39 protein-coding genes (1 of these 39 cut by a window edge) are annotated in these 42,342 nt (G+C 40.2%); 35 read left to right on the top strand and 4 right to left on the bottom strand.

Going from position 1 to position 42,342, the window contains the following annotated elements; genetic code table 11:
• On the bottom strand, window positions 1–619 hold a 619-nt coding region (locus tag E5329_RS32070; RefSeq protein WP_135988169.1), incomplete at its 3' end, for an IS91 family transposase.
• A 119-nt stretch (window positions 620–738) separates the two neighbouring features.
• Between E5329_RS32070 and E5329_RS03270 the strand changes: the two genes are divergently transcribed.
• The 15 genes from E5329_RS03270 (at window position 739) to E5329_RS30380 (ending at window position 17,177) form a co-directional block, all read left to right on the top strand.
• A complete protein-coding gene (locus E5329_RS03270) occupies window positions 739–2,814 on the top strand; it encodes a hypothetical protein (protein WP_135988168.1) in 2,076 nt (691 codons plus the stop codon).
• Between the two features lie 704 nt (window positions 2,815–3,518).
• Window positions 3,519–3,764, top strand: a complete 246-nt coding sequence (locus tag E5329_RS03260) for a helix-turn-helix domain-containing protein (RefSeq protein WP_275442961.1) — start codon at window positions 3,519–3,521, stop codon at window positions 3,762–3,764.
• A 318-nt stretch (window positions 3,765–4,082) separates the two neighbouring features.
• The gene (locus E5329_RS03255; RefSeq protein WP_135988167.1) at window positions 4,083–4,283 is read left to right on the top strand and encodes a hypothetical protein; all 201 of its coding nucleotides are present in this window, start codon (window positions 4,083–4,085) and stop codon (window positions 4,281–4,283) included.
• A gap of 153 nt (window positions 4,284–4,436) precedes the next feature.
• Window positions 4,437–4,868 (top strand): hypothetical protein, encoded by a 432-nt coding sequence (locus E5329_RS03250; protein WP_135988166.1) that lies wholly within the window; start codon window positions 4,437–4,439, stop codon window positions 4,866–4,868.
• A 1-nt stretch (window position 4,869) separates the two neighbouring features.
• Window positions 4,870–5,235: a type II toxin-antitoxin system PemK/MazF family toxin gene (locus E5329_RS03245; RefSeq protein ID WP_118083920.1), complete on the top strand. Its 366-nt coding sequence runs from the start codon at window positions 4,870–4,872 to the stop codon at window positions 5,233–5,235.
• A gap of 113 nt (window positions 5,236–5,348) precedes the next feature.
• Entirely contained in the window at window positions 5,349–5,714 is a 366-nt protein-coding gene (locus E5329_RS03240) for a recombinase family protein (RefSeq protein ID WP_135988165.1), read from the top strand.
• A 53-nt stretch (window positions 5,715–5,767) separates the two neighbouring features.
• Window positions 5,768–6,040 carry a DUF6870 family protein gene (locus E5329_RS03235; protein WP_135988164.1) on the top strand — a complete coding sequence of 91 codons (273 nt, stop codon included), beginning with the start codon at window positions 5,768–5,770 and terminating at the stop codon, window positions 6,038–6,040.
• 125 nt (window positions 6,041–6,165) lie between these two features.
• Window positions 6,166–7,848: a recombinase family protein gene (locus tag E5329_RS03230; protein WP_135988163.1), complete on the top strand. Its 1,683-nt coding sequence runs from the start codon at window positions 6,166–6,168 to the stop codon at window positions 7,846–7,848.
• 2 nt (window positions 7,849–7,850) lie between these two features.
• On the top strand, window positions 7,851–9,551 hold the full coding sequence (locus E5329_RS03225) for a recombinase family protein (protein WP_135988162.1): 1,701 nt from the start codon (window positions 7,851–7,853) through the stop codon (window positions 9,549–9,551).
• Window positions 9,551–11,122: a recombinase family protein gene (locus E5329_RS03220; RefSeq protein WP_275442963.1), complete on the top strand. Its 1,572-nt coding sequence runs from the start codon at window positions 9,551–9,553 to the stop codon at window positions 11,120–11,122. Before E5329_RS03225 ends, E5329_RS03220 begins: the two co-directional genes overlap by 1 nt.
• Before the next feature lie 328 nt (window positions 11,123–11,450).
• Entirely contained in the window at window positions 11,451–13,208 is a 1,758-nt protein-coding gene (locus E5329_RS03215; protein ID WP_135988160.1) for an HD domain-containing protein, read from the top strand.
• Window positions 13,209–13,483: 275 nt separating this feature from the next.
• Complete coding sequence (locus E5329_RS03210; RefSeq protein WP_135988158.1) at window positions 13,484–14,497, top strand: virulence RhuM family protein; 1,014 nt, start codon at window positions 13,484–13,486, stop codon at window positions 14,495–14,497.
• Window positions 14,498–15,079: 582 nt separating this feature from the next.
• Window positions 15,080–15,490 carry a hypothetical protein gene (locus E5329_RS03205; protein WP_135988156.1) on the top strand — a complete coding sequence of 137 codons (411 nt, stop codon included), beginning with the start codon at window positions 15,080–15,082 and terminating at the stop codon, window positions 15,488–15,490.
• A gap of 18 nt (window positions 15,491–15,508) precedes the next feature.
• Window positions 15,509–16,228, top strand: a complete 720-nt coding sequence (locus E5329_RS03200; protein ID WP_275442962.1) for a nucleotidyl transferase AbiEii/AbiGii toxin family protein — start codon at window positions 15,509–15,511, stop codon at window positions 16,226–16,228.
• Between the two features lie 637 nt (window positions 16,229–16,865).
• Window positions 16,866–17,177: a hypothetical protein gene (locus tag E5329_RS30380; protein ID WP_275442956.1), complete on the top strand. Its 312-nt coding sequence runs from the start codon at window positions 16,866–16,868 to the stop codon at window positions 17,175–17,177.
• A gap of 5 nt (window positions 17,178–17,182) precedes the next feature.
• Here E5329_RS30380 and E5329_RS03190 read toward each other — a convergent pair whose 3' ends face one another.
• Complete coding sequence (locus E5329_RS03190; RefSeq protein ID WP_330571920.1) at window positions 17,183–17,500, bottom strand: hypothetical protein; 318 nt, start codon at window positions 17,498–17,500, stop codon at window positions 17,183–17,185.
• A gap of 706 nt (window positions 17,501–18,206) precedes the next feature.
• Between E5329_RS03190 and E5329_RS03185 the strand changes: the two genes are divergently transcribed.
• Window positions 18,207–19,148 carry a LysR family transcriptional regulator gene (locus E5329_RS03185; protein WP_135988150.1) on the top strand — a complete coding sequence of 314 codons (942 nt, stop codon included), beginning with the start codon at window positions 18,207–18,209 and terminating at the stop codon, window positions 19,146–19,148.
• Between the two features lie 172 nt (window positions 19,149–19,320).
• Here the strand turns inward: E5329_RS03185 and E5329_RS03180 are convergent, their stop codons facing one another.
• Complete coding sequence (locus tag E5329_RS03180) at window positions 19,321–20,229, bottom strand: hypothetical protein (protein ID WP_275442955.1); 909 nt, start codon at window positions 20,227–20,229, stop codon at window positions 19,321–19,323.
• Window positions 20,230–20,983: 754 nt separating this feature from the next.
• On the opposite strand from E5329_RS03180, the gene E5329_RS03175 reads away from it, so the two are divergent.
• Window positions 20,984–21,187 (top strand): hypothetical protein, encoded by a 204-nt coding sequence (locus E5329_RS03175; protein WP_135988148.1) that lies wholly within the window; start codon window positions 20,984–20,986, stop codon window positions 21,185–21,187.
• A 578-nt stretch (window positions 21,188–21,765) separates the two neighbouring features.
• Here E5329_RS03175 and E5329_RS03160 read toward each other — a convergent pair.
• Window positions 21,766–22,494: a DNA alkylation repair protein gene (locus tag E5329_RS03160; protein WP_135988146.1), complete on the bottom strand. Its 729-nt coding sequence runs from the start codon at window positions 22,492–22,494 to the stop codon at window positions 21,766–21,768.
• 352 nt (window positions 22,495–22,846) lie between these two features.
• Between E5329_RS03160 and E5329_RS29605 the strand changes: the two genes are divergently transcribed.
• The 18 genes from E5329_RS29605 to E5329_RS03070 form a co-directional block, all read left to right on the top strand.
• A complete protein-coding gene (locus E5329_RS29605; RefSeq protein ID WP_168356497.1) occupies window positions 22,847–23,005 on the top strand; it encodes a hypothetical protein in 159 nt (52 codons plus the stop codon).
• Window positions 22,978–23,250: a hypothetical protein gene (locus tag E5329_RS03155; protein WP_135988144.1), complete on the top strand. Its 273-nt coding sequence runs from the start codon at window positions 22,978–22,980 to the stop codon at window positions 23,248–23,250. Before E5329_RS29605 ends, E5329_RS03155 begins: the two co-directional genes overlap by 28 nt.
• A 331-nt stretch (window positions 23,251–23,581) precedes the next feature.
• Window positions 23,582–23,815 (top strand): hypothetical protein, encoded by a 234-nt coding sequence (locus E5329_RS03150; RefSeq protein WP_135988142.1) that lies wholly within the window; start codon window positions 23,582–23,584, stop codon window positions 23,813–23,815.
• A gap of 88 nt (window positions 23,816–23,903) precedes the next feature.
• On the top strand, window positions 23,904–24,632 hold the full coding sequence (locus E5329_RS03145; protein WP_135988140.1) for a LytR/AlgR family response regulator transcription factor: 729 nt from the start codon (window positions 23,904–23,906) through the stop codon (window positions 24,630–24,632).
• Window positions 24,622–25,890 (top strand): sensor histidine kinase, encoded by a 1,269-nt coding sequence (locus tag E5329_RS03140; RefSeq protein WP_135988138.1) that lies wholly within the window; start codon window positions 24,622–24,624, stop codon window positions 25,888–25,890. Before E5329_RS03145 ends, E5329_RS03140 begins: the two co-directional genes overlap by 11 nt.
• Before the next feature lie 270 nt (window positions 25,891–26,160).
• Window positions 26,161–26,748 (top strand): accessory gene regulator ArgB-like protein, encoded by a 588-nt coding sequence (locus tag E5329_RS03135; protein WP_135988136.1) that lies wholly within the window; start codon window positions 26,161–26,163, stop codon window positions 26,746–26,748.
• A gap of 85 nt (window positions 26,749–26,833) precedes the next feature.
• A complete protein-coding gene (locus E5329_RS03130; RefSeq protein ID WP_135988135.1) occupies window positions 26,834–28,045 on the top strand; it encodes an ABC transporter permease family protein in 1,212 nt (403 codons plus the stop codon).
• A gap of 13 nt (window positions 28,046–28,058) precedes the next feature.
• Window positions 28,059–28,769: an ABC transporter ATP-binding protein gene (locus tag E5329_RS03125; RefSeq protein ID WP_135988133.1), complete on the top strand. Its 711-nt coding sequence runs from the start codon at window positions 28,059–28,061 to the stop codon at window positions 28,767–28,769.
• Window positions 28,770–28,817: 48 nt separating this feature from the next.
• On the top strand, window positions 28,818–30,245 hold the full coding sequence (locus E5329_RS03120) for a radical SAM protein (RefSeq protein ID WP_135988131.1): 1,428 nt from the start codon (window positions 28,818–28,820) through the stop codon (window positions 30,243–30,245).
• Window positions 30,242–31,342: a hypothetical protein gene (locus E5329_RS03115; protein WP_135988130.1), complete on the top strand. Its 1,101-nt coding sequence runs from the start codon at window positions 30,242–30,244 to the stop codon at window positions 31,340–31,342. The genes E5329_RS03120 and E5329_RS03115 overlap by 4 nt, the downstream gene beginning before the upstream one ends.
• Window positions 31,343–31,344: 2 nt before the next feature.
• The gene (locus tag E5329_RS03110) at window positions 31,345–31,611 is read left to right on the top strand and encodes an acyl carrier protein (protein WP_135988128.1); all 267 of its coding nucleotides are present in this window, start codon (window positions 31,345–31,347) and stop codon (window positions 31,609–31,611) included.
• Between the two features lie 45 nt (window positions 31,612–31,656).
• On the top strand, window positions 31,657–31,851 hold the full coding sequence (locus E5329_RS03105; RefSeq protein ID WP_135988127.1) for a hypothetical protein: 195 nt from the start codon (window positions 31,657–31,659) through the stop codon (window positions 31,849–31,851).
• 1,161 nt (window positions 31,852–33,012) lie between these two features.
• Window positions 33,013–34,689, top strand: coding sequence for an FtsX-like permease family protein (locus E5329_RS03095; protein WP_135988125.1), 1,677 nt, complete (start codon window positions 33,013–33,015; stop codon window positions 34,687–34,689).
• A 147-nt stretch (window positions 34,690–34,836) separates the two neighbouring features.
• Window positions 34,837–36,672 (top strand): ABC transporter permease family protein, encoded by a 1,836-nt coding sequence (locus E5329_RS03090; protein ID WP_135988123.1) that lies wholly within the window; start codon window positions 34,837–34,839, stop codon window positions 36,670–36,672.
• A 25-nt stretch (window positions 36,673–36,697) separates the two neighbouring features.
• The gene (locus E5329_RS03085) at window positions 36,698–38,557 is read left to right on the top strand and encodes an FtsX-like permease family protein (protein ID WP_135988121.1); all 1,860 of its coding nucleotides are present in this window, start codon (window positions 36,698–36,700) and stop codon (window positions 38,555–38,557) included.
• A gap of 63 nt (window positions 38,558–38,620) precedes the next feature.
• Entirely contained in the window at window positions 38,621–39,775 is a 1,155-nt protein-coding gene (locus tag E5329_RS03080) for a S8 family serine peptidase (RefSeq protein ID WP_135988119.1), read from the top strand.
• Window positions 39,776–39,791: 16 nt separating this feature from the next.
• Window positions 39,792–41,201: an ABC transporter ATP-binding protein gene (locus tag E5329_RS03075; protein ID WP_135988118.1), complete on the top strand. Its 1,410-nt coding sequence runs from the start codon at window positions 39,792–39,794 to the stop codon at window positions 41,199–41,201.
• A gap of 346 nt (window positions 41,202–41,547) precedes the next feature.
• Window positions 41,548–42,342: the start of a hypothetical protein gene (locus tag E5329_RS03070; protein WP_135988117.1), read on the top strand. 2,223 nt of this gene lie beyond the right edge of the window; the window shows 795 of its 3,018 coding nt (coding positions 1–795); the start codon lies at window positions 41,548–41,550; the stop codon falls past the right edge of the window.

The following is a 42,342-nucleotide window of genomic DNA, read 5'->3' as shown; positions in this document are numbered from 1 at the left end:
ACTTGGTCTTTTTGAAAGAAGAGCCGATTTTGGATTCCATTTCATTGAGCAGGGCAGTGCGGAAAGCATTGCGAAGGTAGGTATAGTTGAAGTAATTGGTATTGCGCCAGAAACCATTATCGCTGTAACCACCCTCGGAAATAAGGCAGTGTATGTGAGGGTTCCATTTCAAATCCCGGCCAAAGGTGTGGAGAACCATGATAAAACCGGGAGTAAAGTTCATGGACTTATTCTGCTTAAAAAACATGCGGGAAACAACACTGTTTACGGCATGAAAGAGGCAGTCAAGGAGAGAACGGTCATCCAGAAAAAACTCCCGGAGATGCTCATCAATGGTAAAAACACAGTGGCGGTGGGGGACATTGACGAGTTTAAAGGACATAGAGGTGGTGCGTTGCATGGCGTAGAGATTTCCGCAGGTAGGGCAAAAACGGCTGTGGCAGCGGAAGGGAACGAATTTTAACTTTCCGCAATGGGGACAGCCATACAATGCCCCGCCAAAGGCAGGATCGCCACAGTTAATCATTTTATCCACGTTTTCGATGACAGAGTCACGGGGATGTAGAATATAAATTATTTCTTCATAATGGTCTCTAAAAATATCTTGAAGTATGCTCATGAGACTATTATGCAGGAAAACGCCACAAAAAGAAACCCCTAATTCCCCCATGAATGGGGGCTAGGGGGCTGAAGTGTCGAAGACACTTTTTTATTGTGAAAAATACGGAGGTGAAGTTTATGAGCATATATAAGAATTTGCAGCCACATGTACATGTATTAAAATTGACTGGTGGTACGGGAGATGGTAAGACAGAGATTGCAACGGTGTTTGCATCCAAAGAAGCCAGAACAGTATTATTACGAGGTGTAGGACGGACAAATTCAACTTTAAAGGAACGGTTGTTAGTGTATTCCGAGGAGTATACAGATAAGCTATTAGTCGCAGTAAAGTTAAATATGGAACCATATGATAAGTTGAGTTTGAGTGATTTATTTGTTTCGTCTGTGGCAAAAGTAGTTAGAAGTCAGGGGAAAGTAGTGGCTTCCATAGTTGGAAGAGACGAAGAAGAGCTGGAGAAATATTTAGTTCAAGAAATGCAAGCAAAGAATAATGCAAAAGCAGTACTATCTTTTTTATCAGAAGAACAAAAAACGAAAATTGTGAGTGATTTGGTAGACATATACCATAACTATCATGTGTCAGAGTATAATTATGAAATATATAATAGTGTTAGAAATAATCTGCCGGAAGGTGAAGCAAAAGATAATTCTACGAAATTTCTATCTGCTCTAAAAAATGAAGTGGAACGAATAATTGATATGCAGGGAGAAAAATTGCGTGAAAGCTTGTGGGATGTTCTTGCAGAAATAAATCAATGGCTCCATGAAGTGTTTTTTGAATATTTTAGTAAAAGAGATATTTCTGAAGATGGCTATTATTATAAGGAAATTTATTTAGCTAACCCGGATGAGACGTTTATAGATGCCATGTTTACAGCCAACGATATTCAAAATGGTCAGAGACTTTCTTTGGAAGTGTTTTGTAATGATATAGTAATTTACATTCCGGTAAGTCAGGTGATAACTAAAATAATCAGGTCAAATGGGAAAACAAATGCTGTTTTTAAAGATAATAGGGATAAAGTTGCATTTGGTATTTTTGATACGAGGGGACTTTTCCATGCAGAAAATACAGAAGACGATAATGCTGACTATCTGAGTGATTTGTTATATCAGGGTGATGCGGATGCATTATTGATGGTAGTTCCTCTATTTGGAGATTCTAATGAGAAAAAAATACAGGAATTGTATAAAACTGCTTTTGCTACTTACAGTAAACAGATACCTGCTTTTATGATACATAATAAAGTGGATTTGTTTGTAGACTCTATTCGAAAAGATAACTACATGGACGATCCACTTTCAATGGATATGGAGCTGGGACAGGAATTGTCATGTAAGGAAATCATACGTGCCATATCGGCAAGAGAGCAGGAACTTCGAGAAGAAATACAAAATGCTCAGACAAAGTCCAGACAAAATTTGAAGATTAAGTCATTATCCTGTTATTTAAAAAGAGACGGCTCTATGCAGGAAGAGATTGTCAAAAGATATAACATTTCAAATGTAATTATGACCATATTTGCAGATACAGCCGACTATCTTGAAAAATCAGCAGTTAAAATTCCGGTAAAAACAGACAGACCAGAAAGCGAAGTGGGTGTAAGGATTGATAAAGAAAGATTAGCAGAAATTGTTCATGAGTATCTGTTGAAGGATGTTACAAATAAGAAAGTGTTTGCACCGGGAATTTCCGATTTGGCATTGAGTATTGGGAAAACACCGCATGGCAACTCCTATAATGCATTGCGTAGGAGATTGAAATATGGGGATGGTTATAGCTGTAATATTGACGAGTCGTATTATTATAATTGCAAGTCTTTTTCCATAAATTTTACAGCGAACTTACGAAACTTTGTTTCCGCAGATATGGTTAAAAAGATTGTAAAGGAAACCATGAAATTATCCGGAGGATATTTCACAAAGGATAAGGATGAAAAAGAATTCTATTATATTGTAGAAGGCAGAATATTCCCAAAGATGTTTGTGGGACAGATGTTATATCATAATGCAATGCTAAGTGCAGAGCAGGAAGCAGTAGGATTTATGGCGCGATTCCAAAAGTTTCTGAAGAATAGTCAGCGATTTTTTGATAGTGGAAATCTGGACGAACAAGCATATGTAGATGCTATGTATCACGTAGTCTATGAGGCTGCTCAAAGATCATTAAATATGAATGTAACTTTGAAGTAGCTTTATATAGAGCCTAATCTTTGTCACGAGTACGAAACTACCCGTTTCGGAAAGAAGGGGAAGAAAACAAATTAGGATTGACAAGAACGGATGTTCGATATATTATATGGATATGACGTAGTATATACCGTCAATTTTATGATCAGCACTGTCAGGGCATCTTTGGATGTGTCGGAACTCCTGACAGAATAGCTTGCGAAGGTTTATTCCCTTTCCTTTGACAAGTACAAAGATGTGAAAAATTTTTGTATCAAAAGGAGAGATAATATGTCAGATTATCAAGAGATGGTAGAATTTAGGTGTAGGAGGCATAATTGTAACAAGTTATTATTGAATTATTACATAACAGGTATTGGCAGTAACCTTCATTTGGAAGGTATAGAGTTAAAATGTGACAAATGCAAACGTGTAATTCGTTTAAAGAAATATACCGAGCAGATGTTAATTGAACAATCGGACAACGGAGTGTTCAAAGTATAAAAAATTAAATTAGGGTGCCACCTGACAAGGGCGGCACTGTATGTCAGTGTGACAGCACCAGAGACGCAGGGGAAAGATAACCGATTAGTGTCGGCTTTCCTTTGCGTCTCTTTTTGTGCAGGTGATAAAGTCCTTTCTTTCGGTTATCAGCCGGAAAGAGAGGAAAAATGTACAACATTAATGAAAGTGGAGAAAGAATCAGGGAGTTACGTTAGAAAAAAGGTGTGACACAGGAACAAATGGCAAATGATTTGGGAGTAACCGTGGAAACCGTAAGCAGAATTGAGAGAGGAGTTAGAGGTGCATCTATTGATTTGATGTCTATATTGTCAAAGTATTTTGATACCACTATTGATTTCTTGGTAAATGGAAAAGAAATCAAAGAATGTAATGATTTATTTCAAGGATTGGATGAAATCAAGAAAGCAAAAGTAATCGCCATAATGAAGTGCGTGATAGAAAATATTTAGCAAATCAACCTACAAGGACTAGTTACCCGACCTACATGGTCCTAAAAAAAACAAGATTGGTTTTGTAGAATGTATACATAGTCAACAACGGAAGAAGAGCACTTAGACATGACTAATAAGATTACTGGACAAGTGATTTAAAGAGAGTGTTGGCTTGAACATTGATAAATTGAATAGGACACGCATACATCTGATTTTATTTTCGCCTTTATTAGTAATGTGTTTGCATACGTATAGGGGTGGCAGAAACCCATTTCGTGCGACGAAGCTCCTCGATGCAGATTGCATTGTGCCTGTGAAGGTTCTAAGCAGAGGTTTGTGCCTACCGGATTGGCAGCCGGAGATAATGAGATAAAACAGCACCGGAATTTTAGCGAAACGCATTTTCCGGGAGTGGCTCCCTGTAGATTCCGTCTGGATGGGCATGACGGAAATGCAGTGTGGGATGAAGCCGTCCCAATGTATGTTACCCGGCTGGGGGATCTGATTGAGAAATCAGCTCAAAGAAATCTTTTTTGATTTTTATGGATAATGTGGCATTCGTGCCATGTTGTCCTTTGAGATAAGGAAGCTGACACATACATTGTTATATGAAGGGCAGCTTTCTTATTTCAGAGGATAACTGCCGGCGTAATCTCTGTAAAAATCTATGAAAGAACAGGTACAAGAAATATGTGCAATATAGGAATTGTAACAGGAGATGCCGGGGTTCAGATGCCTACGGCTAGTTTATTTATGAACTCCAACAAGTCGGAGCGTAATATCCGTAAGAAGGTTGCTAAGACCAGAGAAAAATGTATGTCGCAAGGAATTGTCTTGGGACATGATGTTGTAATCAACAAAGGTCCTGACAGAGATATTGACCGTGATGCAGTCAATATGCTTATCACATTTCTTCTTGACGGAGAATATCAGATGATTGTGGTGGACAAGCTCACAGACCTTACCTCTGATTTGTCCGACTTGGAGGAGTTTTTGAATGATGCGGCTGCGATTGGTGTGAGTGTATTTGAGCTTTCCACCATGCAGATAAGACATCATGTGTATATGGAAGGCTGCCCGGATTATTCCACTATTGGTAGAATCATAAATCTGAGGTCTTGATATGAAGATCAGACGAGGAGACATATTATATGTTGATTTAGGTGTGCAGTATCAGGGAAGCATTCAGGGTAGTATGCGTCCTGTGGTGGTAGTAAGTAATAATATGGCGAACAAGCACAGTACCGTGATAACGGTTGTTCCCTTATCCACCAAAATCAACAAAAAGAGAAATCTTCCCACTCATGTATTTGTGTCAGCGTATAAGAGCGAGGGGCTGGAACAGCACAGTATCGCACTTTGCGAACAGGTGACAGCCCTTGATTATGGCAGAATCATTGAGAACATGGGTAAGGTTGATAAAGATACCCTTGCAAGAATCACCGAAGCTGTGCAGGTGCAGGTCGGGGTATTTGATAAGTATAACTGATTATAAGGTAGATTTAGCAGAGCCGGGCGGGAGCGTCCGGCTTTTACATATTTGTCCGTGATAGGACAAAGTATGCCATTCATATAATGAAATGTGGATTGGAGGTCAGATGAATGAATGTTGCAATTTATATAAGAGTTGGAAACAAAGAACAGCTTGAAGCAGATAAAGAAATTGAAATACAGAGAAATGAATTGAGAGATTTTTGTGAAAAGAAAAAATACCAGATAGTTTCCGAATATGTGGAGCGACGAAGTGGATTAGCAGAATCTCAGATAATAGAAGAATTAAAACGGTGTATTAAAGAAAAAGAAATACAGGGTGTGGTAATAACTGATTATTCCAAAATCAGTCGCAATATAAATGATCTTATGAACTTTTTCAACTTTATGAAAGAGAATGGCGGGACTCTGGTAAATATAAATCATACCGAAAAGCAGGAAAAAGAAATAGATTTTGTCAGTCTCAGAAAGGCATAGGACAAAGCAATTAAATAATAGAATAGGAATTAACAGAAAGAAAGAGGTAGTGTATGTTTTGTTTGACTGATGAAGAACTTGATGCAATGGCATCCGTTGATGTCCGTACAGTTGATATAAATACATTAACGGATTTAAGAGATATTGTAATAGATACAAAACTTCCGGTTGCAAAGAAACTGGAGCTGTTTGCTCGACAGACAAAAAATGTTTATGTTCATCGGATAGAGGATTATGTTGTAAAGGTCAGGTTTCAGGAGGAGGGACCGAGTATAGATGACAAAATGGAGGAATATTTAAGACATTTAGCAGAAATTCACATCTAAGAAAAATGAAAAATACCTTGAAAGAAGTGAAAAGTTATGTTAACCTAAAAGCAGGACAAATCAGGAAAATCCTCTTGGTCTTTTAGGTAATGACTAACTACAACCTAAAAGTCAGGAGTGATTATATGAAGAATAAACATTTTCTAGCAGCCATGTACCTCCGTCTTTCAAGGGACGATAGTGATGTCGGTGATGTGACAGACGGAAAGGGCAATGTGAAATCCGAGAGTAACAGTATCGGAAATCAGAGAGAGCTGATCAGAGCCTATATCCATGAACAGCAGGATATTGAATTATATGATATTTATGTTGATGATGGATTTTCGGGCAGTAATTTCGACAGACCAGAATTTAAAAGAATGATGAACGATGTTGAAGCAGGCAGGGTAAATTGCGTGATTGTAAAAGACCTGTCCCGTTTTGGTCGTGATTATATTGAATCCGGGAGGTACATTCAAAAAGTATTCCCGGCTCTTGGTGTGCGTTTTATTGCACTTACAGACCATTATGACAGTTTTCATGCAGATGTGGGAGAAAGCGGAATCGTACTGCCTGTAAAAAATTTCATCAATGATTCTTATTGTAGGGATATATCCACCAAGGTAAAAAGTCAGTTAGAGGTAAAACGAAAAAATGGTGAATGTATTGCTCCGTTTGCCCTTTATGGGTATAGAAAGGCAGAGAACAATAAGAATCAGCTTGTTATTGATGAATATGCAGCAGATATTGTAAGGAAAATATTTGAGTGGAAAATGGATGGTATGGCTGTTTCTGCCATTGCAGAAAAGTTGAATGGATTAGGTGTTTTATCTCCTAAAGAATATAAAAAGTCTATAGGATGTAATTATAAAGGTGGTTTTTCCGGTGCTGTTAAGTCCATGTGGAGCAGTTCCACCATTAAGAGAATATTGACCAATGAAGCCTATTTAGGACATCTGATACAAGGGAAAACCGAAAAAATAAATTATAGGCTGAAAAAAAGCGTGGAGAAGCCCAAAGAGGATTGGATAAAGGTAGAGAATACCCATGAGGCAATTATTTCAGAAGATAATTTTCTGATTGTACAGAATCTGTTGAAGGCAGACAGCAGGGTTAGTCCTGTTTCAGAAAAGAGCAGTCTGTTTGCAGGTATTCTTTTCTGTGGAGATTGTGGAGAGCAGATGATTCGGAGGGTAAACCGTTATAAGGAGACACAGAGGGTATATTACATCTGTTCTACAAAAAACAGAGGGGAAGGCTGCACCAGACATAGTATAGAGGAAGAAAAATTAAAAAGAATTATACTTGAATCTATCCGAAGATATGCGAATTATTTTTTGGAAGAAAAGAGAGTGTTTGAGAAGTCGTTGGAGTTTGAGACTAACTTTGAGGCTATTGTTCGTTATGATACGGAAATAGCAAGATTGAAGCAGGAACAGGATAAGTATTATTCTCTTTGTTCAGGACTGTATGAGGATTTAAAGAGTGGGATTATATCCAAAGAAGAGTTTGAGCGACTACATGGTGAGTTTAAGCGAAAGGCTACAGAATTTGAAGATGCACAGAAAAAGCAGGAAGCTATGATTAAGGAGCTTTTCAAAAATGGTGTAATCTCAGCAGGGCGGTTAAAGACAATGCAGGATTGTGCGGAGCTTAAAGAAATAGACCGTCATACATTATGCAGTATGGTAAAGGAAATCCTTGTATATGAAGAACAGAGAATAGAAATTGTATTTTATTACACAGATCAATACCGCATAATGAGTGAAGTGAATAAGAGGATACAGAGCAGAGAAAAAATCAAGTGTTTGTCAGAAAGGAGTGCATAAATATGGGTAGAGTATCAAAACGAAAAGCAGTTGAAAAGCAGCCTGTTGTCAGCAGTAATGTGAAAAGGTATAAGGCTGGTATTTATGCCAGACTTTCTTCAGACCAGGATATAAAGAAAAACGAGTCCGTGGAAGTGCAGATAGAAATTGCCAGGAAGTTTGTGGAGGAATTTAATCAGAAGAATACTGAGGAGGTAATTGATATAGTCGAGTGTTATACTGATTTGGGAAAAACCGGAAGTAACTTTGAAAGAGAAGACTTTCAGCGTTTATTACAGGAGATAAGACTTGGCGAGATTAATTGTGTTATTGTAAAGGATTTGTCCAGATTTGGGAGAAACTATTTGGAAGCAGGTAATTATATAGAAAAAATATTTCCGTTTTTAGGTGTTAGATTTATAGCGGTTGCAGATGGATTTGATACCGGAAAAGAGGGAAACGAAAATAAGCAGATGGCTTCCGAAATCAAAAATCTTGTGAATGACATGTATGCAAAGGATTTTTCTAAAAAAGCTAAGATACATCTGAAACAACGGCGTGAGGAAGGATCCTATGTAGGTGGACCACCGCCTTACGGATATGTGGCTGATTGGAATGGTAAAAGGCGAGTGCTGATACCGGATGAAAATACAGCAGTCATTGTGCAATTTATTTATGAGAGATTTGTGGAAACGGAAAGCTATGCAGTGGTTGCTGATTTGTTGAATCGAAGGAAAATCAATCCACCTGCCATATATAAGAAAAAAAAGGAAGTATATCATTCTTCTGACGACAAGGAGTATAAGGGTTGGGATAAGAGTGCAGTTGAAGGAATTTTGAAAAGTGATACTTATTCAGGTACTTTAGTGCAGGGCAAAACCAGTATTACTGCAAAGAATGAGAGAAATCGTATTCACAAATCGGAGGAGGAATGGGTGGTTACGAAAGATGCACATGAACCTTTGATAGATATGAAGCTTTATCAAAAAGCATCAGATATACAGGCGAAGATAAAACGAAGGACAGCTTCTCATAATCATCCTACAAAGGGATATCCGATAGAGGAAAATATCTTTGATAGCGTATTATATTGTGGAGTATGTGGAAGAAAAATGACTCGAAGCAGTTATGTGAAAAGATATGCCGATGGAGATAAGGCTCGTTTGGATGGCTATTTCTGTTTAAATGGTGGACAAACAAAGGTTACAGTATGTCCGGACTCAAACCGTATATCCAAAACAGAAATTGTGGATATATTGTTGCCCCTTATTCGTAAGGAGTTTGCAGTATTTCTTGAAAAACCTAAAAAGTATGTGGAATTTGGAAAAGAACGCATTTCAGAAGCCGTAAAAAAGGCAGAAGCTGATGTAAGGGAGACAGAATGTAAAATTAGACGGCTGCGAGAAGAAGAAGGTAATATGTATATGGAGTATCGTACCGGAAATATTTCCCAAAAAGATTATGTGGCTTATAAAATGAAGCAGGATGATAAGCTGATTGACATGGGGAAGATAGAAGAAACACAGAAAAAAGAAGTGAAGGCTTTGGAGAAATTGTCGGATAGATACCTGTCTGCCATTAGAGCATTGATGAAGCTAAAATCAGGCAAGGAATTAACAAAGGAAATGGTAGAAGCATTTATATCTAAAATCTATGTCTATCCGGGAAAGAGAATAGAAGTTCTGTTTACCTTCACGGCTGATTGTATGGAAGGGGTGAAGTGATGGAATCTTTGGCAATGTATCTTCGCCTATCAATAGAGGACGATGGCGACAAGGATGAGAGTAACAGTATTAGTAATCAGAGAAAACAGATATACAAGTACATACATCATGATTCTAAACTATCCAAATATGAGGTGGTAGAGTTTTGTGATGATGGCTACTCCGGAACCAATATGGAAAGACCGGGGATGCAGAAAATGCTAAAGGAGGTAAAGGCTAATAAAATTCGATGTATTATAGTAAAAGACATGTCCCGTTTTTCGAGAGATTATATTGAAATGGGTACTTATCTAAATCAGATATTTCCGTTTATGGGAATAAGGTTTATTTCGATTAATGACCGCTATGACAGCAGAGAACATCATGGAAATACCATAGAGATTGATACAGCCTTTCAGACACTTCTTTATGATTTATACAGTAAGGACGTATCTGTGAAGGTAAAGGCTTCGTTTGAAAATAAATGTGCAAATGGGGAGTATGTTTTTGGACAGGTTCCATTTGGCTATGAAAAAAGCAAAGAAGTAAAAAATGCTGTTGTGGTAAATGAAAGCGAAGCTGTTATTGTACGATATATCTTTTCTCTTGCCATGCAGGGAAAAAGTAGTACACAGATTGCGAGACAGCTTCATGAGGAAAATGTACCTACGATTATGCAGATGCGTAAGCCGGATAAAGAATATACAGATGGAAAAGTACATTCATGGAGTGAAAATTCTGTTAGAAGAATGTTGAATAACCGATTCTATCTTGGAGAAATGGCATACGGAAAATCTGTAAGAAAGTCAGTTGGCAGTAAAAATGGTGTTTCTGTTCCGATGGAGGATTGGAAAGTAATTAAGGATCATCACGAAGCTCTGATTTCGGAGGAGATATTTATGCAGCTATCTTTATTCAGACCGGATTATTCCACAAAACGGAATCGAGAGAAACATCCGCTTACAGGAAAACTATATTGTGGTGGGTGCGGCTATTCTTTGAATTATAAGCCACTTACAGGAAAGAATCGGTACAGGAGATTTGAGTGCAGAAAACACGCATTATTGCAGATTCCTGAGTGTTGTACTTATATTAGTGCTGATATATTAGAAGAAACGGTTTTGTTTATGTTGAATAAAGAGTTGATGCTTCGTGGCGATGCTGTAAAGCAAAGTCAGAGCCTTACTTCGTTTCAGAAGGCTGGAATAGCATCGTTAAAGAAAAAACTGGAAAAATATCAGTCAGAAATGAAACAGGCAAGAGAAAGGAAAGATAGTCTGTATGAGAGGTACGCTTTAAGTGGTCTTACGAAAGAAGCTTATCAGAATGATTCTAATGAGATTTCAGAGCAAATTGCCTTATTATCTGTAAAGATTGAAGAAATAACTGGGAAGTTGGCAGTAATGGAAGCAGAATATCAAAAGACAGAAGAAGATATGAAGCAGATAATCAGGTATTCGCACATTGACAAATTGACGCAGGATGTGGTTGATACTTTTATTAAAAAGGTATATGCTTATAAGGATAAGCGGGTTGAGATAGAGTGGAACTTCAGTGTGGATCAGGGGATCAGTCAGGCAAAATCAACTTAGCAATTATTTCCCATCAATTTTCGGGTGACTTAGCAACTATTTATCATCAGCCCAACGAAGATATGCGGATTAGCAGACTTTGGACTTGAAAAAAAGAGAAAAAAGTTCGTGACAATAACTTGACATCAACGGGCTGGGGTGTGCTGTGTCTGAGGGATAGTTTGCCGGGGTAATTTATGTTCCAAAGAAAAATGACATATAGGTCCAACAAAGCTTGGGATTTGAGATTTGTTGGATCTATATAGTTATTATAGGGAGTGTTGTATTTCACACATTTTTTCTATGAGATGTACGGATGGGGTAGGCAGGATATATCATTAGACATAGTATGTGTTATACGAAAGAGCAAAGAGAAAAGGAACTAAAAAGCCACTGTTTTAGAGAGAAGATCGAAGGTTGCAAAGACGATTTGCCGTATGATGGATTTTTGGAAACGGATCACGTTTTGTGTGCAATATTGCTTAGGCTGGCAGATGTTCTGGACTTTGATATGAGTAGGGCGCCCCATGTTTTATATGAATTTCAGAAAATAAGTACGACCGGAAATCCATCAGCAGAGACAGAATGGAAAAAGTATCAGGTATCAAATGGATTCAAGTTGATGCAGGAAAACAGAACGCTGGTCTATCGCGCCGTCTGTGAGGATATGCAAGATGAGTATACGATAATGAATTTCTTGGATTATGTAGATGAAGAACTGGAAAACTGTAGTTTAAAATTAAAACAATACGGTCATGCAAAGTGGAAGTCGATAAATATTCCCATGAAAGCTGAAAGATATATAGAAAGGCGGGGATATCAGACCGGAGAATATCGCTTAACACTGGAAGCAGACAATGTCTTAGATTTATTGATGGGAGACGATTTATACAGCGCGGATGTAACCTTTATCAGAGAGTTGCTGCAAAATGCATTAGATGCTGTGAGGGCAAGAAGAGCGGTGGATTACAGATGGAACTGGGAAGAAGAGAACTACATAATAGTAAGCGATTGGAGTGACAAAGAGGAAAATCAATGGTTCAGGATAGATGATTCAGGGATTGGTATGGATGAACAGGCGATTATGAATTATTTCCTCAGGGTTGGGCGTTCTTATTATCAGTCTGATGAGTTTAAGAAATTAAAGTATGATAATAAAAGAAATTATGATTTTATGCCCATAAGCAAGTTTGGAATTGGAATTCTTTCTTGCTTTTTGAAAGGAGGCCGCATGGAGGTGAGTACAAGGCGCTGCCAAAGCGGTGAAGGTATTCGTTTTTCCATGAAAGGAACAAAAGGCTATTATAGCCTTGCAGTGGAAGAAAAATTAATTCCCGACCGAGCGGGAATTAATGGATGCAGGGAGAATGTGCGGTGGTTTCCAATGAAAGCGGCAGGTTACATAGAATTAGTGGGAAGAAAAATTTTTAGCAGCGGATTGGGGTGTCAGTATCCATCTTATTATGGGAATATGGAATACGGCAAATTTACAGACTTGCTCAATGATGCAGAGTTTTGTATACAAGCTGAAGAAATGTTGGAATGTAGATCTGGAGTGAGTATCAAAGATATGAAAGAAAAAATGGCTTTGTCATCTGGAAAAGAAGAAATAGCCGTTACAGGATTCTGGAATATATTTTATGATTATGATGAACCCCGATTATATTTTCTGAAAATTTTTGAGAGGGTATTATTGCAAACAGAGTTTGAAATAAGCTGGGATTTTAACAGGAATGGAGCGATAGAATATTTTATAACAGGAATACGGAAAACCCCTGTCCTGGCGGCAGAAAAAGAGCTTTTGCCGATGACATTTGTCCATTCTTTCAATAACAATACCAAACTATTAACCAATGCGGATAACTTGGACAGATGTGCATTGAACGCAGAACATCCGTTTTTAGTTTGGTTGATGAAGAATGCAGAGTTTTTAGCAATACGATACAAATCACTTTGGAAAAGGATAAGGAAAAATATCTGTCTATTGGATTCAGAGCATATGAAAACAGAAATTGATAATTTCTTGAAAGAAATCCAGAAGAGAGGAGAAATATATATACCAGATAATGTTTGGGTAAAGGATGAAGACTTTTTAGAATTATTTTAGTAAATAGTTTCTGCTATACTAATTCCGATAATGCACGAAGAAAAGATTCTATTACGGTCAAAAAGAGAGGAATTTAAAAGAAAATTATGGTCTATCCGGCAATGTGGGCTGAACCCCTCGAAGAAGGTGTGATACATATTAGCGATTTCTGTATTAAATATGTGCAGCCTTATGCAGTTCAGAAAATTATTGAAAATTTCCGATATAAGTAGTTTATGGATTAGAAAGATTAAGATAGCAGTAATAAAGCTGCCATAATAAGGATAGGTGATTTTATGGACAAAAAAATTCAGATTAGAAACAGTACTGTTGATTTTCTTGTATTTACAAAACACAATGGGGAAGATGGTATAGAGGTCAGGATTCATGATGAAGATGTGTGGCTGACACAAAAGAGTATGGCTCAGCTTTTCGACTGCTCAACAGATAATATTAGCTTACATTTGAAAAATATTTTTGCCAGTGGAGAGCTGAGTCCAGAAGCAGTTACCGAGAAATCCTCGGCAACTGCTTCTGATGGTAAAAAATATAGGATGAAATTTTATAATCTTGATGCGATTATCTCTGTGGGTTATAGAATTAATTCGATTCGTGCAACCCAATTCAGGCAGTGGGCAACGAAAGTGTTGAAAACTTTTACTGTCCAAGGATATGTGCTGGATAAAAAGCGTCTTGAAAATGGTCAGATATTTGATGAGGAATATTTTGAGCATTTACTTGATGAAATCAGGGAGATTCGCGCAAGTGAGCGAAAGTTTTATCAAAAGATAACAGATATCTATGCGACTGCAGTGGACTATTCGCCTATGGCGGCTACTTCAAAAGTTTTTTTTGCTATGGTGCAGAACAAGCTGCATTATGCAGTCCATCAACATACGGCTGCAGAAGTAATTGTAGAGCGTGCAGACCATAGAAAAGAGCATATGGGATTGACCTCCTGGAAAAATGCCCCAACGAGTAAAATAGTGAAAGCAGATGTAAGTATCGCAAAAAATTATTTGACGAGTGAAGAATTGCAGGATTTAAACCAGTTTGTTACTATGTATCTTGATTATGCAGAAAGACAGGCGAGGCGGAAGATTCCCATGACAATGGAAGATTGGGCGAAAAGACTGGATATATTTCTTGAATTCAATGAGGAAGAAATATTGAGAAATAAAGGAAAGGTATCTGCTGAAATTGCCAAAAGTTTTGCAGAAAGTGAATTTGAAAAGTATAGAGTTATTCAGGATGGGTTGTATCAAAGTGATTTTGATAAATTATTGTTGGGAATTGAAAATGGAGGGTAGGAAGATTTTAGTTTTGAAAACAACTTAGCAATAACTTCCCATCAATTTTTACTGTACTTAGCAATAATTTCCCATCATCCTAACGGAGTTATGCGGATTTGCGGACTTTTGGCCGCTAAAAAAGTGAAAAAAGTTCGTGACAATTACTTGACATCAACGGGTTGGGGCATACTCTGTCTGCGGGATAGTCTGTCGAGGTGAGACGCCAGATAAAAGGTTTGAAACTAAGAATGGAAAGGAAGTATCATGTGAGGCGATGATACTTTCTTTTCCTGTTTTTTGGAATGAAATGATATATACCTTATTATTTATTATGTTTTTTGTTTCTTGTGAAAAAATTTTTTTGATGTATATAAAATATGTAGGAATTTTCAGTAATTGAAGGTATAATAGTTATGGTATTAAAATATCTTACATTTATTGAACATTAGTAGTTCAATAAGATATACTTTATGACACGCCGAATGGCATGCGTGCCCTAGAGGGTATTAATTTAGATATTACAATAATATTTTTTAATATTGCCTTTATATGGAAAAGTATTTATAGTATACAATATAATTTAGGAAGGAGGCTGCATAAATGGCAGTTATTACATATAATGACCAATTAAGAAATTTATTAGCAGATGTGGAATGTGTACTTGCTTTTGACACGGCGGCAGATTTTTTGGGTCTGACAAATGGCGGATATAGATCAGCAGCACAGATATTCGTCAATAAAAAGCAAAATATAGATGGGACGGAACAGATTTTAGTGCCATCTCTTGAGACTCTTGTGTGTGAAGAACGAAACGGGCTATTATGTACTACTGTAAATCAGACTATCATTGACCTTTTAGAGCAAAATGGGGATGAGCAGATTATCATGGAGAGTTTGGCAAATTATTATGACGCACACAATGAGAGTTTTGATGGGCTTGAAGTGCCAGAACATTTGCGGTCGAGGTTTGAGAAATATAAGGCATGGGCGGTTGAATATTATGAAGAGTAGGTGATGTGTTTGGATTTAATGGAATTTTTATACAGGGTGATGGAAGAATTGTCAAATGCAGGTGTGCCGATTGTGTTTAAAGGCGCGATGGTTCTTAATCTTGCAATCAGGGACAATAATCCATCAAAAGTTGAAAGAGCAACTAGAGATATAGATGGAGATTGGATTGGTGAATTTCCGACTATGGAGGAAATGGAAATAGCATTAAGAAACGCAGTAAAAGAAGTGGATTCTTCCTTAGATGTCCAAGCCAATAGAACATTCGCTGAAAGAAAGTCTGCAGGTTTTAGAATTATCAATGAATTTGGAGAAAAGATTGCAAGTATTGATTTGAGCGTCAGGCAGAACCGATTTTGCAGGCCTTACATTTCCTATGTGAATGGAATATCTATTACAGGAGCAAGTTTATCCAAAATGCTGTCTGATAAATTATATGCAATTTCAGGAGAAAGCGTATGTAGAAGAATAAAGGATGTATTGGATATTTATGTGATGTCTTATATTACAAAAATTGATATGGATAAATTGCATCAAATATGGACTGAAACAGGTAGGGAATTGGGGGATTTTGAAGCATATAAAACTCAGACCGCCAAGTTGGGTGAAGCTTATAATAAAATGAAGGGTATAAAAAATAAACCCGACTTTCTTGATGTATACAGTCGGGTAAGTGATGTAATATGTAAATTGGAACATCAAAAGAGAATAGAAACTCCGACTAAGGAAAAATCAAGATAAATTTTAGGATATGGGTAGGAAATATAAAGATGCCAGACAGATATAATTCTGGTATCTTTTACATTATAAGATAAATATAAAAACAACTTAGCAATAACTTCCCATCAATTTTGGAGTGACTTAGCAACTATTTATCATCAGCCCAACGGAGTTATGCGGGTTTGCAGGCTTTTGACTTGAAAAAAAGTGAAAAAGTTCGTGACAATTACTTGACATCAACGGGCTGGGGCGTGCTCTGCTTGAGGGATAGTCTGCCGGTTTAAATTTAGAAAAGCAGGAAAATGTTTCGCAATTAGAAATGAGGAAATATTGAGTGTAATAAATAAACATGTTATACTGACATTAGAAGTATTTTGAAATCCAAAAGAGAGGATTCATAGCGTTTAACTGACAAAAAATACGGAGGATTGTATATGGGAAATATATATGATGGAGCATTCCGAACCATCTTAAATGATTGCCGGCAGATGATCATCCCAGTAATCAATGAGATATTTTGGGGAGGGTTATACAGGGAATGAAAAAATAGAGTTTCATTCCAATGAGCATTTTATTGACCAACAGGATGCAGCGGGCCAGGAAAGAATAACAGACACTAATTTCATCATATATGGAAAGAGAAAGAAGAAATACCATCTTGAATGTAAGAGCAGCCTGCCGGATGGGCGGAAATGTAGAGTATGATGTCCCAATTATGAAGGTACAGGAATATTCTTTGGAAGATATTTTTTCAAAAAACTTATTGCTGTTAATTCCGTTTTATATTTTTTCACATGAGAAGGAGTTTAAGGTGTATAATAGTATCGAGCAGAGGCTGGAAGAACTGCAAGCAGAGTATCAGGATATTTTAAAGAGACTTGATAAACAGCAGCAGGAAGGGATGATTGGGGCGTTTGACAAACATACAATTATAGAACTTTCCGGTGATGTGATAAAAGAAATCCCATAGAGATTTCAGAACAGAGGACAAAACGCTCGATTGCTTCCGCGGTCAATAATTTTATTCTTGTTGAGCTTCGGAATTTTTGAATTCCAAAAATGATAGGAGAATCCATGGATTTGTTGTTTCATTTCACGGAACATTCGTTCAATTTTAAAGCGATGCGCATACGTCTCAATGACAAGTGTTGGCGCGAGCTCCAGATCGGCGGTGGACAGGATTGTGGTCACATTGCCATATTTGACAAGAGCAAACTGCAGTTCCCGGCATAATATGACGACCCAGAGCGGATTGAGTGAGAGACATTCCGCTTTCTGTTCTTTGCCGCACATAAATACAGTGGATGCTATGAAGTCATGCCTGCGGGATTCAAAGAGGTCCATTGCCTTGATGGATTTCCCTTTCTTACAGGGACGGCCACGGCGCGGGTCGGGCTTCTTCTCAGGCTTTGCATAGGCGGCGCAATTCGCCTTGGCCCTGGCAATGGCATGGAGGCGGCAAACGGCGGATTCATTAAGTCACTTCAGTTCCATGAGTAGTGGAACGGTTGAGAAAACACCGATCCAATGAAAGCGCCCGAACAAAAGATGTAACGCCTAAAGAGTCATATCGGACTAACAGAGCAGAAACAATAACAAGGAACCATTCGTAGGCTCTGGTTCTTAAAAAGCAAGAACGGAATGCAGGTAGTGGATTTTCAATAAATTTTAACATGATGTGCGCCTCCTTGATTAGGTCAAACGCAAGATAATTCCTAATCATGAACTGCTGGAGAAGTATCAGGATAAGCAATTATTCTGGAATTGAAAATGGGTCGTTCTTGTGAAGAAGCCTTAGCGCAGATAAAGAAGAAAAATTATATGCAGAGGGTGGAAAACGATCGGGGGAGTCCTGCTGATTGGAATTAATTATGACGAAAAGAAACTCCATACATGCAAGATAGAGAAATGGGAAAAAGAACAAAGAGGGCGCTAAGTTTATTATTTTAAATAAGGGGGATTTTGGAAAAATGCAAGCAGGGAACCGGAGGAAAAGAACATGGAATTACGTCAAATTCAATATTTCCTACAGTTGTATTGGGATTGTAACATGACCAAATCCAGCAAGGCCCTATTTATTTCTCAGCAGGGGTTGAGTAAATCCATCAGCAAGTTAGAAGAAGAACTGGGATTTCTTTTGTTCCAGCGTTCTTCTATCGGTGTCGTTCCTACAGAATCTGCGGATAAGCTGTATGATTCTTTTAAGAAAGTTCAGGATTCTTTTCATGAGTTAGAACGGGAGATTGCGCATGTCCGTCAGGAAAGAGTGCTGAAAATTATTGCTCCGACTGGATTTGCCCTGGCAACGGATATTGATGAATTTGCCGAGTATGGAAGGCTTTATCCAGAATTTGAAACAAGGTATACAGAGGAATCCAAAGAAGAGATGATTCAAGACCTGATGAAGGGAAAAGGAGATGTTGCTTTTATGCTGGCTCCCATCCCGAATGAATTTCAGTCTCACCAGATTGTGGGAAGAGAACCGCTATATGTAGTAATGAACAGCAATCATTCACTTGCGGGAAAAGAGCGGATTACCATAAGGGATTTGGAAGGAGAATCCCTGCTGCTCCTGAATATATATGAATCGTACCATACATGGATTTTCAGGCAGGCGGATGCGATGGGGATTTCTTATTCCGTCTATAGTCAGGCAGATATGAATGAATATCTGTCAATTATGAGCGCAGGAAAGGGATTGATTGGATTCAGCAGTAAACGGATTTACCAATATTATAATTTTCCAGAAATTGTGTTTCTGCCTTTTTTCTTAGAGGATGGCTCGCAGATGTATATTGAAACGCATCTTGTTACATTGAGAGGTATTTTTCTGGATCAGGCAACGTTGCATTACATTAATTACGAAAAGGAAAAGCATGGAGCGATTTTTCCAGAGACGGATTCTCGCACGGCAAGTAACTCTTTTGGAGGACTCGTTTGAACGTGTAGATGATTTGCTTGGCGCATCGTTTAGGATTTTTGCCGGAAAAGGCATAGGCCGCCTTTTCCATAGCAGTAGAAAAAGCGGCCTTTTGGAGTAAGGAAAAATATTTCCGTTATACCCCGGGAACATTTGAGTTACCATACATAGAGAGGAATGTGCCATGCATTATTTATACTGGGAAACATGCATTGACAACAAATGTCATAATAAAAATAGCAAATGCTGGCGGGTCGATATGGGAATCTGTTCCGCTGTTGAAGAAATGTCCTTCGAAATCAGCAAGTAATGCTGAAATAACACCGAAGATAACGCTTATCAGCAATGCCAGATAAAGGTTTCCGGTAGTTGCATAGGACTGTACGGCAGCCTCTGCTGCAATGATTACGATATGGTGGCATCCAAAGAATGGCTGTCCCATCTCAGCAAAGAAAAGTCCAACTGCTGCAAGGCCGAAAATCAGGACATGATAGGATCCGCCAAAAGCTTCCACCGGAGCGCCTGCATGGATGGCTCCGGTGTAGACGCCGCCAACCACTAAACTATAGCCGACACCGATAACCAAAGTGGTTGCCAAAGCTTTTCCTTTGCTGAACACTTCGCTTCCGGTTCTCAGCTTTCCGCCAAAAATGAGACGAACCAGGACGGCGGAAAAGAATACAGTGATTCCCGGTGCATCCGTAATCAGACGGTTTGAAATGGTTCCTGCAAAAAGGTTTGCTATTACAAGTTCTTTAAACAGGAAGCCAATCATGCCGAAAATGCCGCCTACCAGAAGAACACTGGGCTCATTGAAGCCGCTTAAAGCTGTGGCAATGTCAGCGCCATTTTCAGTTACGCCTTTTTTCTTTGCAAAAGCAGAAGCGGCAACGCCTGCAGCAAATGAGACGTGCGGTCCAAAGAATGGGCCGAATGCAAGGTAATTTACCAAAATATTGGATGCGTCACCTGCCCCGCACATGCCTGCGACAGCTCCAACCACAGAGAATACGCCAGTCATAATAAATGCTGGCAGTGCCCCAATGGAAGCTGCAAATATATCGCCGCCAAAAGCAGCAATGAGAGATAGAATTTCAATCATAACATTTACACCTCCTCTTTTGTATGTATGATTCCTTCTATGTTGTATCCAGTCTGTATGTTTTAATCTGGATACGAATTTATTGTAACATTTGCTCAGATATTGGAAAAACAGATGGAATTTTGGAGAGTTACAACTGATAGTTGTGGTGGATAAAGGTTTTATAAGAAGATATGCTCTGGAGCATAACGGAAGAAAGAAGGGATAGCATGAAGAAAGCCACTGAGTCTGCGGGCCCTTTTAGCGGATGGCGCTTGCAGAGCAAGTGGGGGTTACAGAGCGTATTCCTGGCAGCAAAACCCAAAGATGGAAAAGGGGGTATTTCAATGCAATTCTATTGAAATACCCCTTAGTTATAATAAATCTTTTCTATAATCGGCGCAGTCTTCCATTTAGCCTTTGAAGATGCAAAATGAACCGTAATCTTATTGGCTCTGATTGTAGAACAAATTTCTGCTTTGTCGGCAGATATCACAGCTTGTATTAAAAGTAAAGTAACCGAACGGATGAACTCTCAGGCGGCATTTATACAGGCGTTGTTTGAAATGTAATATTTTGTATAAGTCAAATAAGTATCAAGGTACCTTGACAAAATCAAATAAATGAAATATAATAACAAGGTACCTAACGAATAAAAAGTAAGGAGATGTTAATATGTTTGCTGAAAAAATGAATGAACAGACAGTTTATTGTGAGCAATGTTCAAACCATTGTCCGATTAATGAGTTGAAGTGCAATAGAGGCAGAAACTATTTTGGGCAAGAAGAAGACAACAGGGATAACAGAAGTATGCAAAAGAGACAGCGTTACTATGAGAAAAGGGAAGGGGATGGACGGAGAAACCATGAGAAGCATGGAGAGGGTAAGGAACACTTTGGACATGAAAGATATGAAGCGAGCGGTATCCATGGAAGGCATAGATTTAGGAAGAGACCGTGAAACGATAATGACTTCTTAATCACGAGATTTTTTCATGGTTAGTGAAGGACACATTTAGAGCATATTTTATGTAAGGAGGCAGACGCTATGACGAAAACCAAGATTACCCCGTTGTAGGAGAGGCTTTCCCGTGACGATGATATGACAAATAGACGTAAAGCCAAGTTATTTTTTCGGCATCCATACATGAAGCGGTCGAGTTTTTCAAAGCTGGTGTATTTTCGGATAAGATGAGCGAAGCGGTCAATATCGGCCTTGGTATCCTGAACCACCTGATAAAACTTCCTCAATCCGCAGGGAATTGATTACGATATGCACATGGATATTGCCGCTGTGGTTATGCCCGTCCGGGCGGGTGCATACCAACGCTTGGCATTCGGGGAAATTTTCATATTTCCTGTTCATCAAAGCGAAATTTGATAAAGGAATTCGCTCTGATAATAATCGCAAAGGGCATTGACGAAAATGGGAATGAATTTGAAAAGACCATACATATAAAGAAGAAGTGGTTTTATAAGTAGCTTCTGAATTTTCATTTTATATTGTTCTGTTGTCAATACAGAATAATTACCGTACTTGAAACAGAAAACTCCTCTCTTATTTTTGATTTCTTCTTCCGTGTTTAATAATCCAATCCTGCGCCTTGCTGTTTCCCATTTTCTCCCATTGTGAAATAATATAATCTGCTTTTTCAGGAGCATCTTTATACAAGTCATTAAGATTATTTCCTACACTTTTTTGAACAAATTTTTCTTGGTCATCCTTTAAGTTTGTAAGAATAGTTGTATATCTTTCAAATTCATCTAATGCAACAAATAATTTTTGTGACCAGGGGAGCCGTATTCTAACTCCTTCACTTGCAAGTCGTCTAACATGAACATTTTTATCAGTGGTCCATTCTATTAACTCGTCCATCACCTCTTTTGGATGTTCTTGCAGTAACGGGCGGATAGCATATTCTCCGGTAAATCGTTTTGTTAATTCTTTCAAAAATGAAAGTGATAAAATCCAATCTTTATTTCCATATCGTTCAACATACCTGCCAATAGGCCATAGCCACCATCCAAAATTAAACATTCCTTCAGACTGTTCTAACTCAGGCCCAAGCATATTGAAAAATGCTTGAATATTTTTTGAGTAATCATCTGCCATGCTTTCTTGCATAGCATCCACAATATAGTCGAACCTTGCAAATAACTCTTTGTCGTCAAGTCTGCCAATTAAAGAATGACAAAAGGCTTTGTCGTCAAAGTCTGGTATCACTAAAAGTATCTTTTGAGAAAGACTAAAAATATAGTCATCATTATAATGCTCTTTATGTTTCATGCTCGTTTTCTCCTTATAAATTATTACCGATATCATAACATACAAACAGTCTGTATGGCAATGAGCTTTCAGTATTTATGTCGGATGATAGAGGGAGCGCACAAACGGCAAGCAATTCGGGTGAAATGGCCGGAGCAATAAATTGTTTACTTTATTAAGAGAATGAAATATAATGTGGATATTAGACAGAGAGAAGTAAATTTAGCATGATACAGACTGGGAAATTTTATGATATGCTTGGGGCAGAAGCTTCAAAGTCATCAGGCATAAAGTCAGGGCAGGAATTGGTGAAATATGTTCTGTTTGCCGGTTGAAAGAGAAAACCAAGGGAAAAGTATAAGGGGGAATAAGAATGAGTGAACAAAAGGGAAACCAAAATAAGATAGGAGCAAGATGTCTGTCGGATTCAGAGGCCGAATTAATTATGCCAAACTACAAGCGGATCTATCATCAGATAGAACTGTTTCGCGAGGAAAAAACTCCATGGACGACGCTGAAGGACAAAAAGTAAATGGCGGGAATAAAGATCAAAAAACCAACAATATAGGAATCATAGGAGTCAGGGGAGCCGGTAAGACATCTATTTTAAAGACCATACGGGTTCAGATGGAAAAGAGTAAGCGGGCGTCGAATGATATTATACTTCCCATCATCGTTCCAGAGAACATGTCGGAATCTGGCACACTGATGGCAACAGTTTTGGGAATGCTGAATGAAGTGATAAAGGAAAGGGACGAGGAAGAGAAAAAAGGCTGAAAAAAGGTAATATAGACTGCATTAAGAAAACCGTTCTTCGGATAAAATATGATGAAGTGATTAAACAGTATACCTATATGCTGTTTCAGACAGTAGCGCATGATGAGATTAGAAAAAAATATGAAAAGAATGATCATGGCTGTCTGTATGCAATTAGCTTTTTAATGAACTTTTATTTTTCTGGCAGTATATACAGCCTGGATGACAGAAAACGATGTATTGTAGAAATGGCAGCAGTTTCGATATATAAGCACACGAATTATTATCATAAAAATAGCAGAATGCTTTTTAGCCGGGATCCACTTTCTTATTTTTGCGGATATGTGACGACTTGCAGGAATGGCAGCGCTTTTTAGTGTGTATCGAAGAAAAGCATAATTATCTTCGTTGTGCTGAATGTGGGAAAATTATTAAGCCAGCCAGGGAGGATAGCAGTATTTATCAATGTAGTTGCGGGAAACAGTTTCAAGAACGGAATACAGTAAAATACGCTGGTGCAGCAAGAAATTTTACAGAACAATATTTAGGAGAAATTTTTGCCTTATGGGAGTTTCTGGAAGTATAGTAAACTTCCCATCACGTTCAGCCTGCCGTTCGGCGGGCTGAGTGTGATGGAAGCATCAAAATTTTTTTGAGAAAACGAGGAAGAAAAAATGTTAAATATTGCTATATGCGATGATGAAAAAGAAACGTGCGAAGAATTAAAGGAAATATTGTTAAACCATGCGTCCAGGAATCTGATGTCTTATCATGTAGAGTCCTTTTATACAGGGACAGATTTATCAGAGTATCTGATGAATAATAACAGAGCAGACATTCTTTTTCTTGACATTGCGCTACCTGGAGTAGATGGGATTAATGTGGGAAAATTGATCAGGAATACGATAGGTGATGAGCAGACGGTTATTGTTTATATTTCGTCAAGCAAATCGTATGCGTTAGAGCTGTTTCAAAATCGCCCGTTTGATTTTGTGATAAAACCATTGGAAGAAGAAAAGATAGTATCTGTCATGGATAAAATCTTCCGGTTCCTGGGAAAAAATGCCGCCTTTCTGGAATTTCGAAACAAGGGGAAATTGTATAAAATACCCTATAAAGACATCCTTTATCTGCAGAGTGAAAAAAGGAAAATCAAGGTAGTGACGGTAAAGGGGGTAAAAGAATACTATGGAAAGCTAAACGAAGCAGAGACAATGCTGCCTGCTGACACTTTTTTGAAAATACATAAATCGTATCTTATCAATTCATGTTTTGTAGAAACATATACGTACGAACAAATTACAATGGCTGACGGCAGCGTGCTGAATGTCAGCCAGCTGCAAAGGCCATGCGTGAGAAAGAAGATTTTGGAGAGTGAAAGGAGCAGAAAAAATGGGGATTAAGGGGATTCTGCTAAGCATAGCGGCCAACGCTGTTCGGACCGTTGCCATTAAAAAACTGGTCGACACATTTACTGATAAAAGAACCTGCCTCTGGAAATTTCATTGGGTATTATATGTGTTTTTTTGGGGATTTACCAGTACAATTTATCATCTCTTTTATTATCCGCCTCTTAACCTTTTATGCAATATCCTGGGGCTTATCCTAATACTTTTGCCGTATAACATAAAAATGTCAAGAAAAATGCTTACAGTATTTTTGATTTATGGAATCAATGCGTTGGATGACAGCATTGTGGTATTTGCTTTTTCTAAGTATCAGTTTGGAAACCCTGTGAATCCCCTGCAGGAATACGTTACAAGCCTGGTAATGTTTCTGGTTGCGATGATTATGGAGAGGACGGCAAGGATGGAAAAAGATTCTGCCCTTCCTTTCAGATATCAGGCTTCGCTGGGAATTGTTCCTGTTATAAGCGTAGGCATTATTTTTTACGTGGCAAAGCTGGGGACTCAATTCAGAGGCATTATTCTTTTTACAGCGACAGGGCTGTTGATTATTAATATCTTAAATATATACTTCTATCAGTCATTGATTCAGTTTTATTCCGGATACATGGAGCAAAAGATGCAGGAACAAATGGTACATATATATGCCCGAGAATTAGAGATAATACAGGAGTCCCAAAAACATGAAAAAACTTTATGGCATGATATGAAACACCATATCATTGAATTGAAAATGATGTTAAAAGACAAAAAGATTCGGGATGCCCAGGAATATCTAAAAGAGATGGAGCAATTTATGGCAAGCTCCAATGAGACGGTTTCCACGGGAAACCAGGAAGTGGACGGCATTTTGGATTATATGATGAAAAAAGCAAACGAAGTATTAAAGGAAGTGAAAGTACAGATAAATATTCCGGAAGGGATGTTCCATGGCAATTTTAAATTATGTACAATTTTGGGTAATTTGTTGGATAATGCAATACGGGAAGCGCAAAAAACAGAACGCAAATATTTATGCGTTGAAATATTTGTAAAAGCAGGGGTTCTTTTTCTGTTTATAGAAAATAGCTATTCCGGCAATGTCATCAAACGAAAAGAGAAATTTAAGACAACGCAGAAAGAGGTGACGCATCATGGAATAGGGTTGGAAAATGTCAGGAAAATGATAGATATATGCGGGGGTGAGATTAATATAAATTATACAGAAGATATCTTTAAAGTGGAGGCTCTGCTGTATATAAATTCCATCAAATAAGTAATTAGGATCAATACATGATTTTTTACATAAACATATATGATTTATTACATTTGGAAAAAAGTAGAAAATATATATGGTATAATTTTGGAAAATATTCAGGAGGTATGTGAGATGAAAGAGAAGAAATGGAAAAAAGCAGCGGTTCGTTTGGTTCGGAAGGTTGCAGCCAGAGAGGCGAATGTAGGATGTTCACTTTGAAGTTATCAGCGCAGGCAGCCGGATTCTGTAAAAAGGTTAAGAAAATTTTGAAGTGTTGGGGGATAACTTTTGGAAGAAGCGATAGACAATATTTCTGAAAAAATAGCAGGCGCTATTTGCAATGACAGCCAGGAGCTGGAGGTAATTGTATATGGAGTGCATCAGACCATAATTATGATGATGAATTTTTTGCTTACAATGATAAGCGGAATTATCTGGCATGAATTCCTTTTTATGGCCATAATGTTTTTATATTTTAGCATCTTGCGTCCTTATGCGGGTGGTTATCATGCAAAAACAGAAGGGAAATGTTTGGCGCTATCTATTGCATTGATAAATTTGGTTCTCTTTGGCAAACAGTATTTTAGATTGTGTTTCCCTGCTTATCTTGTTATTTGCTTGGCGTCTATTGGCGTCATATTTTTGTGTGCGCCAATTGGAAATCCTAATAAAACATTGGATATGATGGAGAGAAGGGTATATAGAAGAAAGTCACGGATTATAGTGGCGATAAGTTCTGTCATTTTTATAGCGGCTGTTATATTTAAATGGCAAATATTATATGAGGGGATTGTTTGGGGCATGTTTGTAACAGCGGCATTGCTGATAGCAGGGAAAATAAAATATAGGGTGCCAGGTGTCATACAAAAGCGATGAAAATTATCAGAGTTTTAGGAATTGGAGATTTTACGGTTTAAAAATAGTGTCAGGAGACTCTGATGCTAAGATTAGCGAGGTAACCATGTACAGAATAAAATACGCAGTGAGGAATAAAGGAAGAAGCTTATTATTGATTTTAATCTCCTTTATCTTTATCAGCTTTATCTTTATTTATCTTGACAGTATTGATGGGAACTACCGTGCTCTGGAAAATTTAGGAGAGCAGATTCCCGTTGCCATGTGCCTGACTGATGTCAGCGGGATACGGCAGCAGGGGCTTAGGATTCGGGAAAAGACAGCGGATAATTTAGAGCAGTTAGATGTGAAGGATAAAGTGCTGACCGCGGAAAGCTATGGCAACGTTAGCCGCGGCGGCCAGGACAAAGAGAAGATAAGCGTGTACCTTACCGCATCCAATGACGCGTCTGCATTCCTGCTAGAGCCGGAAAGCCTTTCCGTTAGCATGGAGGAATTTGAAACAATGCTGTCAGAGGACGCCGGAGTCTGCCTCCTAAGCAAAGAATACGCAGAAGAACGGGGGCTGAACTGCCAGCCGGGAGACACGCTGGAACTGAATCTGTACAGCGGAAAATATGATGAAATCGGCCAGGTGGACGGATTTGAAAAGGTCACTTCCACTCAGATAGAAATAGGCGGGTTCTTCCAGGGACGCGTATATGACAGCATAATGGCGGAAGAGCCCAATGTCATCTGTTCGGCAGAGTGGCTTAGAGGCCAGTACGCAGCGGCAGGGAAGCCTTTTTATTATTCTTCAGCAAGAGGGGTGATTGGAAATCCCATGGAATTGAATGCATGGAAGGAAAAAGCAAGGGAGCTTTCCTTCTTCCCCATGGACACCCAAAAGCCGGAGGACATTGCACAGATAGCCCTGTCGGTGGACGATAGAAACTATATCCAGACAGCTTCTAAAATCAAGAAGAATATAGAGATTCTTCAGATATTCGTGATACCGGTTTTTGTTCTGCTTATCCTTTTGGAGGCGCTGATTTTCTTTCTGTCCATCCATAACCAGAAAAGGGATATCTTCCTGATGCGCTGTCTGGGGATGAAAAGATTTGAGATTATTCTGCAGCTGCTGCTGGAAGGAAGCGCTCTGGCCGTTATCGGAAGCGGTGCGGCAATGGTTGTATTGCTCTGTGCCGGCTATGGATTTCCGGCACAGACTTGGCTGAGAGTGTTTCTTGCATTTATGGCGGTGCAGTTCTTGGGCTCAGCGTTTTCCGCCGTCCTTGTATGCCGGAAAAGCGTGCTGTATATCGGGAAAACGTATTAGGAGAAGAATGAATATGAATAAGTTAAGAATAGAAAATGTAAGCTACCGTTACAGCAATCACTATCAGACCACGTACGCTCTTCGGGAAGTGAACGCCCAATTCCAGTCAGGACAGTTCTGCGTCATTGAGGGAAAATCCGGGAGCGGAAAAACCACGATGCTTTCCCTGCTTGCGGGCCTTGACCTGCCCACGGAAGGGAATATTTACCTGGATGGGAAAAGCTACCGGGAACTGGATCGGGATAAACTCAGAAGAAAGCAGTTATCCATTATTTTTCAGAATTACAACTTGTTTCCCATGCTGACCGTACAGGAAAACATTGCATATCCCCTTGGACTCACAGGCAGAAAGAAAGGAAACTGGAAAGAACGGATCAATGAAATCTTAGAAAGCGTGGGATTAAGTGAGAGCATGCAAAAAAAGTTTCCCGGAATGCTGAGCGGCGGGGAGCAGCAGCGGGTAGCAATCGCCCGGACCATAGCGTCGGAAGCGCCGATGATCCTGGCGGATGAGCCAACCGGGAATCTGGACACGTCGAACAGCGGGCGGATTGTGGAGAAGCTGAAAAAGCTGTCCCATGAGGATGGGAGGTGCGTCATTTTAGTCACCCATGATCCGGACATTGCCCGGCAGGCGGACGTGCTGTACCGGATGAGTGACGGGCGGATTGTGGAGAAGCAGAATGCCATGGATAGCGGAAAGACGACAGATAAAATTGTGTAAGCGACAATTAAAAATGCAAAACGACGCAGGGATGAAGGGAGAATAAGGATGAAACCGTTAATTTATCCGTTGAAAACACCGTTAGGATATTATTTTTATGAAACGCAGAGGAATGAGATTATAGCGGTCAATGAAGGAATTTATGAACGGATTGTAAATTGGGAGTCGGAAGGAGAAACAGGGGACGTGCAAGCCGGCAGTGAGGCGGCCCTTGCAGTGGAAGAACTGAAGGATCTGGGATACCTGAGGGAGCCGTATATTGAGAAGCTTGAGCATCCGGCGACAAAATATTTAGACATTATTCTGGAACGAAGAGTCAGCAAGATATTGCTGCAGCTGACCCAGAGGTGTAATTTGCGCTGCCGCTATTGCGTGTATTCCGAAGAGAAGAATTTCGGTACAAGAAGCCATTCCAATAAGGATATGAGTTATGAGACGGCGAAAAAAGCCGTGGATTTTTATATGGAACATTCCGTAGACTGCGAGGAAAAAGCCATTGGGTTTTACGGTGGGGAGCCGCTTTTGCAGTTTGGATTAATCAAAAAAATTATTGCATACTGCAATGATGTCTTCCGTGGGCATAAAATCATTTATTCCATCACAACCAACGGGACGCTGCTGACGGATGAAATCATGGATTTTCTGGTAAAAAATCAGGTTTATATTACAGTGAGCTTAGACGGCCCGAAGGAGATCCATGATAAGAACCGGAGGTTTGTCAATGATGCAGGAACTTATGACGCGGTAATCAGGAATTTAGAGAAATTGAAGCATAAATGTGAAGATAAGCTGCAGTGCGCAGTCAATATGGTGGTTGATCCGGACAATGACTATCAGGAAGTATCCAATTTTTTCCATGAACCGGTTTTGAAAGGGCTTAACGTGCGGTGGAATATGGTGGAAGAAGAGAATGAAATAAAAAGGACAAGCGAGCAGTTTGAGTCGGCCTATGAATATCAGACGTTTTTGGGATATGTCAGATATTTCCGGGAAGAGAATTTTGATGCGCCGGACGGATTAGTGAAAGGAGCCTTTGAAGGACGGGCGATTTCGGATTCACATTTCCAGGCTTTTGAACTGCCGGGGGTTACGGCTCCGGGAGGCCCCTGCGTGCCTGGGAAAATGAGACTGCTGGCAGATTGCGACGGAAACCTGTTTCCTTGTGAAAGGGTCAGTGAAACATCCTCTTGTATGAAAATTGGAAGCCTTGACGCAGGCTTTGACCTTGAAAAAGTAAGCAGGATTTTAAATGTTTCACAGATTACAGAGGAATGCAGAAACTGCTGGGCCTTTGCGCTGTGCTCCGTATGTGGGAAACATGCCGCGGATGGGGATGCGTTATGCGCAGAGCTGAAAAGGAAACAGTGCTCAGGAGCCAGAGGGAATGCCTGGAGACAGATTGCGGACCGGATTCTGCTGTATGAGAATATGGCTCATGAGAAGAAGATGCGCAAGAAAAAGGAGGGGAAATTTTGAACAAAGAGAAAGTTTGCATTGTGCCTTTTACGAAAAAGGAAATTCCGCTCCTGGCCTGCATGCCAGATAATTATGAAATTTCATCCGTTGTTTCGGCAGGGACGGAATTAGAGGGAAAAGAGATTTCTTTTTTGACAAACCGCAGGGAACTTGGGTTTACTGCCAGCACAGACTGGAGGAATGGAATCCGAGAATGCGGTATAATAATCATCACTGACATAGGGATGGAGAAAGAAAGGCACTTGGGTGATTTGCTTTATGAGATCATCGGCCAGGCGTTAGGCGAGAGGAAAAAAGTCATATGCTTCGCGGAATTAGAGGAAGCCAGGAGAAGGGAGTTTGAAATTTTAGCCAAACAGAACGGTGCCATATTTACATACGCCTGTGATCCTTATGGGAAGCGGGAGAAAACACGGTTTGAAAAGATAAGATTTCAAGCGCCGGTTATATATCTGGGAGAAATGACCCAGGAATGCGATGGATATGAGATTGCTTTAAAGTTAATGAAAAGGTTCGAACAAGATAACCTGAGGGGCGCCTTAATCAGTGAAGATAAGTATAATGCATTGTATGAACATCAATATTTCATGCAATTTCATGATGGAAATGGATTGGAACACAGCGTTGAGGAAGTAAAGGCGCTTGTAAATGGGATAGAAGAGGTGGAAAAGCCGGACGTCATCATCTTGAAGCTGCCTTGGCCCATGACGGCGTTTGACCATAACATCCCCTATGATTACGGAGTTCATGCATTTATTATTTCACAGGCTGTACATGCAGATTACTGTGTATACTGCGGCCTCAGCGAAATGCTTTCCGAAGATTTCATATCCAACATCAATGAACATTTTAGGCATAAATTTGGATATCCCATAGACGCGTTCCATATCAGTAACCAGATTCTGGATGTTGTTTATGAACCCCAGGAGAAGGCAGAGACTATCTATATCCCTATGGGCAGAGTGGAAGGGGAAGCCAGGGCGCTGCGGGAGCAGACAGGGGAGCCGGTTTACCAGCTGCTGAATGAAAATGATTTTGAATTGTTCTATCAGGGATTAAAAAAGGAACTGTTTGATTTTTCATATGGGAGGATATAGCGATGACAGAAAGCTGTACCAGGGAAAGCATTACAAAAGACATTTGCTATCTATTAAGCTCGGAGTTTCATATCAGGAATGAAATTACGGACGATAAACAGAAATTGCCGCTGACATCATTTTTCTTTAGACTGAATGCGGTTCAATTATATCAGCTTTTAATGGCGGTGGAAGAAAAATACAATATTTATTTCAACGCTTCTGAAATAGAAGAGAACGGGTTTGGAACGGTGGAAGAGGTTGTCAGACTGATTCAGTTAAAGTTATGAAAGCATATTATGTTAAACATAGGCTTTGGAAGGAAAGGAGAACGTATGAAGAAATTAAAGAAGATGGATACAAAAGTGGGACAAACAGTTTATTCTTTTAAATGTCCATGTGGAATTTGTCAGGCAATTTGTGATTGTTATGAGGCTCCGAATTTAGATTCTGTACAATATAGAATATCAAATAAACACGATATGAATGCATCTACAGGAGGATCGGCTACAGGGGGAGCTGGATGGTAAAATTAAAGAATAGCAGTTATTTAAATTGTATATATAACAAAAAATTTTTAATGTAGTGATAAAAATACTTAAGCATAGAAAAGAAAAAATATTTTGTAACAGGATAATTATAGTTTAGGAAATTTTTAATTCCAAGAAGTTTATGTTTGATGTGTATGACTTACTCAGGCTTCATAAAAAATAGTAGATGATAATTATGAAGTCTGAGTATTAAGTTTAGAGTATAATCTATAAATGAGCAAATTTGAATTTTTACCAAAGATGTCTCAAATGGATAAAAAAAGACACCATGTCTTTTTGAGTGTATACTGTTCTTGACCAAAACAATAACCTGCAAAGGATGATGTCTTATAGAAAGCAGTATATACCATTCAAAGCTATTTTACAACTGCTTTAAAAAGTTAAATTTATGCCGAGTCAGCCCCCAGACGGCTATGAAACATATCATGGACATACTGATATCTGCCTTTTCGCTTGGATATCATGGAAAGACTATTGATTTTGAAAATGCAGCACCTGCCACTGTACCACGGCTGCTCATTTTCTTAATAAAGGAAAATGGGATGATGTCAGACTGGAAGACATACTGAAAGGTACTGTCATCCAGTTCATCTATAAGGAAGCCCAAGGGCTATGGGCATCAGGCCGTGGCAGCCATGCTCTCCTGCAATGACCGGTGGAGGTATTTTTCCGTCAGGCCAAGGACAAACTGGCATTTGGCAGGTATCAGGTCCGTTTATCAGAGGGAATCCGGAGGTACTGGCTGCTGATGGCACTGCACATCTGATGCATGTACTGGATGTGGGGAGACTATGTCCTTTGAGGAAGGCTATGCTTATATTTATAGCCATATTCAGAAAGAACGGCTCCTTTTTATCTGTCAGTGCGGAGCGAGGAACATCCTTTTTGAGGAAATTTTGGCTTTGGTGGCATAAATTCATTGTGCAATTTTCTAAATTTGCTTGTTTATAGATATAATGTTAATAGCTTAAGTATTATGTGATTATGATGAAGAGAATGATTTTATGAAAAATAGTATAAAACAATTGTTTCGGAAAAAGTGGATGAGCATTTTATTTTTCTGCATTATTATGCTTGGAACTGTTTTCTTCACATTAGGATGCAGCCTGTGGATGGGGGGTCCAGGACTCCATAAACCAGATGAAGGATAGCTTTACCACCATAGGGACTGTGACGCAGAAGCCGGACAGCATGGTGACGGAACGAAAATGGAATGCAGAGCTGCAAAAATATAAAATAACGGAAAGAGCAAGTTATACGCAGATTCTGGATGAAGAGTTATTAAACAGCTTGGACGTTACATATATAAACAAAGTGGAACGCAGGCCGTTTTACGGCGCAGTTTCTCCTGATTTTATTACTGGCACATTAGCAAGGGAAGGAGTTGGGCATTTTTCACTATTAGTGGAATTTTCTCCGTTGGAAGACAGTGTTCCAAACGTTCCGGTAAAGGTGAAACTGAACAATGTTTACTGGGGAGATGGGGAACCATCAATGGTTGGAAAGACGGTATGGTTTTGTGACCATTACAGGGAAGAGACGGAGCCTTTAGAGGAGGGCAAAACATATATTTCATTTCTGGAAGTGAACGTATCCGATACCCGCACAGGGGAAGAATATCCATGGGAATATGTTCCAGTGGCAGTCTTTCGAGACAGAGATCCATTGCTTTGCTGGGAGGAAGTGGGCGCAGGCTTCTGGAATACGGAAGAAGGAGAAGCCTGGCAGAATCTTATTGATGAATTGAACAAACTGACATTTGAGACAGTGCCGGTTACGCCGACGGAAAACATTGAGCTTTTAAGCCCTTTTCATGATGGACAGGCTTACATTGCAAAAGGGGAAGCAATCAGCAGTGATGAGTATGAAGAAGGTTCAAAGGTATGCCTGGTTTCCCAGACATTTGCTAAATTAAATAATTTCAAAGTTGGGGATAAAATCAGATTACAGTTGTTTTTTACAGATTATGAATATTCAAAAGTAGCAGTGGCATCAGAAGGTGGAGGAATGTCTCGGCTGGATATTTTAACTCCCGAAGGGCAAAAATATGACGTATTTTTCGAAGCGGATTATGACATTAAGGGAATTTACTTGCATCGTTCCACAGGCCGGGACTTGTATGAACTTGTAACGGATGAAATCATCATCCCAAGCGCATCCGTTCCGGAAGAAGATGTAAGGAATGTCATTGCAGAAGGCCCCATGCGGGGATACAATGCGTCCTTCCAGATAGAGAACGGCGGAATCAATGATTTTTATGAGGAATTCTCCAAACTGCCGGAGTCTTCCCTTCTGGAAGTGACTTTTGATGACAAAGGATATGAGCGGTTCGCTTCCCAGATGAATAACCTGCAGACCATAGCCGTCATCATATTCCTGGTAGGTTTCGTGTCTGTGATTGCAAGCGGCGCATTCTTACTGTACTCTGCCATTATCAGGCAGAGAAGGCGCACCGCCATTGAACGGGCGTTGGGAATGTCCCGGAGGGAATGCAGGACGTCGCTGCTGGCAGGGATTATGATTCTCACAGTTATTGCCGCCTGCATGGGAGGAGCCGTTGGGGGAATCGCCAATGAAAGGATGCTGAACGCTGCGTCCCTGGAAGAGGATTATTTCAATACCATGTATTCCAAAGGGATTGTAGGGAATGAAAATGGGGAATTGTCTGTGGCCGCAAACCAGGACATTGTAAGGAACAGCATTGTTTTTGCGGTAAGTACGGAAGTGCTGGGCATGTTTGCAATGTCCCTGCTTTTGATCGGGAGGAACTTAAAGGTGAATCCGATTCAATTGTTGGGCGCGAGGGAGGAAGAATAAAAGGAATTTGTGGTTCGGGTTTTTGTTGTGTAGGTGCCTGGGCAACCGACAAGATATATGCTATTTTATCATTGAAAAGTTAATGGAAAGAAAAATCTTTTTGTACAGACGGTAGATAAACTGTAAAAGAATAGAGAAGGCGTAATTATGATAAGGAAAAATGATTATTTGAAAAACAGCATAAAACAATTGTTTCGGAAAAAGTGGATGAGCATTTTATTTTTCTGCATTATTATGCTTGGAACTGTTTTCTTCACATTAGGATGCAGTTTGTGGATGGGGGTCCAGGATTCCATAAACCAGATGAAGGATAGCTTTACCACCATAGGGACTGTGACGCAGAAGCCGGACAGCATGGTGACGGAGCAAGAATGGGATGCGGAACTGCAAAAATATAAAATAACGGAAAGAGCAAGTTATACGCAGATTCTGGATGAAGAGTTATTAAACAGCTTGGACGTTACATATATAAACAAAGTGGAACGCAGGCCGTTTTACGGTGCGGTTTCCCCTGATTTTATCACAGGCGCATTAACAAGGGATGGCGCCGGCTCCACTTCATCATTAGTGGAATTTTCACCTCTTGAAAACAGTCTCCCAAGCTCTCCGGTGAAGGTAGAGATAAAAAATGTTTATTGGGGAGATGGGGAGCCTTCCATGGTTGGAAAGGAGATTTGGTTTTGTGACCATTACAGGGAAGAGACGGAGCCATTAGAAGCAGGTAAGACATATATTGCGTTTCTGGGAATGAATATTTATGGCGATACCCGTATAGAGGAAGAATATCCCTTGGAATATGTTCCAGCGGCAGTTTTTCCAGACTGGAAACCATCGCTGCGCTGGCAGGAAGTAAGCGCAGGTTTTTGGAATACGGAAGAAGGAGCGGTATGGCAGAATCTTATTGATGAATTAAACAAATTGACATTTGAAACAGTGCCGGTCACACCGACAGAAAATATTGAACTTTTAAGCCCTTTTCATGACGGACAGGCCTCTATCGTGGAAGGAGAAGCCATCAGCGGCGATGAGTATGAAGACGGCTCAAAGGTATGTCTGATTTCCCAGACGTTTGCCAAATTAAATAATCTCAAAGTAGGGGATAAAGTTAAATTACAAATGTTTTTTACAGATTATGAAAATTCTAACGTATTGGTGGCATCAGAAGGTGGAGGAATGTCTCGGCTGGATATTTTAACTCCCGAAGGGCAAAAATATGATGTGTTTTTTGAATCGGATTATATCATTAAAGGGATATATTTATATAATTCAGCAGGATGGAATCTGTATGAACTAGTGACAGATGAAATTATCATTCCAAGCGCATCCGTTCCAGAAGAGAAGGTCAGGAATGTCATTGCAGAAGGCCCCATGCAGGGCTATAACGCATCGTTTCAGATAGAAAATGGAGGAATCAACGACTTTTACAAGGAGTTCTCCAAGCTTCCGGAATCTTCCCTTCTGGAAATAACTTTTGATGACAAAGGATATGAGCGTTTTGCTTCCCAGATGAACAACATGCAGACCATAGCCATCATTATATTCCTGGTGGGTTTCGTGTCAGTGGTGGCCAGCAGCGCATTTTTACTGTATTCGGCCATTATCAAACAGAGAAAGCGCACCGCCATTGAACGGGCATTGGGAATGTCCCGGAGGGAATGCAAGGCATCCCTGCTGACGGGAATTATGCTTTTGACCATCATTGCCGCCTGTGTTGGAGGAACCATTGGGGGAATCGCCAATGAAAAGATGCTGAATACGGCGTCTCTGGAGGAAGATTATTTCAGTTCCATGTATTCCAAGGGGATTGCAGGGAATAAAGACGAAGAAATGTCTATAGCTGTTAACCAGAATATTGTAAGGAACAGCATTGTATTTGCAGTTAGCGCAGAAGTGCTGGGCGTGTTTGCAATGTCTCTGTTTTTGATCGGGAGGAACTTAAAGGTGAATCCAATTCAATTGTTGGGCGTGAGGGAGGAAGAATAGGCATTGTGAGAGAAGCGTGATAAAGATGATTAAAAATGATTGTATGAAAAACAGCATGAAACAATTATTCCGGAAAAAGTGGATGAGCATTTTATTTTTCTGCATTATTATGCTTGGCACTGTTTTCTTCACATTAGGATGCAGCCTGTGGATGGGGGTTCAGGATAACATCCACCGGATGAAAGACAGTTTCACTACCGTTGGGACTGTGACCCAAAAACCGGACAGCATGACAATGGATAAGAGATGGGATGCCGCATTGCAGAAGTACAAGATGACAGAAAGCTCAAACTATACTCAGATATTGGATGAGGACATCTTGAATCATCTTGATGTTGCATATATACATGAATTAGAGAAACGGCCCTTTTATGGCGCTGTTTCCCCTGACTTTATCACGCCATACGGAGCCAGCGTTGCGGGAGGAGCAAGTGATGTAAGCGGCAGTGCTTTGGTGATGGAATTTTCCCCATTGGAAGACTGTGTTCCAGACGGTCCGGTGGAAGTGGAAGTGAAAAAAGTTTATTGGGGAGATGGGAATCCGTCTCTGGTGGGAAAAACAATTACTTTTTGCGATCATTATAAGGAAAATCCAGAGCCTTTAGGGGCTGGAAAAAGGTATATCGCCTTTTCAATGTGGAATGTTATGGATAAGCATTCAAAGGAAGCAGGCGTCGTTGAATATGTCCCAATAACAATATCATTGGGTAAGGAGCGGACGCTTGACTGGGGAGAAATGGATGCTGATTTCCGGAGCACGGACATAGGCGCAATGTGGGGAAATTTCATTGATGAAATAGAGAAACTGTCGTGTAGGGCGGTGCCTGTTACGCCAACAGCCGGCACGGAGCTTTTAAGTCCCTTTCATGAGGGCCGGGCCGCTGTTGCAGAAGGGGAGGATATCAGCCCGGAAGAATATAGCGATGGTTCCAAGGCGTGCCTGGTTTCCCAGACGTTCGCCAAATTAAATAATCTCCAAATAGGGCAGAAAATCAGGCTGCAAATGTATTTTACAGACGCGAAATGTTCAACGATGGAGAATGTTATATCTACAGGCGGGATGATAGCCGGAATGTTCCGGACAGACATTTTAACTCCGGAAGGTGGGAAGTGCGATGTGTTTTATGAAGCGGATTATGCCATTAAGGGTATTTATTCCGTCCAATCCACAGGAGGCGAGAGTCTGCATGAGTTTGCGTCGGATGAAATCATCATCCCAAGCGCATCCGTTCCAGAAGAGGATGTAAGGAATGTCATTGCAGAAGGCCCCATGCGGGGATACAATGCGTCTTTCCAGATAGAGAACGGCGGAATCAATGATTTTTATAAGGAATTCTCCAAACTTCCGGAGTCTTCCCTTCTGGAAGTGACTTTCGATGACAAAGGATATGAGCGTTTCGCTTCCCAGATGAATAACCTGCAGACCATAGCCGTCATCATATTCCTGGTGGGTTTTGTGTCGGTGATTGCAAGCGGCGCATTCTTACTGTACTCTGCCATTATCAGGCAGAGAAGGCGCACCGCCATTGAACGGGCGTTGGGAATGTCCCGGAGGGAATGCAGGACGTCGCTGCTGACAGGGATTATGATTCTCACAATGATTGCCGCCTGCATGGGAGGAGCCGTTGGGGGAATCGCCAATGAAAGGATGCTGAAGGCTGCGTCCCTGGAGGAGGATTATTTCAGCGCCATGTATTCCAAAGGGATTGTAGGGAATGAAGATGAGGAATTGTCTGTGGCCGCAAACCAGGACATTGTAAGGAACAGCATTGTTTTTGCGGTAAGTACGGAAGTGCTGGGCATGTTTGCAATGTCCCTGCTTTTGATCGGGAGGAACTTAAAGGTGAATCCGATTCAATTGCTGGGTATGCGAGAAGAAGAATAGCAAACAGTTTTGTGGCAGGGCTGCAGGGATTGCCTGTGTATACGTGGAAAGAAGGGACTGTCATTGAAATTAAAAATAGCGGTCATTGACAACGGAGTGAACGGGGAATTGTTAGAAATTCTTCTGCCCCATAAAAAAGCTGCAGTGGACTGCCGGCAAGTTCTGGACGGAACCTGCGTTCCCCAGTTTCTTGAGCCGGAGGGGGAACTGGAATCCCATGGCACGCTGTGCACGGCTCTTTTGCTGGAATTTTTGGAAAAAAACCATGCTGCGGATTGCCGTATATTCAGCGTTTCCATCCTGAACCGGAACCGCGGCCAGGAGCTTAGTGAGTTCTGCGCTGCGCTGAAGTGGTGCGTGGTCAAAAAGATGGATGTGGTTTTGATGAGCATCGGCGTAAAGATTCCGGCGTATGCGAAAAGGCTCCTGCCGTTTCTGAATAGGGCGAAGGATCAGGGAACCATACTGCTTGCAGCGGCTTCCAACGCTTTTGAGATTACTTATCCTGCCTGTTATGAGGGTGCAATCGGCGTAAAAAAAGGCGATGTTTATGGAATAAAAGCCATTCGGGATCCGAAGGACGGCATAGATTTGGAAGGGAATTATGAAACTTCCTGTGTGATGGAGCGATACAGTGAATGGCTGGGGGAGGAGTATGGGGTGTCCAATAGCGTTGCGCTGCCTTACATAGCCGCGTTTATATGTTCCATGTTACAGAGGAATGGAAAAATGGGGAAAACGGAGATTTTGGAATGTTTTTTGGAAAACGGAGGTTTTGCCAGTGAAGTTCCATTCTGCTTTGCCAACCGCCAGGCGGGCCATACTGTGGAAGGCAAAATTCCGTCTCCGATGTCTTACATAGAGGATCCAATACCGAAAATAACGGTGGTTTACCAGGAAAGCATAGAGGAAAAACTCAAATCGGCATTGGAAGATATTGTGCTGCGGTTTGAGGAAAAGGGTTATTCCTGCATCTGCGCAGCCGACTGGGAAAAGAAGAACAGCTTTGAAAAAAACATTTTTCCGCTGTCCCTTAGTAAAGTCCAGGAGGATCTGCATTATTACAGCTTATATTTCAGAAATAACGGCTTAATCATTTTTTTTATGGAAGAACACAGCGCGGATCCGGAATTTATGAAGGGAATGGATCAAATCATTGCGCTTGATGATAAAAAGGACAGGAATCTGGCTGAATGGATTGTTCGGAAGATTTTGTAGGAGATGAGGTTTTAGAATGAACAAAAGGAAAGATTCTTATTATTTAGGAAAACTGTTGGCGCTGCTGAAACCCTATAAATTATACCTGGCCGCCATTTTACTGTGTCTGATTGCTTCTTCCGGCATTGTTTTTTTACAGCCCTTGCTGATTAGCAGGCTGACGGATCAGGGGCTTCTGGAAATGAATCTTTCGGCAACGGTAAAGATGACGCTCCTTATATTTCTGTTGGTCGTTGCGGGAGAGCTTATATCTTTGCTGCAGTCCTGGATGTTTGTGCGTATCCATAACGCGTTCTATTTTTCTTTGATTTCCCGGGGATTCCAAAAGCTGATGCGTTTAAAAATATCTTATTTTACGGAAAAGAGCAGCGCGGAGATTATAGACAATATGCGCGTGGACACATCAAACGCCGCTTTGATCACAGATCGGTTTTTCGGGTTTGCCATTGAATACCTTTTCCGTATTGCCAGCAGCCTGGTGGGGCTGTTTGTCATAAGCTGGAGGCTGACTCTTATTGTAATGCTGATTGTGCCGGTAAAGTGCGCGATTGTCAGCCTGTTTTCCAAAAAGACAAGGAAATGGACCCAAGAGCGTCTGGAGAAGTTAAGCGATTTCACGGGATGGTTCAGTGAAAATGTGGGCGGAATTAAGGAAATAAAATTGTGGGGCCTTTACCAGAAGCGGTGGGAGGAATTCCAAAGGCGGCAGCAGGAATTGCTGAACCTGCATCAAAAGGAAGCGTTGTTGGAGAGCGTAAACAACAGCATTGAGGCGGCGTTAAGCTGGGGCGTCACTGGGCTTTTGTATATTCTGGGAGGAATGCAGATCATAGAGGGCCGCCTGTCGTTAGGCGGAGTGTTCGCTTTTATTTCCTACAGCGGTTATGTGACCAACCCGATTATGGCTTTGCTGAATCTTCGAATATTTTTTTCCACAATCATCCCTTCCGCCAAACGGCTGTTCCAGATCTTTGAGCTGGAGGAAGAGCCCGACGCGGGAAAATTAAAGATGGATCAGGCTCCTTACCTGTTCAGCAAAACTGTAAGGGAAAACATTGATTTGGATTCTCGGACGGATCAGGAAGCGTTCCTCAAGGCCTGTGAAAAAAGCGGCGCAGATAAATTTATTGCAAAACTGCCAAAGAAGGAAGACAGCGTCATTGGCCAGAACGGCTCTATGCTGTCAGGGGGCGAGCGGAAGAAGATTGCGGTGGCCCGGGCCATGGCAAAGGAGGCGCCCATTATTGTTCTGGATGAAGCGACAGCCGGGTATGACGGGGAATCCGACGCCCAGCTGCATGATTTTTTGATACATCAGACAGAAGGGAAGACGCTGATTGTAATTACCCATAATCGGGAGCATTTAGAAGGCATGGATCGAGTGTATTGTTTGGAAAACGGCAAATGTCTGGTAATGAGCGGATAGTCACTGTGGATGCAGTAGACCTTATGCAGAGCATCAGTTAGCTATGAACGTCATCTTTAGAATGGCAGATATCCTGGTTTTCGATATCTGCAAAATTCATTGATATTTAACCGCCGGAGTAATCATATAAATTGTTTACTTTATGAAAAGAATGAAATATAATATACATATTACAGTTTGCATAGAAAATTAAAATGAGCATGATACAGACTGGGAAATTTTATGATATGCTTGGGGCAGGAGCTTCAAAGTCATCAGGCATAAAGTCAGGGCAGGAATTGGTGAAATATGTTCTGTTTGCCGGTTGAAAGAGAAAACCAAGGGAAAAGTATAAGGGGGAATAAGAATGAGTGAACAAAAGGGAAACCAAAATAAGATAGGAGCAAGATGTCTGTCGGATTCAGAGGCCGAATTAATTATGCCAAACTACAAACGGATCTATCATCAGATAGAACTGTTTCGTGAGGAAAAAAACTCCATGGACGACGCTGAAGGACAAAAAGTAAATGGCGGGAATAAAGATCAAAAAACCAACAATATAGGAATTATAGGGGTCAGGGGAGCCGGTAAGACATCTATTTTAAAGACCATACGGGTTCAGCTGGAAAAGAGTAAGCGGGCGTCGAATGATATTATACTTCCCATCATCGTTCCAGAGAACATGTCGGAATCTGGCACACTGATGGCAACAGTTTTGGGAATGCTGAATGAAGTGATAAAGGAAAGGGACGAGGAAGAGAAAAAAAGGCTGAAAAAAGGTAATATAGACTGCATTAAGAAAACCGTTCTTCGGATAAAATATGATGAAGTGATTAAACAGTATACCTATATTCAGAAAGAATACCGGGATATCTTGATCCGCCAATACACGACGGAGAATGATTATGTAAACCGCTCCACCAGTGTGTTTAATTCGGATACGGAATTTATTAATAAATTTAATGAATTGGTTGATGAGCTGGTCGATGCAAAGAAGCAAGACGGCAGCCTCCTTTTTCTGTTTATAGACGATATTGATTTAAGTACATATCGGTGTGCGGATGTAGTAAAGACCCTGCTGTCTTATCTGTCCAATGAAAATATTGTCACTTTCATTTCCGGGGATTTGGAAACATTTGAGGAAGCATTGACCCTGGATTTT

The organism is Petralouisia muris, assembly GCF_004793545.1.
Classification (GTDB): domain Bacteria; phylum Bacillota; class Clostridia; order Lachnospirales; family Lachnospiraceae; genus Petralouisia; species Petralouisia muris.
Note: the sequence above shows the minus strand (reverse complement) of the source record. Positions and strands in the feature narration are given on the sequence as shown.

What these genes read in the sequence shown, in the direction of transcription:
- E5329_RS03180 (WP_275442955.1), bottom strand. Translation starts at nt 20,229, where the DNA reads ATGATTGAAATTCTATCTCTCATTGCTGCTTTTGGCGGCGATATATTT.
- E5329_RS03250 (WP_135988166.1), top strand. Translation starts at nt 4,437, where the DNA reads ATGTGCAATATAGGAATTGTAACAGGAGATGCCGGGGTTCAGATGCCT.
- E5329_RS03205 (WP_135988156.1), top strand. Translation starts at nt 15,080, where the DNA reads ATGGCAGTTATTACATATAATGACCAATTAAGAAATTTATTAGCAGAT.
- E5329_RS03140 (WP_135988138.1), top strand. Translation starts at nt 24,622, where the DNA reads ATGGGGATTAAGGGGATTCTGCTAAGCATAGCGGCCAACGCTGTTCGG.
- E5329_RS03225 (WP_135988162.1), top strand. Translation starts at nt 7,851, where the DNA reads ATGGGTAGAGTATCAAAACGAAAAGCAGTTGAAAAGCAGCCTGTTGTC.
- E5329_RS03200 (WP_275442962.1), top strand. Translation starts at nt 15,509, where the DNA reads ATGGAATTTTTATACAGGGTGATGGAAGAATTGTCAAATGCAGGTGTG.
- E5329_RS03120 (WP_135988131.1), top strand. Translation starts at nt 28,818, where the DNA reads ATGAAACCGTTAATTTATCCGTTGAAAACACCGTTAGGATATTATTTT.
- E5329_RS03270 (WP_135988168.1), top strand. Translation starts at nt 739, where the DNA reads ATGAGCATATATAAGAATTTGCAGCCACATGTACATGTATTAAAATTG.
- E5329_RS03185 (WP_135988150.1), top strand. Translation starts at nt 18,207, where the DNA reads ATGGAATTACGTCAAATTCAATATTTCCTACAGTTGTATTGGGATTGT.
- E5329_RS03155 (WP_135988144.1), top strand. Translation starts at nt 22,978, where the DNA reads ATGGACGACGCTGAAGGACAAAAAGTAAATGGCGGGAATAAAGATCAA.
- E5329_RS29605 (WP_168356497.1), top strand. Translation starts at nt 22,847, where the DNA reads ATGAGTGAACAAAAGGGAAACCAAAATAAGATAGGAGCAAGATGTCTG.
- E5329_RS03125 (WP_135988133.1), top strand. Translation starts at nt 28,059, where the DNA reads ATGAATAAGTTAAGAATAGAAAATGTAAGCTACCGTTACAGCAATCAC.
- E5329_RS03235 (WP_135988164.1), top strand. Translation starts at nt 5,768, where the DNA reads ATGTTTTGTTTGACTGATGAAGAACTTGATGCAATGGCATCCGTTGAT.
- E5329_RS03130 (WP_135988135.1), top strand. Translation starts at nt 26,834, where the DNA reads ATGTACAGAATAAAATACGCAGTGAGGAATAAAGGAAGAAGCTTATTA.
- E5329_RS03105 (WP_135988127.1), top strand. Translation starts at nt 31,657, where the DNA reads ATGAAGAAATTAAAGAAGATGGATACAAAAGTGGGACAAACAGTTTAT.
- E5329_RS03220 (WP_275442963.1), top strand. Translation starts at nt 9,551, where the DNA reads ATGGAATCTTTGGCAATGTATCTTCGCCTATCAATAGAGGACGATGGC.
- E5329_RS03240 (WP_135988165.1), top strand. Translation starts at nt 5,349, where the DNA reads ATGAATGTTGCAATTTATATAAGAGTTGGAAACAAAGAACAGCTTGAA.
- E5329_RS03160 (WP_135988146.1), bottom strand. Translation starts at nt 22,494, where the DNA reads ATGAAACATAAAGAGCATTATAATGATGACTATATTTTTAGTCTTTCT.
- E5329_RS03085 (WP_135988121.1), top strand. Translation starts at nt 36,698, where the DNA reads ATGATTAAAAATGATTGTATGAAAAACAGCATGAAACAATTATTCCGG.
- E5329_RS03245 (WP_118083920.1), top strand. Translation starts at nt 4,870, where the DNA reads ATGAAGATCAGACGAGGAGACATATTATATGTTGATTTAGGTGTGCAG.
- E5329_RS03215 (WP_135988160.1), top strand. Translation starts at nt 11,451, where the DNA reads ATGTGTTATACGAAAGAGCAAAGAGAAAAGGAACTAAAAAGCCACTGT.
- E5329_RS03110 (WP_135988128.1), top strand. Translation starts at nt 31,345, where the DNA reads ATGACAGAAAGCTGTACCAGGGAAAGCATTACAAAAGACATTTGCTAT.
- E5329_RS03230 (WP_135988163.1), top strand. Translation starts at nt 6,166, where the DNA reads ATGAAGAATAAACATTTTCTAGCAGCCATGTACCTCCGTCTTTCAAGG.
- E5329_RS03210 (WP_135988158.1), top strand. Translation starts at nt 13,484, where the DNA reads ATGGACAAAAAAATTCAGATTAGAAACAGTACTGTTGATTTTCTTGTA.
- E5329_RS03095 (WP_135988125.1), top strand. Translation starts at nt 33,013, where the DNA reads ATGAAGGATAGCTTTACCACCATAGGGACTGTGACGCAGAAGCCGGAC.
- E5329_RS03190 (WP_330571920.1), bottom strand. Translation starts at nt 17,500, where the DNA reads ATGTGCGGCAAAGAACAGAAAGCGGAATGTCTCTCACTCAATCCGCTC.
- E5329_RS03090 (WP_135988123.1), top strand. Translation starts at nt 34,837, where the DNA reads ATGATAAGGAAAAATGATTATTTGAAAAACAGCATAAAACAATTGTTT.
- E5329_RS03075 (WP_135988118.1), top strand. Translation starts at nt 39,792, where the DNA reads ATGAACAAAAGGAAAGATTCTTATTATTTAGGAAAACTGTTGGCGCTG.
- E5329_RS03145 (WP_135988140.1), top strand. Translation starts at nt 23,904, where the DNA reads ATGTTAAATATTGCTATATGCGATGATGAAAAAGAAACGTGCGAAGAA.